Genomic DNA, 57,671 nt, shown 5'->3' with positions numbered 1-57,671 from the left:
CGCGACCCAGGCCCGGCCGACCCGGCTGCGCTCCAGGTTCCCGACCACGAACAGGATGATGATGATCACCGTGACGCACAGCCAGTACCACGGGATCCCGTTGGCGTTGGTGAAGATCGGCGAACCGTCGGCCTTCGTGCCCGGCGGATGCCCGACGTTGACGAAGCCACGGTTGCCGCGCAGCGGGTCGATGTTGTCGGCCAGCAGGCGGACGATCTCGCCGAAGCCGAGCGTGACGATCGCCAGGTAGTCCCCGCGCAAGCGCAGCGTGGGTGTCCCGAGGATCACCCCGAAGATCATCGTGACCGCCATCGCGATCGGCAGCACCACGAGGAACGGCAGTTTCGCCAGCGACGAGTCCGGGCTCGTGAAGAGCGCCATCACGTACGCGCCGACAGCGAAGAACCCGACGTACCCGAGGTCGAGCAGACCTGCTTGGCCGACCACGATGTTGAGGCCGATGGCGACCAGCGCGTAGCGGGCCACCTCGAACATCGCGATCGGGAAGTCGTAGCCGGGCTGGGTGGTGATGATCGGCGGGTTCAGCACCGGCAGCAGGTAGATGAGCACCACCACCGGGATGAGCACTGCCCACTGCTGGACCCTGGACAGGTTGTTCCACCACTCCGAGATCGGCCTGCGGCGCGCCTTGGCCGCGGAGTGGGCAGGCGGAGTCGAGGTCGTCGTCATGCCCGCGCCTTTCCGAGCGACTCGCCGAGGATGCCGGTCGGCCGGAACATCAGGATCAGCACCAGCAGCACGAACGCGACGACGTCGCGCCACTGGCCGCCGAAGAGCGACTGCCCGTAGTTCTCCACGACCCCGAGGATGAGGCCACCGAGCAGCGCGCCGCGCAGGTTGCCGATGCCGCCGAGCACGGCCGCGGTGAATGCCTTGATGCCGAGGATGAAGCCGCCCTGGTACGCCGCACCCTGCGGGATCTTCATCATGTAGAAGAGCGCCGCCGCGCCGGCCAGCAACCCGCCGATGAGGAACGTCAGCATGATGACGCGTTCCTTGTTGACGCCCATGAGCGTCGCGGTGTCCGGGTCCTGGGCGACCGCGCGGATGCCGCGGCCGAACTTGGTGCGGTTCACGAAGAGGTCCGCGCCGATCATCAGGAGGATCGAAGCGACCACCGTGATGATCGTGACGATCGTGACGCTGCCGCCGAAGATGGTGAACACCTCGTCGTTGCGCAGCAGGCGGATGGCGTTCTCCGGGTTGCCGCCGCGCCAGATGAAGAGGAGCTGCTGCAGCACGAAGGAGGCACCGATCGCGGTGATCAGGAAGACCAGCCGGGGTGCCCCGCGTTTGCGCAGCGGCCGGTAGGCCACGCGTTCCAGCGCGACCGCGGTGCCGCCGGACACGGCCATCGAGGCGATGAGCGCGAGCAGCAGGAAGCCGATCAGCTCGAAGATCGGCAGGTCGGGCGTGGCACCGGGACGGAACCCCATGCCGTAGAAGACGAACCACGTCGCGTAGGCGCCGTAGATGAACACCTCGGAGTGGGCGAAGTTGATGAGCTTCAGCACGCCGTAGACGAGGGTGTAGCCGAGCGCGACGAGCGCGTAGATGCTGCCGTAGGAAAGGCCGTCGATCGTGTTGTCCCAGAACTGGTTCAGGAACGAATCGACGTCGAAGTTGATCCAGCTGCCGCCCTGCTCGAGGACGAGGGAGCTGAGGTCATGGGTCATCGACACTAGTTCTCCATGGGGATCCGGGGTGCGGGCCCGGCGGGATCGGGCCGCCGGGCGCGCACCCCGGTACTGGAACCGAAAGCGGCGGGGTTACTTGATTTCGGTGTCGCGGACGATCTTGCCGTTGTCCACCTTGTAGCTCCACACGGTGGTCGCCGACAGCTCGCCCTTGCTGTCCCACTTGAAGTGCTTCGTGATGCCCTGGCCGTCGTAGTTCTTCACGAAGTCCAGCAGGCCGGCGCGGTCCTTCTTGCCCGAGTCGATGCCCTTGAGCAGGATCGTCGCGACGTCGTAGGCCTCGGGCGAGTAGGTGCCCGGGTCGCCGCCGGTCGCCGCCTTGTAGGCGTCGGAGAACTTGGTGAACTGGTCGGCAGGCACGCACGGGCAGGTGAAGTACGCGTTGGCCGCGGCGTCACCGGCACCCTTGATGAACTGGTCGTCCTTCACGCCGTCCGGGCCGACGAACTTCGCCTTGACCCCGGCGTCGTTCAGCTGCTGCGCGAACGGAGCGGCTTCCTGGTAGTACCCGGAGTAGAAGACCGCGTCCGGCTTCTCGTTCTTGATCTTGTTGACGATCGCGGAGAAGTCGGTCTGCTTGGTCTTGACGTTGTCCTGGCAGGACGCCTTGTCGCCGAGCGCCTGGATGGTCGAGGCGGCGAGCCCGGTGCCGTACTCGGAGTCGTCCTTGATCACACAGACCTTGTTGGCCTTCAGCTCGCCGGTGATGAACTTCGCCGCGGCCGGGCCCTGGGTGTTGTCGTTGCCCAGCCCGCGGAAGAAGGTCTTCCAGCCGTTGTCGGCGAGCTTCGGGTTGGTCGCCGACGGGGTGACGGTGACCAGCCCGGCGCCGTTGAAGATGCCGCCCGCGGCCTTCGACTCACCCGAGAACGGGAGACCGATGACGCCGATGATCGCCGGGGTGTTGACGATCTGGGTCACGATGCCCGGCGCCTTGTCCGGCGTGCCCTCGGTGTCGAACTGCTCGAGCTTGACCTGGCAGCCCGGGTTGGCCTTGTTGTGCTGGTCGACCGCCAGCTTCGCGCCCTTGAGGATGTTCTGCCCCAGAGCCGCGTTCGCGCCGTTGATGGTGCCCGCGTAGGCGATGGAGGTCGGCGCGCACTGCGCCTTGCCGTCTCCTGCCGGGTCGGCCGCGTTCGCGGCCGCCGACGGGGCAGCCGCCTGCGGCGCCCCGCTGTTGTCACCACCCGAGCCACTGCCGGTACGCGCTGAACATGCGCCGAGGGAGATGACTCCCGCGGCGGCCAGCACGATGACCTTCGTGAGTCGTGCTTTTTGCACTCGTTCCTCCAAATGCCACCCGCCGTGCTCCGTGGAACGGCGGGTCCCTTGCGTGGGACTTCGACTGGGCGCTGAACGTAGCCGCCGGGTGGGGTGTTGCACAGAGTCACGCCATGTCTTGTATCCACATCGTGACGGTCGTCACGACTGATAACCGACGTTTTACACTCGATCGTCCTAATCCGACGACCGAGTGAATGACCCTGCGTGTGCAATCTCCCCTCGAACGGACCTTGACTCCCGGCCCGATCACTGGGGGCAGTGTAGGAACATCCCCTTCGCAGTCACGTGCGACACAACCATCCCCCGGCCTTCAAGGTAGCAACACTGCCCTTTCGCGCAGCGGAGAACACCGGTCCCCGGCGCGTCCGGAGACGACGAAGCGGGCGTGACCCCCTGGTCACGCCCGCTTCTCCGGGGCTTTTGTGCGTTGTGGTGCGTCTTGGGTGCGGCTTGTGGTCAGCCGATGCTTTCCACGACGGCCTCGGCGACGGCCTTCATCGTGGTGCGCCGGTCCATCGCGGTGCGCTGGATCCAGCGGAACGCGTCCGGCTCGGTGAGGTTCTGCCTGCTCATGAGCAGGCCTTTCGCCCGGTCGATGACCTTGCGCGTCTCGAGCCGGTCGGTGAGCCCGGCGACCTCGGCCTCGAGCGCCTGCAGCTCGGAGAACCGGCTGACGGCCAGCTCGATCGCGGGTACGAGGTCGCGCTTGGCGAACGGTTTGACCAGGTAGGCCATGGTCCCGGCGTCACGGGCCCGCTCGACGAGGTCGCGCTGGCTGAACGCGGTGAGGATGACGACCGGCGCGATCCGGTCCCCGGTGATCCGCGCGGCCGCCTCGATCCCGTCGAGCTTGGGCATCTTGACGTCGAGGATCACGAGGTCGGGCTTGAGGTCCGTGGCGAGCGCGATGGCCTCCTCGCCGTCGCCGGCCTCGCCGACCACCTCGTACCCCTCTTCGCGCAGCATCTCCACCAGGTCGAGCCGGATGAGCGCCTCGTCTTCCGCGACGAGCACCCGCCGCTGCGCCACGGCGGCGCCCTCCGACTCGGCAGCCTGTTCGGTCACCGGTGTCCTCCCTGAAGCTCGTCTCCGACACGCGGTCACCCGCGAAAGACAAGCGTACCGGGAACGATCCAGATCCCACGATGGCGTTCACCACGAAGTGGCGGGCGTGACACTGTGCTCGTTTCCGGCGTGATCAGCGGACCCGATCACCGGGTGCAGCAGCGGATCCCGTAGAGTTTCCGGCACTGCGCCCCCGTAGCCCAACTGGCAGAGGCAACGGATTCAAAACCCGTCCAGTGTGAGTTCGAATCTCACCGGGGGCACATTCTGTGACCAGCACAAACCGGCCCCGCGACCTGCGAGAACAGGTGTGGGGCCGATCTTGTTGTGTCCGGCTGTGCCGGCCGTATCGAGCTGTTCACGGGTATCCACCCCCAATACGCCCCCAAATTTTCGAACGCCTGCGTTCACTCGGACGTACCAGCGTCGTCGTCCCAGTCCAGTGCTCGTTCGATCCGCTCGTGCGCCTCCGCCTCCAGCCCGGCGATCACAGCGGCGTAGGTCGCCAGCAACACCGCCACGGAGTGGCCTGCCCACGCGGTGCACTGTGTGGCCGGTACCCCCGCAGCGAGCCATGTCGACACACACGCGTGCCGGAGGTCGTACGGACGCCTCACGAGGAGCGAGGCGTATTCGCCTTCCGAGAGCGCTGTTTTCCGCGCGTGGTCCCACACTCGCGAGATCGTCGACTCGGCGATATCGCCCCAGTCAGGTTCCGGAAGAGACGGCCGTCGGCCGCCGTGCCGAAGGTTTTCAGGTGCTGGTGGAGGATCGCGGTGAGCGGAGGGGGCGAGGGCACTGCGCGCACTTCGCCTGCTGCCCGCTGTTTCAGCTGTCTCCGGTCTCGGCGCTCCCCCGAATCCGTCCACGCAGCTCCCGTGGTCGGAGCGGTCGCCGACAGCAGCAGTTCACCCCATCATCGTTCGGGTAGCTGCAGGTCCAGCTTGCAGAGCATCGCGGCTTCCTCGGGGCGCAAACCGGCGTAGTACATAGCCGCGAAGAAGGCTTTCAGCATGGGGCCGGACGACCGACGCGGAGCAGTGTCACCGACGAATCTAGGCCGGTCCTTGCACACGCACCTGCAAGGACTTGGCGCGCAGATTCTCGGTCAGCGCCGCTGCTTGACCCAATCGATTGCCTTTCGTAGTTTCTGGACGCCAGCGACACGCAGACGAGTCCAGGAGCTACCGCGTCTCGCCACGTCCGAGAAGTTCGATGATCTGCCCCAGTGAGGTGTTCACGGTGGCGAAGCCCGCGCGCATCTCCTCGCGGAGGTCAACCTGGTCCTGGCGCAGAGCGTTGAGAGCGCCAGTATGAGCGCGCAGCTCGGCGCGCACCTCGGAGACATCGCGGTCTGCGCCGGCCGCAAGCACCCGGGCCGCCGCGCTGTCGGTTGCCCGCTCGCTAAGGTCAGTCATCAGCCGTTCCAGTCGCTCGACCCGCCGGGTGAGGTCTTCGTCCGCCATGCCGGCGATGCTACTGCCTCCACCTCCTTCAGGTCGTCCGACCAGAGCATGAACCGCGACGGACACGGTTGCCAGATCGTTCCAGGGTCGCGAGCGGCCGGCGACCCCGCCGTCACACCCATGAGGCAGGACATCACGTCCGCTGGCACCGCGACGCCCAGCGTGGCAGGCCACGGGGCATGGCCTATCAACGATCGCTTGGCACTCGACCACCCGCCCGACAACGGCACCCGACGCATACGGAAGTTCGCGGACGGTCATGCCCCCCGTCAATCAGGCTGAAGCGCCACCCGACCTGATGGTTTGACGTTGTCAAGTGCCTGGGTTAAGTAGCTCAGTTTCAAGCTCTGCCAGGGTCGCATGCTCGCGTCGGCCCATTCGCCCAGCCGTTCGACTACCGTAAGTATTTAGATGAAGAAGGACCGAAATACAAGTCTCACAAGGTTGATTTCCAGTTATTGTAGATTCCGTAGTAGCGCCCCAGCCGCGCGGTTGTTTTCTCGCAAAACTCCTCATGCCCCACCTCTCCCCAATACCGATACAGCGCCATCGCAATTGCTCGGCAGGCAAACGGCGGAACGGTTACTGCGCTCACCACTACCGAAGGATCGACCCGCAAAGAAATACCCGCCAGGGAGTTGACGGTCAGCCAGAAAGCTCCGTGAGTAATTCCGGAGGCGAGTTGGTATATTCCAGTTGCATCAGGGATCCATTTCCTAGCCGTATCCGAAGCGTTCATGTCGACGTTTTGCCAGCTCTGTTCCCCTTTGAATCTCACTCGTCGCACGTTGCCCTTGTACTCGTGAAATTCAATCCCCGCCCGAGTTACCTGCCGCTTGGTTCCATCCAAGGATGACTTCGCCCTCTTTACCTCCTCTAACCTGTCCGGAAATATAAGAGCAAGCTTTCGTTGCTCCTCAAGCATTCCGAGTCGCATTCCTGCCGCGCGAAGAATCACACTATCCGCACCGACTTCGACGTCAGATAGATGGCAAACCTGAAGAGCCGAGTCCAATGCGGATCGAGCCAAGGACAGGGGGGCCCACAGCGGTAACGGCTCATCACCCAAGACTCTACTTATGGATCTTGCATGGTCAAGCATATGACTCACGGCGAGAGATCCGACCACGGGACCTTGGATCGCCAATCTCCGCAGATATGGGCGATTGACGCGATCACGCTCTATGATTCGAGCAGATACAAAGACCGGAAAATCCTTGTCCACCCGCTCATGAAGACTTCTAATTACGACATCAAAATCCGCGATAGTATCATCTATCAACCTTCTCCCTTCGTCAATTAAAGCTACAGGCACCCCACGATAGCGATCACTTCGAGTGTAGCCTTCCGACAAGGTAGCCACCTGAATTTCTGCCAATCCTTATTTACAAGGGAAGGGTTCACCCAAGGTGAGATTTTTGTTCAGCATTGTTGCTCCAACATCATAGGATATCGTATATCGAATTATCTGCTCCCATTTTCGCAGACCTCGATCATCGCTATAGCGTATAGTTGCAATAAATGCAAACCTCTCCCCTTCGTTAAGCGGTTTAATTTCGTCGATAAAGATCGTTTCTTCGCCGCTCGAAAGTACGCGATCCTGCATCCCTTGAATGCGCGGGAACGTCGCCCGCGCCAGGTCTCGCGCAAGGTTGCTGCGGACCCATACCTCGACGTCAACTGCATCGAAAGAACGAGTGTTTCGTATTCGTATCGCGGTATACTTGTCTCGATGAGGGCCTTGTCCGCCAATTCTCAACGAGAACGCTGGGCGCACTGTCAACGCAACTGCTTCATTAGCTGCTTCTGCTGCCGCATTCGACTTGCTCGAACTGCGCCAAGAGAAGAACGCCGAGGCGGAACCCGCTAGGGCCGCGACCACGGGTGCCCACTCGATCACAACGCTCGCCATAGGTGATCAGTCGCCATCTGGGGGCGGTTCGTTTCGACGGCATACCAGGAACAGCCCGTCGGTCATCGAACATAAGGTCGAGGTGAGTGCGTGCATGACCGGGAGAAGCACGTACCCGACTGCGTCTTGGAAGAGCACTCGATGCTCACCCCAGTACAAGTAGAAGATCAAGCATGCCGACTCGCGACGTGGACACCGAGCACGCCGCGGGTGTGTGCCCGCGGCGTGGGTGCCGTTCTGACGTGGCGGTCACGCCAACCCAGCTTGTGACGCGCGCCGTCGATCGTTGATCAGGATCCGCCGCGATTGGGCTCCTGACCACGGCTCAGCCGCTCGACCGCACCTCTAGTCGGCTCTCCCCGCAACCACCGAGGAGCAGGTTTGTCTACCGACCTGCCCCCGTTATGCCCCCAAATTCGCCGCGTCGGCGTCTCAATCGCAGGTCAGAGCACATTTCCGGGCCGGATTCAAAACCCGTCCAGTGTGAGTTCGAATCTCACCGGGGGCACTCGGAATTCTCGTGTTTTCGCAGGTCGGCGACGGTCACCCGGGCAGAGCCGGCCACCAGCTCGCGTGCGACATCCCGAAATTGTCCGGGTCGCGTGCGAACCTGATGGCGTGGAAGTGCACTTCGACGCTGAGCTGTGGATCTGGGACGCCCGGCGAACCGACACGTGGACCTTCGTCAGCCTGCCCGCCGACATCTCGGACGAAATCCGCGAACTGGGCGGTCCGCGTCGAGGCTTCGGATCGATGCGCGTCCAGGTCCGGGTCGGTGGAAGCACGTGGCGGACGTCGATCTTCCCGGACAGCGAGCGCGGCTACGTGCTGCCGGTGAAACGCGCGGTGCGGAAGGCCGAGAATCTCGATCCCGGCGACGTCGCGAGAGTGACCGTAACGATCCTCGACCTCTGACGGCGACGAAGCGGGTCCGAGGTGTCCACCGCGAAAAGCCAGCCGGTTTGAGCTGAACATGGCACCGGCCGCGGGGAGACGAAAACCGGCCGCAGAGGCCTGGGAACGTTCCCCGCGGTCAGGAGCGGGGCCGGGTCTTTTCGGGGTCGTAAAACGGGAATCCGACCACTACGGCGGGGATGCGTTTGCGGTGCCCGTCCAGCTTTCCGACGTCTACCTCCGTGCCGGGTGCGGCGTAGTCCACCGCGATCCGGCACAGGGCGATGTTCTTGCGCAGTACCGGTGAGCGGGTCCCGCTCGTGACGACTCCGGCCCGGAACCGGCCTGCGTACACGCTGTCTCCGTGCCCGGCGGGTTCGTTGCCGGCCAGTTCGAGGCCGACCAGGCGGCGCTGCGGGTTCGCCTTGCGCTGCCGGAGGGCGGCCCTGCCGCTGAAATCGTCCTCTTTGGATTTCAGGGGCACGGTGAACCCGATCCCGGCTTCGTAGGGATCGACCTGGTCGTCGAACTCGTTTCCGGCGAAGGCCAGGCCGGATTCGATCCGCAGCACGTCCAGTGCGTCCAGGCCGAGCGGGGTCAGCCCGTGCGGCCTGCCCGCTTCGGCGACGGCGTCCCACAATCCGGGCGCGTCCGCGGGATGGCACCACAGTTCGTAGCCGAGCTCACCGGTGTACCCGGTGCGGGACACGACCACCGGAATGCCGTTGTGGTCGCCGATCCGCCCGATCGCGAACCGGAACCAGGTGAGGTCGCCGAACGACGGCTGGGCCGGGGGCGTCCACACGATCTCCCGGAGCAGCTCCCGGCTCTCCGGTCCCTGCACGGCGATGTTGTGCAGCTGGTCGGTCGAGTCCTTCACCCGCACCCGGTCCAGCCCGAGCACGGCCGCCCGGTTCCGCAGCCACACCCCCGTGTACTCGTCGCCGGCGACGAACCGGAAGCGGTCCGCGCCGAGCCGGAAGATCGTGCCGTCGTCGATCATGCCGCCGGTCTCGGTGCACACCGCCGTGTAGACGACCTGTCCCTCGGCCAGCTTGCGCACATTCCGGGTGACCGACGCCTGCAGCAATGCCTCGGCGTCCGGGCCGAGCACCTCGAACTTCCGCAGCGCCGAGAGGTCGATCACCGCGGCGTGCTCACGGCACGCCCAGTACTCCTCCACCGCGCCGTGGGCGTCGAATTTCGACGGCAGCCAGAAGCCCCGGTACTCGGTCAGCTGCCGGGTCAGCGCCGACGTCCGCGGGTGGAATCCGCTCTGCCTGGTCAACCGGGGCACCGCGGCCGACGTCACCCGGTGCGCGATCGCCACCGAGAACTGCCGTTCCGCCGGGTAGACCCGCAGGTGCACGTCGGTCGGGTGCCACGCGTTCGACGGGTCGATGTCGTCCGGGCAGGCGGACGAGGCGCACACCAGGTCGGTCATGGCGCGCATCAGCACGTAGTCGCCCGGCCGGGACCACGGCTCGTCGAACACGAGGCAGTCGTCGCGGTCGAACATGGTGTTGTAGAACAGGTTCAGTGCCGGCCAGCCCCGGCGGGGCGCGATCGCGTACGGCGCCAGCCCGCGGTTGAAGTTGTCCGTGCAGTTCACGTGCCCGGGATAGCCCAGATCCTCGTAGTACTTGCGGTTGCAGGCGAGCCCGAACGTGTCGTGCCTGCCGACGGTGTCCCGGACGATCTCCACCAGCGGCTGCAGGTCCTGGTCGTAGAACTTCCCGTGCAACCCGGGCCGCGGGCAGGCGCTGGCCATGAAATATCGCGTCGCGGTCTGGTCCAGGCCTCTTTCGACGCCGTCGTCGAGCCGGTCGCGGCGGAAGGCCAGGAAATCCGAGCACTGCCTTCCTTCGACATCGAGCACCTGGATGAACTGCCCCGCCTTCACCTCGTACGAATGCGCCGACGCCCGCTCGATCCGCAGGTCCAGCACCGGTTCCGCGAGCGGCTCGGGCAGCGGCCGCTCGCGGCCGGGCCGTGGCTTCGCCCGGCGCACCTCGACGACGAGATCGGACGGCGGATCCTGCTCGTCGACCCGCATCCGCCTGCCGGGAGCGGCGATCACACAGGTCGCCGAGCGCAGTGCGGGGAACGTCCGCCGGGCACCGGCAGCGGAGCCCGGCCCGAAAAGCCGCACCGCGGTCGCGTCGTCCGGACGGAGGCCCCGGCGGTGCAGCGCCCGGAGAACCGCTTCGCCGTCGCGCTCCGCGAGGCCGCGCAGAGTGGTGGCCGGCGAGTCCGCGACGGCGTCCAGCGCGCCGAAGTCCTCTCCGGCCGGACCGAGGACGGTGACTTCGGCGACCTGGTCTCCCCCGGGATCGATCACCGTCAGCTCGTCGCCGCCCTCGACGGTCAGCGCGGTGACTCCGCCGGGCCGTACCCAGTAGGTCTCCCGGCCGGGCTCCGGCGGCAGGAGCCCGGGCAGCACGAGCCGCGGGCGCCGGCCGGCGAGCCCGGTCACGGAAGCACGTCGAGATACTCCTCGACGTCCCACTCGGTCACCGCGGCGCAGAACCGTTCCCATTCGTCGGTCTTGTAGTGGTGGAAGACCCGGTACAGGTCGCCGGGCAGGGCGTCCCGGATCACCGGATCGGCCGCCAGTGCGCGGAGTGCGTCACCCAGGTTCAGCGGGATCTTCCTGACCTCCTTTCCCCCCGCCATGGCCTCGTAGATGTTGCGTTCCTCGGGCGGCCCCGGATCGAGGTTGCCGCGGATTCCGTCCTGCATCGCCCTGATCAGCGCGGCGCACGACAGGTAGGGGTTGACCGACGAGTCGGCGCAGCGGTACTCGAACCGGCCGGGGGCACTCACCCGCAGTGCGGTGGTCCGGTTCTGATAGCCCCAGTCGGCGAACAGCGGAGCCCAGAACCCGGTGTCCCACAACCGGCGGTAGGAGTTCACCGTCGGAGCCGTGATGCAGGTCAGCGCTTCCAGATGCGCGAGGACCCCGCCGATGGCGTTCAGGCCGATCTTGCTCGGCAGCCGCGGGTCGTCCCCTTGCGGCAGGAAGACGTTCTCGTCCCCTTGCCACAGTGAGAGGTTGTGGTGGCACCCGTTGGCCGACACCCCGGTGAACGGCTTGGGCATGAAACACGGGTACAGGTTCATCTCCCGGCCGACCTGACGGCAGACCTGCCGGTACGTGGTGAGGTGGTCGGCGGTGACCCCGGCCTCGGCGAAGGCGAAGTTGAGCTCGAGCTGGCCGGGCGCGTCCTCGTGGTCGCCCTGGATCATCGTCAGCCCCATCGCCTCGCTGTACTCGATGACCCGGTGGATCACCGGCTGCAGCTCGGCGAACTGGTCGAGGTGGTAGCAGTACGGCTTCGTCGCGCCCTCGACCGACGGGGTGCCGTCCGGATTGAGCTTCAACCACATCATCTCCGGCTCGGTGCCCACCCGCAGCTGCAGTCCGGTCTCCTGCCGGAAGTCCTCGTGGATCCGCCGCAGGTTGCCGCGGCAGTCGGAACTGAGGAATGCGCCAGGGGCCTCCTCTTCCTCCCGGCCCCGGAACAACGTGCAGAACACCCGTGCGGTCCGCGGATCCCATGGCAGCACCCGGAAAGTCTCCGGTTCCGGAATGCCGACGAGCTCCCGTGCTTCCGGGCCGTAGCCGATGTACTCGCCGTGGCGGTCGGTGAACAGGTTCGCGGTCGCACCGTAGACCAGCTGGAATCCGGTTTCGGCGAACTTCTCCCAGCACGCCGAGGGCGCCCCCTTGCCGAGCACCCGCCCGGTGACCGAGACGAACTGGAAGTACAGGTACCGGACGTCGTGCTCGTCGATCAGCTTGCGGACCCGGGCGATCTCGCCGCCCCGCCCCGGCGTGCCGGTGAAATCCTCGAGATCAGTACTCACGATTTCTCTCCTGGAGTCGGTTCCGGCGCCCGGGTTCACCGGTTCGCGTTCTGCGCCGGCAGTGGGGCATCGGCCCGCGGGCGGGCGAAGCCGTGCCCGGGATGATCGTCGCGGAGCCGGACGACGCCGGGCCCGTAGAGCTTTTCGCGCAACGTGGTCCCGTCGTACTCGGTCCACATCACGCCGCGGCGCTGCAGCTCGGGGACCACCAGGTCGATGAAATCGGCGATGTCCTGGTACTTCACCGCGTGCCCGACGTTGAACCCGTCGACCCCGGTCACCTCCATCCAGCGGATGAGCTCGTCGGCGACGGTGGCGGGCGAGCCGACGACAGTGGGCCCGGTGCCCCCGATGCCGATGAAGGCGGCCACGTCGCGCGGGGTCCACTCCCGGTCCGGCTCCATCGTGGAGAACATGTCGATCATCGTCTGCCCGCCGTTGGTCTCGACGTGCCCGAGCGGTACGTCGAGGTCGAACTGGGACATGTCCAGCCCGCTCCAGCCGCTGTACCTGGCCATCGCCCCGGCCGTGCTGACCAGCCTGCGGTATTCCTCGTGTTTCGCGTGGGCGGCCTCGTCGGTCGGAGCGCAGACCACGTTGAGCATGTGCAGCACCTTCAGGCTCCGTGGATCACGCCCGCGGTTGGCGGCGATCACCCGCAGCGTGTCGACCTGCCGCTTCAGCGCAGCCATGGACACGGAATTGGTGAAGACCGCTTCGGCGTGTTCCGCGGCCAGCCGCTGTCCTTTCGGCGAGCCGCCTGCCTGGAAGATCACCGGCGTCCGCTGGGGCGAGGGCTCGCACAACGCGATCCCGGGGACCGTGAAGTACTCGCCGTGATGGCCGATTTCGTGCACTCGCGCCGGATCGACCCAGACGCACCGGTTGCGGTCGCGCACCACCGCGCCGTCCTCCCAGGAGCCCTCCCACAGCTTGTAGACCACCTCCAGGTACTCGGCCGCCCGCTCGTAGCGCTGGTCGTGCCGCATCTGCCGGGCGACCCCGTGGTTGCGGGCGGCGCTCTCGGAATAGGAGGTCACCACGTTCCAGCCGATCCGGCCGCCGGTCAGGTGGTCCAGGGTGGAGAACCGGCGGGCCAGTGAGTACGGATGGTCGTAGGCGGTCGATGCCGTCACCCCGAAGCCGAGCCCGGTGGTGACGCTGGCCATCGCCGAGATCACGAGCAACGGGTCGTTGGCCGGAATCTGCGCCGCGTCCGCGAGCGCGGCGGCGACACTGCCCTCGTACACGTCGTGGTAGCCGACGTTGTCGGCGAAGAAGATGCCGTCGAACCGGGCTTCTTCCAGCAGCCGGGCATAGCCGGTCCAGTACCGCACATCGGTGTAGCGATGGCCCCGGTCGTCCTTATGCCGCCAGGTGCCCGCGGACAGGTGCGCCGGCCCCAGGAAGTCGAAAGCGAACAAGCGCATCCGCCGAGCCGTCATCGTCCTTCTCCGTTCACTGATCGGGAGGTTGTGCGCAGCTTGCGGACCCTCAGGCGAGAAGGGGCCGCAGCACGGTGTGCGCCCAGGCGCCGAGGGTGGTCGAGGTCGTCGTCAGCAACGACCGCTCGTCCTCGGCCCGGAACTCCTCGCGCAGGCCGATCGGCATCCGCACGATCGCCTCGATCTGCATGGCGCCGAGCCCTCTGCTCGCGAGCACGTTCCGGAACTCCAGGTCGGTGATCCGCACCGCGTCGACCGGTTTCCCGGTCGACGCCGAGATGATCTCCGCCGCCTGCGCGAAGGTCAGGTCGCACGGGCCGTGCACCGCCTGGACCTGCCTGCCCGACCAGCCGCCGTGCAGCAGCCGGGCGGTCGCGATGTCCCCGATGTCGCGCGGGTCGACCCAGGGCATCGGGTGGTCCAGCGGGAAAGTGGTCGCGAGGTATCCCCGCCGGAGCTGATCGAGGCTCAGCAGGAGGTTCGAGAAGAAGTAGCCGCAGCGCAGGTGCGTGACCGAGGCCCCGAGCTTGTCGATCTGTTCCTCGGTACTGGCCAGCCCGTCGATTTCCCCTGCGCCGTGGCGTTTTTCGGCACCCACGCTGCTCTGGAACACCGTGCGGCCGATGCCGTTGTGCCGGATGGCCCGCGCGAGGTTGGCCCCGATGAGCGTGTAGGCGGCGACCGGATCCGGGTCGAGGCCGGGCGGATCGACCCAGAACAGCGCATCGACCCCCTTGGTGGCCTCGATGACGGCGTCCGCGTCGCGCTGGTCGCACTGCACGGCGTCCACCCGGGCCGAGACCTCCGGGCTGAGCTTCGCCGGGTCCCGCAGCAGCACCGCGGGCCGTACCCCCGCCTGGATCAGCAGTTCGGTGACCCGTGATCCCACGTTGCCGAGCGGTGTGGTGACCGCGATCCGCATCAGATTCCTCCTTTTCACCCCGTGCGCTGCCTTCCCCGCATGCGGCCGTCTCCGTACTTCCGCGCGAATTCGGAGATGATGACGTCCTGGTCCCGGCGCAGATCCCGGCCCTCGCACAGGGAATCGAGCGCCGCGCTCCGCTCCCGGTCCATCCGCTGTACCGCGTCGTAGGGCGTGCTGGTGAACGCCACCAGCTGGTAAAGCGGCGTGTAGGACTCCGGATGCTGCTGATGCAGCCGCCGCTCCAGTGCGCGGCGGTCGAGGAATGCCGGATCGGTCACGTGGGACGAGAGCTCCTCGAGGTTGCGCAGGGACAGGTCCGCCAGCGCATGGCCCACCGGTACCCGGGACCGGCTGTACTCGCGGCCGATGTCCGCCACGGCACCGGGCCTTGCCCGCTCCAGCAGCCCGGCCAAGGTCGCGGCATCCTCGAAACTGCAGTTGACGCCCTGCCCGAAGAACGGGACGACGGTGTGTGCGGCGTCGCCGACCAGCACCGCGCGTTCGCGGTGGTAGGGCGCGCAGCCGACGATGCGGAGCCGGCCCGGCGGCCGCGCCGTCAGCTGAGCGCCCACCCCGGACATCCGGTCGAAGACATCGGGAAATTCGGTGGCGCAGTAGGCACTGACCGCGGCCGGCGAGCAGAGACCCGAAAACTGCCGCCGCGGGACGTCCGCCGCCAGCGGCTTGAACAGGCTCGTGGTGAACGTCCGGTCGCGGTTCGGCTGTGCCTGGAGGAAATGGTCTCCGCGCGGCCACAGGTGCATGCCGGTCGGATCGGCGTCGCCGTACCGCATGGTGATCTCGGCGTAGCCGTGCTCGATGGATTCCCGGCTGACCCGCAGGTCCGCGGGATAGGCCCGGGCGATCGCTTCCCGCACCGCGCTGTTCGCCCCGTCGCAGCCGGCCACCAGATCGGCGGGCACCCAGGCGGCTGCCCCGTCGCGGCCCCGGATCAGCGCGGCCGGGCGGGCCGGGTCCACACCGACGCAGGTCTGCCCGTAATGGATCCGGGCGCCCGCCCGCACGGCGTGGTCGCGCAGGATGTCCTGCAGCACCCGGCGCGGGATGGACAGCAGGTGGTGCGAGTCGGCGGTGCCGTAGGGCTGCGTGGAGATCGCCCCGTCCCGGTGGTGGATGATCCGTTTCCCCAGCACCGACCCCTGCAGGTACAGCCGCCGTTTCGCCGGTGGCGGGAGGCAGTCGAGGCCGCGCGAGGTGAGGGTCAGGTTGAAGGAGTTGCCGGACCCGGCGGCCCGCTCCTCCTGCCGCTCGAAGACCTCCACCCGGATCCCCTGCCGCCGCAGCAGCGCCGCCAGCGCGCACCCGACCGGGCCGGCCCCGATGATCACCACCGCCCGTCCGTCCGGCTCAGCCATCGTGGTCCTCCCCCTCTTCCCGCCCGGACGGCGCGATCGCGCCGCGCGAACGGAAGTACTCGAACATCCGCCGGATCCAGGCCGGCTCGGCGGCCGGGATCGGGCATCCCGCCGCGGCGAGGGCCGTGCGGGATTTCCCGTTGCCGAACGCCAGGTCGCCGAGCCGCAGCGCGCCCTCCCGCATCAGCGGCACCAACGGCCCGAGGCCGCTTTCCCGGCCGCCCGTCCCGGCCTGCCGTTCCAGCGCCGCCATCCATTCGGCAGGCGGCACCGGCCGGACCGGATACCCCTCCGCGCGCATCGTGCGGAGGATCTCGCGCCAGGTGAGCCCGCGCGGGTGGAACAGGTGCCAGTTTTCGTTGTCCGCCCCGGCTTCGGACAGCCGCACGATCGCCTTCGCCACGTAGTCCACCGGAAGCAGGTCGACCGGCGGTCCCCCGGCGAGGTCACCGGGGTAACAGCCCAGCTCGGCGAACCCCTTCAGCTGGAGCCAGAAGAAGTCGCCGGGCCGGCCCGCTCCGGTGCGGCTGTGCCCGCAGATGCGGCCGACCCGGTGCACGGTGACCGGCAGGCCGGAGTCCCGCGCCCGCACCGCCATCCGCTCGGCGACCCACTTGCTCTGCGAGTAGCCGATCCCGAGTGACGCGGGGTCCCCCGGCACCGTGTGCTCATCGGCCACGCCCAGGGTGGAATCCGGCGGAAAGACGCCGAGGGTGGAGATCACCCGCAGCGGAGTCCGGTTGACCGCGCAGAATTCGAGCAGCCGCCGCATTCCGTCGACGTTCGTGTGTTTCACCGTGTGGTACGGAACCACGAAGTTGATGTGCGCGGCCGCGTGGTAGACCTCCTGTACCCGGCGCGCCCGCGCTTCGTAGCCGCCGTCCAGGCCGAGGCGGTGGCTGGAGAGGTCGCCGGGCCAGATTTCGACCTCGCCGATCCGCGCCGGGTCGAGCGCGAATTGCCGCATCGCCGCCCGGAGCCGCGCGTCCCCTTCTTCCCTGGTGGCGGCGCGGACGAGACAGGCGACGCGGCGCCCCGCCCGCAGCAGCTCGTCGAGGAGGTGGCTGCCGAGGAATCCGGTCGCCCCGGTGAGCAGGACCGTGCCGTCCACCGGCGGGATCCGGTCCGCTACCGCAAGGTCCGGCAACCGGGATTCCGCGCGCAGGTCCGGCGTGCCGTCCGCCTGGCCGTCGCCGAGACTGAGTGCCATGCCACGCACGGTCGGGGTGCGCAGCAGCCGCGAGAGCGCGATCTCGCTGCCGAACCGCCGTTCGGCCTGCCGCTGCAGGCGGACGGCGAGCAGCGAATGCCCGCCCTCCCCGAAGAAGTCCGCCTCCGGCGTGGCCGGCCGGTGCCCGAGCACCTGCTCCCACAGCCCGGCCATCTCCCGTTCGGCGCCGGTCCAGCCGGCGGCCGGTTCGCCGGTCCCGGCGGAGGCGGCCGCGCCGGCCCGGTGGACCGTCATCAGCGCGCGGCGGTCGGTTTTTCCGTTCGAGGTCAACGGAAACTCGTCGACGCGGGTGATCGTGCGCGGGATGAGGTAGCTCGGCAGCACCACGCCGAGGCGGGCCCGCCAGTCCGGCGGAAGCGGCGTGCCGCTCTGGACAAAAGCGTGCAGCACCCGGTCACCACCGTCCGGGACGGCGATCACCGCCGCCGCGGTCACCGCCAGCTCCCGCTCCAGCGCCGCCTCGACCTCGCCCGGCTCGACCCGGTACCCGCGGATCTTGACCTGGTCGTCGGCCCGGCCGTGGTAGTGCAGCCGCCCGTCGGCCGCGAGCACCACGACGTCCCCGGTGCGGTACATGGTCCGTCCCGGCACGAAGGGATCGGGCACCATGGCCCGGCGCGTGATCTCCGGCAGGCCGACGTACCCGGATGAGACGACCGGCCCGGCAACACAGAGTTCCCCCTCCACCCCGAACGGGGCTCGCCGGGGCGTCTCCGCATCGCTCAGCACGTACGCGTCGATGCCGTCGACCACCCGTCCGATCGACGGAAGCGCGGGCCAGGTACCGGGGTCCGCCGGAAGCCGCTCCGCACTGCAGAGATGGGCTTCGGACGGCCCGTACGCGTTGATCAGCCGTGCCTGCGGGTTTCGCCGGAACATCTCCCGGAGGTCCTCGGTCACCACCAGCTGCTCGCCGGTGACGTACACCTCGCGCAGATCAGGCAGGCCAGCCAAGCCACTGTCGGACGACCGCACCACCGCGGCGAGCTCGCGGAGCACCACGTACGGGAAATAGGCGCGCTCGATCCGCTGCGCGGCCATGAACGCTGCCAGTTCCCCGAAATCGGTGCGGGCGCCGGCCGGGGGGATCACCAAAGTGCCTCCGCTGCACAGGGTTCCGAAGACCTCGAGGGTGAACACGTCGAAGGCCGGCGGCATGTACTGCAGGGTGGTCAGCCGGCGCCCCGAGGAAAGAATTTCCTGATTGCGGACCAGATTCACCAGCGTGGCCTGAGGCATCGGCACGCCCTTCGGCCGTCCCGTCGAGCCGGAGGTGTAGACGAGATAGGCCGGGTCCGCCGGTGAGGTGCGCACCCGGGATGGCGCAGCACCGGCCTGGCACAGGCCGAACACCTCCACCCCCGCGGGCAGCCCGGTGAGGCCGATCCCGTTGGCGTGCACCAGGATCCGCGCACCGCAGTCGTGCAGTACGAACCGCTGCCGCTCGGGTGGATGATCGGCGTCGAGCACGACGTAACCGGCGCCGGCCAGGAGGATGCCGAGGATCGTGACCACCAGATCGGCGCCGGGGCGCATCAGGACCGCGACCGGCTCACCGGGCCGGACCCCCCGCGCGGCCAGTTCCGCGGCCACCACGCCGGCCCGCCGCTCCAGCTCGGCGTAGTCCGTCGCGACGCCGTCCACCACGATCGCCGGGGCGGCCGGAAACGCCCCGGCGGCCGAGACGACCAGGTCCGCCGCCGCGGGGCCCGGTTCCGGCGCCGCGGCCTGCCGGGCGCAGAATCCGGCGATCGCCCGCTCTTCCTCGCCGCCGATCCAGCGGAGGTCACCCACCGGCGTGCCCGGGTCGTCCAGCACGCTCGCGATCAGGACCGGCAGGCGCTGGGCCAGGTAACCGGTGAAACTCTCGCCGTCGGCAGCCGCCGTCCGGTGCTCGACGACCAGCGTGTACCGGCCCGGCGTCTCGTCCACCAGGATCGCCAGGTCGTACTTCGCCCCCGGCGGCACGTGCTCCCACGTGTCCACGTCCCAGGCGCCGAGAGCCAGCCGGCGAGACCCCGACGGCATCACCGTGATCATGGTGCGGAAGAGGTCGCCGGCGCCGCCGATGCCGGCTCCCGCCGCACGGAGGTCGCTCACCACGGCCTCGAGCGGGGTGTCCCGGTACCGGAGCGCGCCGAGCATTTCGTCCTTCACCGAGCGGAGGACGTCCCGCGCGGTCGCTCCGGCCCCGAGCCGGTGCCGGAGCACGACGGTGTTGGTGAGGTGCCCGAGCACGTCCGCGTCCCCGCCCCGGCGCACGGTGACCGGCATTCCCAGGAGCACGTCGTCGTGGCCGGTCTGCCGGTGCAGCAGCACGAACCCGATCGCGACGAAGAACATGCTCGTGGTGATGCCCTCGGCCCGGCAGAATCCGGCAACCCGCTCCGACAGCACCGGGTCGAGGGCGACGCTGCGGACGATGTGGGCAGGCGGCCCCTCGCCCGGCAGCCCGACCGGCCGCGGCGCCGGGGCGTCCGCCAGTGTGCGCCGCCAGTACTCCGGCATGCCGGCGCCGGTCCATCGCTCGGACCAGCGCGCGTAGGACTCGACCGACTGGCGGCACGCCGGGATCGCCGGTTCGCGGCCCGCCGCGAGTGCGGTGTACGCCGCTTCGACCGCACGGAGGTAAGGCTTGAAGGACATCCCGTCGAACACCGTGTGGTGGATGTTGAACACCAGCACGCTCCGGCGCCGGGAGGTGAGCCGGAGGTGCCGCACGCGGACCAGCGGCCCGGTGTGCAGGTCAAAGACGGTGGCCGCGACCTCCGCGACCTGAGCCGCCACCCAGTCCGAGGTACCCCGACCGCGGTGGTCGCACGTGTCGACGATCGGATCGAGCACCTCGTGCACGACCTGGCTCAGCTCACCGCCGTCATCCGTTTCGAACGTGGTGCGCAGCGCGGAGTGCGCCCGGTGGACCGCGCGCAGCGCCTCGACGAGCACGGCGTGGTCCAACAGCACTCCCGGACGCAGCAGCAGAGGCTGGTTGTACGCCGTGGGGTCGGCGCTGTGGACGCTCGCGAACCAGAGGCCGGGCTGCGCGGGCGAAGCGGGGAAACGCCCGGCGCCGGGTGCGGATCGCTTGCTCGGTGCGGTCATCTCACACCCGGTTCCGTTTGGTGCGGATCAGCGACACGACGGCGCGCACGGTGCCGGCCTCGACGATCTCTCCGGGCGCCAGCGCGACCCCCACCACGTCCTCCAGCCGCGCCCCGAAATCGATCAGGTCCAGTGACGTGGTCCCGTTTTCGAGCAGATCGTCATCGGGTCCGATCTCCGCACCGTCGCGCGCCTCGGACAGGGTGAGCGCCACGACCGCGGTGAGCCGGTCCGCCGGTTGCTCCGCCCGGGGACGGGAAGGGGCCAGCCCGGACACCAGCTCGCGGCGATCGATCTTGCCGTTGGCGTTGAGCGGGAACGCGTCGAGGACGCGCACCACGGGCGGGACCATGTAGTCCGGCAGCCGGGTCCGCAGTCCCGCGAGCAGATCCCGTTCGGCGACGCGATGGCCGGGCGACGGCACGCACCACAAGGCGAGCCGGTCGGCCGCGCCGTCGGCAGGCACGGCCTGCACCACCGCCTGGCCGACGCCGGGCACCGTCTCGGCGGCCATCTCGACGTGCCGCGGCTCGACCCGGAACCCGCGGATCTTCACCATCTGATCGGTCCGGCCGGCCAGCACGATCTCGCCGTCCCCGGTCACCTTCGCCAGGTCCCCGGTGCGCAGCAGCAGCCTGCCCTCGTGCCGGACGAACTTCCGCGCGGTGAGCTCGGGCGGGCCGAGATAGCCCAGCGCGACGCCGTCCCCGGCAATGCACAGCTCGCCGATCTCACCGGGCGGGCAGGCGCCGAGCGTCCCGGTCCGCACCGACATCTCCACCCCCGGCATCGGCCGCCCGACCGGGATTTCCGCCGTCGAAAGGTCTTCCGGGCAGACCCGGTGCACCGCGGTCAGCGCGGAGTTCTCGGTGCACCCGAAGGCGTTGAACAGGTCCCCGCCGTCCATCGCGCCGAGCGCCCGGCCGAGGTGCTGCGCCGAGGGGAAGTCACCGCTCACGATCACCGACCGGACCCCGCCGAGCACGTCGAGGTGGTGCTCGACGAGCAGGCCGAACAGGTCTGCCGAGAGGTTCAGCACCGAGATCTGCTCGCGGCGCACCGTACGGGCGAGATCGCCGAGCGGAAGCATGTCCTGCGGGGTGACCGTCAGCCGTCCGCCGCGCAGCAGGCAACCCCAGATGTCGGTGGTCGACGCGGCGAAGGCGGGCTGCGCGAGCTGCAGGAACCGGTCCTCGGGCCCGGGGGTGAAACCGGTGAGATGCCGGGAAACCCGCGCGATGCCGCGGTGGGCGATGACCACCCCCTTGGGCTCGCCGGTCGACCCGGAGGAGAACAGGACGAAGGCGGGCGCATCGGCATCCACCCCGCTGTCCGGCGGTTCCCCTGGCACGGCCGCGGCCGCGGAGAGCAGTTTGCCGAGCGGGAGGCAGTCCGCATCCGGGAGGCCGTCGACCGGACCGGACCCGGTCACCGTCAAGGCGAGTCCGGCGATCCGGCACATCCGCTCCCGGTGGGCGGCCGGGTGCCGGGGATTGAACGGCACCACCACGAGACCGGCTTTCAGGACGCCGAGGAAGACCTGGTAGGTCGCGAGGCAGCGGTCGAAGTGCACCCCGACGCGGTCGCCGGGGACCAGGCCGCGGTCACGGAGCACCCGCGCGATCCGGTTGCTGATTGCATCCAGATCCAGGTAGGTCAGTACGGTCTCACCGTCGGAAAGTGCTTCCCGTACCGGGTATTCCAGCACAGTGCGTGCGAAGGCGGCGCAGATCGTCTCGCCGGCCGGCGCGGCAGTCACGGGTTTCTTCATCGCGCGAGGTCACCGTTCCTTCCCGGGAAAGGATTTCGCCATCCCGAAGTGCTGCATGCTGATCCGGCCGAACAGGGTGGCCGGGTCCGCCAGGTCGAGGGGCAGATCGAAGTGGTCCCGGTCGGGCACCGACCAGGTCGTCACCGGGACCCCGAGCGCGGCGAGGTATTCCCCGTACCGCGCCTGCTGGCACCGGTAGGTGTCGGTCTCGTACTCGCCGGCCGCCAGCAGGACCGCCGGACACCGCGGAGCGGGCATGCCGAGCGGGCTGCATTCCCGGGCGGCACCGGGAGACAGGCCGACCGCGTCGTTGACGGAGGTCCACGGAATCTCGCTGAGGTCGTACAGCCCGCTCAGCAGGCAGGCACTGCGGACCCGCGGGGCCACCGGGCCGGCGAGGGCCGCGGCGAGCAGGTGCGCACCCGCGCTGCTGCCCGCCACGTGGATCCGGTCCGGGTCGATCCCGTGCACCGGCCCGGTTTCGGCGAGCCAGGTCAGCGCCGCCCGGACCGAAGTGATCATGTCCGGCACCGTCCGATCGGGCGCGAGGCCGTACGACACCGCCACATAAGCGAATCCGTAGGCCACGACGTGCTCCGCCGCGAAGCACGCTTCGTCGATCCCGGACTCCTGCCAGTGCCCACCGTGCACGAAAACCAGTGCCGGTGCCCCGGCTCCCGGCCGCGCCGCAGCAGGGAACACGTGACAGCGTTCGACGGCAGCAGACCCGTACGGCACCGCTTCGCGCACCTCCAGCCGCGCCCGGGCCTCGTCGCTGCGGGTCCGGTACCGGCGGAGCGACCCGGCCGGGTCACGGGCGAGCCGGCTCGGCATGTATTCCCGGTCGAGCAGGTTCGGTTCACTCACCGGGCTTGCGCCCCTCGATGACGCCATGCGGGGTCCAGCCTTCGCTGCGAATCCGGGTGATGTCCGCGAAACCCGTTGCGGCAAGCCATTCTTCGTGATCACGCCACGGGTAGATGGTCGACTCCTCGAACGGCAGTACGGTGAAGTACACGTTGTCCAGTGCGGTGTACAAGGGGCCGGTGGCATCGTCGTCGGCGAAGGCGTTGAACACGACCACCCGGCCGCCGGGAGGCAGGGCCTCGAAGGCGCGCCCGAGCAACGCCACATTCTGTTCCGGCGACCAGATCACCAGCTGGTGGGCGAACAGCACGAGGTCGTGGCCGCCCGGCATCGGCTCGGCGAACATGTCGCCCGCCACGACGTCGATCCGGTCGCCGAGCCCGGCGGCCGCGACGTTGTCGCGCGCCAGCTCGACGGCGCCCTCCAGGTCGAACACCGTCACCTTCAGCTGTGGATGGGCCCTGGCCAGCGCGATCGCGTTGACCGCGTCCCCGCCGCCGACGTCGAGGACGCTGGTCACCCCCCGGTAGTCGACCTGCCGCAGCAGCACCGGATTGGACAGCTCGGACCACGAATGCATGCCCTGGTAGAACCGGTTCTCCAGCTCCGGGTTCTCCTCGAGCCGGGTGTAGAGGTCGTGGCCCGACCCCGGCAGGTGCGCGAGGCCGAGGTTCCGGCCTGCCCGCAGCGATTCGGCGTACTCCTGCGCCGGAAGATAGGTCAGCCGGTGCTGGAAATCGATGATGCTGCGCAGATGCGGCCAGGTACCGTCGTCGATCGCGGCGCGGATGGCCGCGCTCGGCACGTACCGGTCCCCGGTGCGTTCGGTGAGGCCGAGCGCCGTCGTGCCCAGCAGCAGGGTGCGCGCGGACCGGGCAGGAAGGCCGAGCCCGGCGGCGACCTCGTCGCTGCCGGCCGGCCCCTGCTGTGACAGGTATTCGAACAACTGGAGTTCGGACGCGGCCCGCAGCTGCTGGAAAGCCGCGAACCCGAACAGCACCGGGACGAGCGAACTGAGGTCAACCGGCTTCGTCATCACACAGCTCCCCATCGGGTCGGGTTGGCATACCGCACAAGTTCTTCCGGCCGTCGCGCCGGTCGTGCCTACAACCGGGTGCGGAAGGTCCACAGCTCCGGGAAGAAGCGATGCTCGTTGATCGCCCGGAGCCAGGCGGCCCCGTCGCTGCCGCCGGTACCGCTCTTGCCGCCGAGCATCCGTTCGACGACGAGCAGATGCACCGCCCGCCACTGCGAGAACTGGTAGGCGACCTCCAGCAGGCACTCCGCCAGCCGGTGCGCTTCCCGGTGCTGCCCGGGATCCCGGTAGATCTCCAGCCAGACGTCCTCGACGAGCACGTCCGGCTCATGCTGCCGATCGGCCGGTTTCTCCAGGCAGGGCACCGGGATCGCGAACCCCTGGCGGGCCAGATGCCGCAGGGCCGCGTCGTACACCGACGGTTTCGCCAGCTCGGCGCGCAGGGATTCGTGGCCGTCCACGGCCACCGCCGCGACCTGCTCCGGCGGCCGGTTCCCCATCGCGAACTCCAGGGCGCGGTAAGCGAAACTCTGTACTCCGGAGGCGTTTTCGAGGACGTGCCGGAAAGCCGCGTACTCGTCGACCGACATGCCGTTCATCGATTCCCAGCAGGCCACGAGCACCCGCTGAGTGCGGGCCGCCCTGGCCAGCGCCACGCAGGCACCGGCGGCGTCGTCCTGTTCCAGCGCGTACCGGGCGTGGCCGAGATCGTCGGTCACCGCGCGGAACAGCAACTCCTTGACATGGCTGAGCAGAAGGAAATTCAGCTCGCCGCGGGCATCGCTGCGCGGCTGCTGAAGCTCGTGCAGTTGGTCCATTCGGCCGTAGGCCACGTATTCCGCCGTCCGGCTCATGGCGTTTCACCCACGACCTGGCACAGCTCGCCGACCGCGCGCTGTACCTGCACGTGCGTCACGTACAGCGGAGCGAAGGCGAAGCGGATCAGGTCCGGCGGCCGCGAATCGACGAGCACGCCACGACCTCGGAGCTCTTCTTCGATCCGTTCGGCGCCGGGGATCCGCAGTGCGAGATGCCCGCCCCGGCGCTCCGCGTCCCGCGGCGAGACCAGGCGGTCCAGCAGATCGGGACGGCGCGCGCCGAGACAGTCGAGGAAAGACCCGGCGAGCTCCCGGCTGCGCCGGTACAAGGCATCGATCCCCACCTCGAGCAGCGGGTCGAGGGCGTGGTTCAAGGCGACGAGACTCAGCAGCGGCGGGGTGCCCGTCCGCCCCCGGTCGATGCCCGGGGCCGGCTCGAACGCCGGTGCCATCGCGAACGGCCGGGCATGCCCGTGCCATCCCGAAAGCGGGAAATCCACCTCCGGCTGGAGACGAGCGGCGACGTAGAGGAACGCGGGCGCTCCCGGCCCGCCGCCGAGGTACTTGTATCCGCACCCGATCGCGAGGTCCACCTCGCTCGGGTCGAGGTCCACCGGCAGCACACCGCTCGCGTGGCTGAGATCCCAGAGCGCGATGGCCCCGGCCGCGTGGCACCGCGCAGTCGTGGGCCCGATTTCGCGCCGTTCCCCGGTGCGGAAGTCCACCGGCGAGGCAACCGCGACCGCCACCCGTGCCCCGTGCGTGTGCAGGAAAGAATCGAAGCCCTCCGCCGATTCGACGACGAGTTCGCGCCCCAGCAAGCGGACCACCGACGCGGCGAGGTAGAGATCGGTCGGGAACGAAGCCGCTTCGACGAGCACCACCGGCCGGTCCGCCCGCAGGCGGCACGCCGCGACCAGCGCGTTGAACAGCGTCGTCGACGTCGTCTCGCCCGCGACCACCACCTGCCCGGGCGCCGCGCCGAGCAGCGGAGCGAGCTTGTCGCCGATGGTGCGCGGCAGGTCCAGCCAGCCGTCGCGAAACCACGCCTGTACTTGGGATCGCGGCCACTGGCCGCGCACCACCCGGTCGAGCTCGCCGATCAGGTCCGCCCGCGGCGGCCCCAGCGAATTCCCGTTGAGGTGCACGGTTCCGTCCGTGGCATAGGCATGGGCGTAGGAGGTGAGCGGATCAAGGGTGTCCCGGCGAAGGATCTCGTTCCCGCCGGAGGCAGGCGGGGCCGTCGCGGGGCCGGGGTACGTCGTCATACCGGGTCCGCCTTCCCGGCAGGGACGAGGTCCCCGACGATCCGCACCTGCGAGGTGACGCGCAGCTCCGCCGTACCGTCCCGGACCGAACCGGCGCAGTGCAGCACCGATTCGGTGCCCTCCAGGGTCACCTGGCGGATCGTCACCGGCGCCCGATCATCCGAGACCAGTCCCCGTGCGATGAGTCCCAATGCGGCGGCCACCGGGAGGCAGCCCGGATCCTCCGGGAGACCGAACCCGGGCGCGAACACCCGCGCCAGTACCTCCCGGCGGGCCGGATCCCAGCGGAACAGGGTCAGGTCGCGGAGGCCGAGCACCGCGAGCCGCGCCGCATCCGGGGCAGGCAGCGCCCGCGGATCTTCGCCGACCCGCACGAAAGTGAACGCCCGGCCGACCCCGCAGCTCCGCGGCGAGCCGGCGTAGGGACCGAACACCGCCGGTTCGGCCGGGATCTCGTGGTCCACGACCGGGCCGGTGAAAGGCACCTCGACGGTCCGGCCGTCGGTGGTGAGCCACTGGCATTCGCCGCCCGACCTCCGCCCGACCTCGCCCGGGGCGAGCACGCCCCTGGTGACCAGGAGCGCGGCCGTGCCCGCCAGCGAGTGCATGCCGAACGGGGTCTCGCCGCCGGTGTTGAAGATCCGCGAGGAGAAAGTCTTTTCCGCCCGGGAGCATTCGCCGACGAGCACACTCTCGATCGTGTCGGCGGTCGTGCCCGCGTGCGCGGCCGCACCGGCCACCGCGTCGGCTGCGACCCCGTCACGCGAGCCGCACGGCCCGTCCGGGACGAGCACGTCGAGCGTGCTGCCGCGGCCGGAAGCCGTGCCGAACATGTCCACCCTCGTCACCCGCATCGCGCACCCTGCAGCCATTTCCCGGCGAAATCGGCGACGACCTGCTCGTCGCCCTCGTACGGCGGTTCCGGACGGGGCCAATGCACGACCAGGTCGGTGAAACCGGCCTCCTCCAGCTCGCCTGCCGCGTCCTCGTAGGCGGCCACCGAACCGGTGATCCCGCCCACCGAAGCGTCGGCCACGAACAACCGGCGGAGCGTCGCCGGATCCCGCCCGGTGCGTTCGCACGCCGCATCGGCGCGGCGTTGCTGGTCTCGCAGCACCGGTAACACCTCGGCCAGCGGCCGCCTGCCGAAATCGGCGGGCGGCCCGGACGTGACCCAGTACTGCCCGAACCGGGCGGCGAGCGCCATTCCGAGCGGCCCGGTCGCCGCCACGGCGAACGGCACCCGCGGCCCGTCCCCGGCCCGCGGGTGGAACGTGCCCCGGCACGCCGCATACCAGGCCGACGCTTCGCCTGCGGTACCGCCGACGAGCACCTCGTCGAGCACCTCGACGAAGGCGCGGAACCGGTCGGCGCTCTCGCGCGAGCGCAGGTCCGGGCCGCCGAGAAGGACGGCGTCGGGGCCGGGCGCGCCGGCCCCCAGCCCGCAGATCATCCGTCCCCCCGCGACGTCGTCGACACTCACCAGGTCCTTCGCGAACACCACGGGATGCCGGAAGTTGGGGGTGGCGACCAGGACCCCGAGCCGGATGGACCGGGTGGCGACGGCCGCGGCGGCAAGCGTCGGCATCGAGGCGTACCACCGGCGACCGGCCAGCCAGCGCCAGGTCAAGTGGTCGTAGGTCCACGCGTGGTCGTAGCCGAGCTCCTCGGCGACCTGCCAGCGCTCGGCGGCGACTTTCCACTCGTGCTCGGGAAGCAGCACGATGCCGTGCCTCACCGTCCCACCCCCTGCAGCCGGGGCGCGGCGACGAACCGGGCCGCGCGGGCGAGCGTCCGGAGCACCTCGGGCACCAAGGTGATCAACGCCGCCCCGGCCGGTCCGGAGACGACCGGATGGTGCTGCCCGCCGACGTTCGGGTACAAGCCGTGGCACGCCAGGTCCTGCCCCACCTCGGCGACCCGCGCCCGAAGCTGGCGGACGAACTCGGCCCGGCCGACCGGACGGCGCACGGTCAGGAAGAACTCGTCGTAGAGCGCTTCTTTCTCCCGCGACACGGTCGACGCCGCCTCGTGCGCGGATTGCCGGAGCAGCGATCGCCCGTTCGGCACGAGGTGGTCGGCGAGGTAGTCGTGGGTGGCGGCGTTCCGCGCCATGGCCGCGTCGAGACCCGCGCAGGAAAGCCCGCCCTGCCAGCGCATTTTGCCCCGGAAGAGACGGCCGACCGGGCGGTAGTCCGGCGCCCAGGTCCCGCTGAAAGCCGGATGCTGCAACGCCATGCTGCGCCGGACGTGGCTGTGGTAGTGCGGCCGGGGCACCGTCGACGCGTAGAGCAGTGCCGCGCTGTAGCCGTCGACGAAGGCGGCGAGGGAATCCAGTTCCGCCGGGCCGGGCACGGTGGATTCGTGGTCCCCGATGATCCCGGACATCGCCCGCCACAGCGCGAAAGACACCTGATGGCCCAGGATCCAGCGATACCGGAAGACCGGCTCCGGGTCGACCGGATGCACCCCGAAGATGCCGTACTCCGGCACTTCCGGTGCCGGGGGTTCGTTCCCGGTGGTTTCGTCCGGCACCACCGCGAAGGGCCGGCCGGGTTCCGGCAGGAACAGCGGCCGCGGCCGGAGGGGGCGCCCGCCGGCTCGATCGCGTCCGGTCCGCAGGCCGCCGCTCACGACGCCGGACCCGGGAAGTGCACGAACTCCATCTCGAGACCGTTGGGATCCAGGACGTAGAGACTCTCCATGCCGTCGTCGTCGGCCACGATGGCCGACGGCGGTTCGGCACCGGCCCACCGGATGCCGGGCCGGTCCCGGAGGCGGAACCAGCGGTCGCGGAGCTCGACGAGATCGTCGTGGCGATCCACGGTGATCCCGATGTGCTGGAACTGGTACCCGAGCGGGTCGGGCCCGTCGTGCGTGTGCCGCGCCCGGTCGAAAACGTGGAATCGCACGTCCCCTGCTTTCAGCTCGACCAGTTTCCCGATTCCGGGCAGGCGGGCGCGGGTCAGCGGCGAAAAGGTGCTGAGCGACCATTCCACGGTGGCATCGAGAAATTCCCCGTACCACCGGACCGTCGACTCGACGTCGTCGGTCTGGACGGCGATGTGGTGGATCCTCGGCGCGATCGCGACCGCGTTCATCGATGCCCTTTCGTCGGGGAGATGCGCCGGGAAATCCGGCACGGGGAAACCGGCACTGGGAAATGTGCCATCGCCGGGGGTACCACGACAATCAGAGGACCCTCAAAATCGTCTTAAGTCACTGTCGGGCAGCCGCCTCACCCGGTGAGCCGAACCAATGCCCGGCGGCGAACGGACAGCGGGACGGCACCAGCGGAACCGGCCCGCGGCAGGGCATTCCCTACCGCATCGCCGCGGCAGGCGCCAGCGGGCAATCAGGTCGGCCTCACACCATAGCGAAGCGCGCACCGGCCGGACGGGACTTCACGAAATCCGGACAGGAACTTTGGAATTCGCTGAACGTCCGCGGCCGCGAACCGCGCTAGCGTTGCCACCACGAAAACACCTGCCGCGGCGGCACTCGCCGGAATTGTCCCGCAAGGGCACCGGAAACGCAGATCAGGAGACGACGGAATGACCCGGTCGGGGTCCGACGGAAACACCGAAGTCAGGGAATTCGGCCCGGCCGGGGAAACCACCCACGGCAGGGCACCGTTCGCGCTCGCCCCCGCGCTCGAGGGCGAGCTCCTCGTCGACGAGGGTTCCCGGCAGGGCTGTGCGACCGACCTCGGCAACCTCGCCACCGGGATGCCGGGCGCCGTCCTGCGCCCCCGTTCGGCACGGGACGTCGCCGCGATGATCCGGTTCTGCCGGGACAGGGGCATCACGGTGTCGGCCCGCGGGCGGGCGAGCACGACGTTCGGGCAGACGCTTTCCGAGGGCCTGATCATCGACACCCGGTCCCTCGACCGGATCCACTCGATCGGTCCAAGCACTGCCGAGGTCGGCGCGGGGGTCCGCTGGAAAGACCTGATCGCGGTCGCGTTCGGGAGCAGCCCGCGGCTGACGCCCCCGGTCATCACCGGGTACACCTCGCTGAGCGTGGGCGGCACACTGTCGGTCGGCGGGGTCGGCGGGCTCGCCGGCGCCCTGCACACCGGGCTACAGGGCGACCACGTGCGCGAGCTCGAGGTGGTGACCGGCACCGGCGAAATCGAGCGCTGCTCGGCGACCCGCAAGCGGGACCTGTTCGAAGCGGTGCTCGGTGGTCTCGGCCAGTGCGGCGTGATCACCAAGGCCGTCCTCGACCTGGTCCCGGCACCGGAGCGGGCCCGTACCTATCTGGTGGACTACACCGACAACGCCACGTTTTTCCGCGACCTGCGCACGCTGATCGAACGGCCGGGCATCGACCACGTCTACGCGACGCTGCAGGCACCGGGAGCCGGGGCGACCCACCGGCTGAACGCGACGGTCGGGTACGACCCGCCCGGCCATCCCCGCGACGAGGTGGTCCTCGACGGCCTGTCCGGCACGCCCGCCGTCGGCGACACTTCGTATCTCGACCACCTCTTCACCCTCGACCGCCTCGTCGAGTACCTCCGCGGGGCAGCGGACTGGGACCACCTGGCCAAACCCTGGTACGACGTGTGGCTGCCCGGCACCGCGATGGAGGACTACGTCGCCGAGATCCACCCGGCACTCACCGAACGCGACCTCGGGCCCTACGGGATCAGCCTGATCTACGCGCAGCGGCGGGATCTGTGCACCAGGCCGCTCCCGCCGCGGCCGGCCCCGGACGGCTCGCCGTGGGTGTACATCCTCGACATCAACACCACCGCGGTGGTCCCCGGACCCGATCCGGGATACGCCGAAGAAATGCTCGACCGCAACCGGCGCTGGTTCACCCGGGCAAGGGACCGCTACGGCGCCGTGCTCTACCCGATCGGCTCGATGCGCTTCGCCGAACAGGACTGGCGCACGCATTTCGGCGCCGCCTGGCCTGCGTTCCAGGCGGCGAAGAGCCGCTACGACCCCGATGGCCTCCTCACCCCCGGGCTCGGGATCTTCCCGAAAACCCCGGCGTAGAAACGAATCGACTCCACCAAGGGAGCAGCATGCCGCCGTCCAAACCGGAACTCCGCGGTTGCCTCGGCGCGGCCGCCGGGACTCATTGGCTCGCGTCGTCCACCGCGATGCGCATCCTCACCGGCGGCGGCAACGCCTTCGATGCCGCGGTCGCCGCCGGGTTCGTGCTGCAGGTGGTGGAGCCGCACTTCAACGGCCCTGGCGGCGAAGTGTCCATTGTGGTGCATCAGGCCGGGCGCGACGACGTACAGGAGATCTGCGGCCAGGGCCCGATGCCGCTGGCGGCCACGCCCGCCGCGTTCGACCGCATCGGCGTGGACAGCATCCCCGGTTCCGGGCTGCTGCCCGCCTGCGTACCCGGCGCGTTCGGGGGATGGCTGCGGCTGCTCGGCGAGTTCGGCACGATGCGGCTCTCCGATGTCCTCGAACCGGCGATCGGCTATGCGGAGAAAGGGTTCCCGCTGCTGCCGGAAACCGCGCTCGCCATCACGACCCTCGCTCCGCTGTTCCGCGACGAGTGGACCGGATCCGGCCGGACGTACCTGACCGCAGGCCCGGCTCCGGCCGCGGGCAGCCGGTTCCGCAACCCGGTGCTCGCCCAGACCTACCAGCGGCTGCTCAAGACCGCCGAAGCCGCGTCCACGGACCGCGACGCCCAGATCGCCGCCGCCCAGGACGCCTTCTACCGCGGTTTCGTCGCCCAGGAAATCGCCGACTTCCTCGCGTCCGGCCCGATGCTCGACGCCACCGGCCGCCGCAACCACGGATTGCTGACCGGAGACGATCTGGCCCGCTGGGAACCGTCCGTCGCAACCGCGGTGAGCCGGTCCTACGGCGCGTATCACGTTGCGAAACCCGGGCCGTGGTCACAGGGCCCGGTGTTCCTGCAGCAACTCGCGCTGCTGGAAGGGTTCGACCTTCCGGCGATGGGACCGGGCAGCGCCGACTACCTGCACACCGTCGTCGAGTGCACGAAGCTCGCGATGGCCGATCGCGAAGCCTGGTACGGCGATCCGGAGTTCACCGACGTGCCGCTGGAGACCCTGCTCGGCGACGGCTACGCGCAGCAGCGGCGGGCACTGGTCGGCGAGACCGCCACCCGGGAGCTGCGGCCCGGTGCACCGGGCGGCCGGACCCCGGTCCTGCCTCCGCTGCCTGCTCCCGGTGCCGCCGGGACCGGCACCGAGCTGATGTCCCAGCTGTCCAACGGACTGCCGACCATTCTCCGGGCCACGACCGCGAAAGCCGACACGTGCACCATCACGGTGGCCGACCGGCACGGCAACCTGGTGGCCGCCACTCCGAGCGGCGGCTGGCTGAAGAGCTCGCCTGCCATCGGCAGTCTCGGGTTCCCGCTCGGCACCCGCGGGCAGTCGATGTACCTCCGGCCGGGCCACGCGAATTCGCTCGAGCCGGGAAAGCGCCCGCGGACGACCCTCAGCCCCACCATCGTCCTGCGGGAGGGCCGCCCGTTCGCCGCCTTCGGCACGCCGGGCGGCGACCGGCAGGACCAGTGGACCCTGCAGTTCTTCCTCAACCTCGTCGAATTCGGCCTCGATCTCCAGCAGGCGACCGAAACCACCGCCTTCCACACCGATCAGGTACCCGCGTCGTTCACCCCGCACGCCTACCGCCCCGGCGTGCTGGTGGTGGAGGAAACCTGCGCTCCGGAAACGGTCGCCGCTCTCCGGCAGCGGGGCCATGAAGTCGAACTCGTGCCCGCCTACACGCTCGGCCGGGTGTGCACGGCCGGGTTCACCCCGGACGGGGAGTTCGTCCGGGCCGCCGCCAGCCCGCGGGGCAGGCACGCCTACGCAGTGTGCGCCTAGCACCGACTCCGACCGAACCGGGAAAGGACGAGCGTTCGTGACCCTCACCAGCGGCACGCCGCCGATCATCGAACTGCAGAACCCTGAACAGCGGCGCGAATGGCAGAAGTTCACCCTCTCCGACCTGCCGGAGATGATCAGCGCATTGCACGTCTGCCATGCCGTCCACGCGCTGGCCACCACGCCGCTGCTGGAGCGCATGCGCCACGGGCCACGGCAGCCCGGGAACGGCCTGCTCGCCGGCCTCGACCCGGCCATCGGCCGCGGATTCCTGCGCTACCTGGTCAACCGCGGGATTCTGGAGATCTGCGGAGCGGACTACTTCCTGACCCACTTCGGCGAATGTCTCACCACCGAGGTCTCACTGGCCCGGCTCGGCGTCTACGTCGAGGCCTACGGCGGGGTGACGAGCCGGATCTCCGGGCTGCTCACCGGGGACGCGGTCTACGGCAAGGACGTCGTCCGCGACGGCGGGGCGCTCGGCGAGCACTGCGCCACGTTGTTCTCGTTCTTCCACACGCCGGTGGTGCTCCAGGCCGCCCGCGGGCGAAATGTCAAGCGCATGCTCGACGTCGGGTGCGGCGGCGGGCAGCTGATCGTGGACGCGTGCCTCCGGGACCCGTCGCTGACCGGGATCGGCATCGACCTCGACCCGGACGCCATCGCCTGGGCGAACGACCTGGCCGCGCGGTCCGGCGTGGCCGGCCGGACCGAGTTCGTCGTCGGGGACGCGTTCGCGCCGGAGACCTGGCCCGCGGTCTGCGCCGAAGCGGACGGCCTGTGCATGATGAGCGCGCTGCACGAGCTCTTCCGGCACGGCGACCAGGCCGTGGTCGACCTGCTGGACCAGCTCGCGGTGCGGTTCCCGCGGCTGAAGATGCTCCTGGTCGGCGAGCCGGAGCTGCGGTTCGACGGCAGGGAGAACGACGACGACTTCTTCCTGATCCACGTGCTGAGCGGGCAGGGACTCCCCCGCGACCGATCCGCGTGGTTCGGTGTCTTCGAGCAGTCCCGGCTGGAGTGCCGTCAGGTCTACACCCGGCCGGGGGCCGGACCCCGGATCTGTTTCTACGACCTCGCGGTGCCGGCGGCCGGGGCAGGGCCGGAATGAGCCGGCAGGTAACCGCGGCAACGCTTTCGCGCCCGGTGCCGGAGAGCGACACCGAGCTCTTCTCGGCCGCGGCGCTGCTCGACCCGTACCCGCACTACGCAATGCTGCGCAGCCTCGGCCCGGCCGTCTTCCTGACCAGATACGGCATGTACGGGCTCTTCCGCCACGACGACGTGCGCCCGGCGCTCGTCGGCTGGGAACGGTTCAGCTCGGCCGAAGGCATCGCGATGAACCCGGTCACGAACGAGCTCATGGCGGGGTCGATCCTCGGGATGGATCCTCCCCGGCAGCGCGTCGTCCGCAAGGTCTTCGACGATGCCCTCCGCCCGAAATACGTGCGCAAGGTCGCCGGTGACCTCGAACGGCTCGCCGGGGATCTGGTGGACGGGCTGGTCCGGCAGCGGGAGTTCGACGGCGTCGCGGATTTCGCCAGGAAGCTGCCGGTGGACATCGTGCTCGATCTCATCGGGTTCCCGCGCGACGGCGAACGGGCGGATCTCCTCGAGTGGGCGCTCGGCGCGTTCGACTTCATGGGACCCGCCAGTGCGCACCAATCCTCGTGCCGGCCGGATGTCGAAGCACTCATGCAGTACCTCGCGACGAAGGCGACCCCGGAGAAACTGCTCGACGGCAGCTTCGGCCAGATCGTCTGGCAGGCCGTGGATCGCGGGGAGATCACCGACACCGAAGCGGTGATGACCATGAGTGCCTACGCCTGCGCGGGAGTCGACACCACCATTGCCGGAATCTCGAGCACCCTGTGGCTCCTGGCGCAGCACCCTGGCGAATGGGCGCAGGTCCGGGCCGACCCGGAAACCGTTGCGGGAGCGTTCCTCGAGGGCTTGCGGATGGAAGCCCCGGTGCAGTCGTTCGCCCGCGTGACGACGTGCGACGTGCCGCTGGAAGACCTCACCATTCCCGCGGGCTCCCGGGTGGTGCTCTCCTACGGTTCGGCCGGCCGCGACGAACGCCATTACCCCGATCCGGATCGGTTCCGGGTGCGCCGGGCCCCTTCCGACACCGTCGCTTTCGGTTTCGGAGTCCACCACTGCCCCGGGCGGGCGCTGGCCACGATGGAAGCGCACGCCCTCTTCACCGCACTGGCAAGGCGAGTGGACCGGATCGAGCTCGCCGGTGCGGTCCGCCGCACCCCGAACGCCATCACGCGCGGCCTCTCCGCCCTGCCGATCCGCGTCACCTGAGCCGCCGCGGTGTCCCCCTGCCAGCCCGCCGAAGTACCTGCCCGAGGAGAAATGCGATGTGCGGAACCACCGGCTGGATCGACTTCGACCGCGATCTCACCACCGAGCGCCGGACGATCAGGGCCATGGTGGACACCCTGGCCCTGCGCGGGCCGGACGACGAGGGAATCTGGCTGAGCCCGCACGCAGCACTCGGGCACCGCCGCAAAGCCGTGATGGACCCCGGCCACGGGGCCCAGCCGATGATCACGCCGGAAACGACGCCGGACGGGTCGCCGCTGGCCGCGATCAGCTACACCGGCGAGGTGTTCAACTTCCTCGAGCTCCGCGAGGAACTCGGCGCGCTCGGGCACCGGTTCCGCGGCCGGTGCGACACCGAAGTGGTGCTCCGCGCGTACCTCGAGTGGGGGCCGGGCTTCGTGGAGCGGCTGAACGGGATGTTCGCCTTCGTGATCTGGGACAGCCGGACCCGCGAGGCGCTGCTGTACCGGGACCGGTTCGGGATGAAGCCGCTTTTCTACTATCCGGCCGGAAACGGCGTGCTCTTCGGCTCCGAGACGAAAGCGATCCTGGCGCACCCGGCGAGCGAAGCCGTGCTGACCATGGACGGGCTGCGCGACATCCTGTCGTTCCTCCGCGTGCCCGGCCAGACCCCGCTGAACGGCATGTACGAGGTCCGGCCCGGACACGTCCTGCGCGTTCGCGACGGCCACCGGCACGAGGAGAAGTACTGGGCGCTGCCTGCCCGCGAGCACACCGACGACCTGCCGAAAACCATTGCGACGGTGCGGGATCTGCTCGCCGACATCGTGACCCGCCAGCTGGTCGCGGACGTTCCGCTGTGCACCCTGCTGTCCGGGGGGCTGGATTCCAGCGCGCTGACCGCCCTCGTGCAGGACACCCTCGGCCCGTCCCGGACGCCGCCGCTCACCAGCTTCTCGGTCGACTTCGCCGGCCACGTCGAGAACTTCCGCCCGGAACCGCAGCGGGCGGACCCGGACGCGCCGTTCGCCGCGGAGGTGGCCGCGCACGTCGGGACCGACCACCGGGCGATCGTGCTGGACACCGCGGATCTCGCCGACCCGGCGGTGTGGGCCACGACGTGGACAGCCCTTGATCTGCCGTACGGCATCGGCGACCACGGCCCGTCGATCTACCTCCTGTTCCGGGCGATCCGCGAGGAGTGCTCGGTCGTGCTGTCCGGGGAGGCGGCCGACGAATCGTTCGGAGGCCTGCTGTGGTTCCACGATCCGCGTGCGGTGCAGGCCGACACCTTCCCGTGGCACGCACTCGGCGACAAGACGGTGGAGGAACAGTCCACCGCGGTACTGGATCACGACCTGGTCCGGGAACTGCGGCTCCCGGAGTACATCGCCGACCAGTATCAGACCGCCCTCGCCGAGGTCCCGCACGGGGACGGTGAAACGGGGCTGGAACGGCAGATGCGGATCGCCACCTATCTGAACCTGACCAGGTTCATGCCGATCTGCCTCGACCGCAAGGACCGGCTGACCATGGCCAACGGGGTCGAGGAGCGGCTTCCGTTCTGCGATCACCGCCTGGTCGAATACGTCTTCAACACCCCGTGGTCGATGAAGACCTTCGACGGCCGCGAGAAAAGCCTGCTCCGCGCCGCGACGAAAGACCTTCTCCCCCGTTCGGTCGTGGAACGCCGCAAGGCGCCGTATCCCTCCACGCAGAACGCAGGCTACGACCACGCGATGCGCCGGGAGCTGAAGAGGATCGTCGCGGAACCGGGTTCCCCGGTGCTGCCGCTGCTCGACCTCGACGCGGTGGCCCGGCAGATCGGCGAGCCGTCCGACGTGCCGTCGTCGATGACGAAACGGGCCCTCCAGGACGAAACCCCGCTCCGGCTCAACTTCTGGCTCGAGTCCTCCGCCGTCCGCCTCGACCTGGCGGGCTGAGCCCGAGACCCGGGTGTCCCGCACACCCGCAGCAGAAACCGCACGACACACAGGAGAATCGATGAGTACTTCGAACGCCCGCCCGGCGACAGTGGGCTGGTTCGAGATCACCGCCACCGAACCGTCGCTCAGCCGGAGCTACTACCAGGAGCTCTTCGGCTGGAGTTTCGAGTCGCCCGGCGATGCGAAGCACTACTGGACGATCACCGCGCCGGGGTCCGCGACCGCGATGGGGGCGCTGCGCAGCGGTGAGCGGGACACGACGTGCATCGGCGTGGTGTCCGCCGAAATGGCGGCGACCGTCCGCAAGCTGGAATCGCTCGGGGCCACCATCGCCGAGCGGCCCGCGCGCACACCGGCGGGTGACCTGCACGCCGTCGCCATCGACCTGCAGGGCAACCGGATCGGCCTGATCGAGCCGGCGCCACGGGACGAGCCGGGCCCGCGGCACGCCGCGCCCGGGCTGAACGCACTGGCCTTCTTCGAGATCGGAACCACCGATCTCGTTGCGACGCAGAGGTTCTACCAGGCGGCGTTCGGCTGGACCACCGAACGCGACGAAGCCGCCGAAGGCGTGGCGTACTACCACATCCGGCCTGCCGGATCGCCCGACGAGATCGGCGGCATGCTCGACCTCACCGGAATCGCCGGCGCGACCGGCTACGCCATCCCGGGCCTGCGCGTCGCCGACGTCGGGGACGTGCTGGAGCGCGCGGAAAAAGCAGGCGGGCGGACGGCGATGGGCCCGGTCGCGGACGCGAACGGAGTCGTCGCCGGGCAGTTCCTCGATCCGGTCGGCAACCGGTGGTCCACGTTCTCCTTGCCGCAGTCCCGGTGAGCGGGCCGGGGCGGAAGCGGGGCCTGCCGTTCGCCGTCTACGTGCTGGGCGTGGCGATCTTCGCCCTCAACACCACCGAGATCATGGTCGCCGGCCTGATCCCGGGGATCTCGGCCGAGTTCGGCGTCTCCATCGGCGCGGTCGGTGCGCTGATCTCGATCTATGCACTGGGCATGGTCGTCGGCGGGCCGCTGCTCACCATCGCGATGCGGCGGATCCCGGCGAAGCGGTCGCTGCTCTGGCTGCTGATCGTGTTCGTCGCCGGGCAGGCGATGGGCGCGCTGGCCCCGAGTTACGCGGTTCTCGCGGCTTCGCGAGTGGTGACCGCACTCGCCGCGTCGGCCTTCTTCGGCGTGGGGGCCGCCGTCTGCGTCCAGCTCGTCGGCGCCGAACGCCGGGGCCGGGCGATGTCGGTCCTCTACGGCGGCATCACGGTCGCCCAGGTGGTCGGGCTGCCGGTCGCGACGCTCATCGAGAGCCATTTCGGCTGGCGGGCGAGCTTCTGGATCGTCGGCGCGCTGGCGCTGCTGTGCGTGGCCGCCGTCGGATACCAGGTGCCCGACCACCGGGCGGCCGACATGCTCGATCTGCGTGCGGAAATCCGGGTGCTCCGCAACGGACGGCTGTGGGGCGCCTATGCGACCAACGCCCTCGTCATCGGTTCGGCCGTGACCGGCTTCAGCTACCTCTCGCCGATTTTCACCCAGGGCAGCGGTTTCCCGGCGTCGGCGGTGCCCATCCTGTTCGCCGTCTACGGCGTCGCCACGGTGGTGGGCAACACGATTGTCGGGCGCTACGCCGATCGCCACACGAGATCGATCCTGACCGGCGGGCTCATCGCGCTGACGCTGGTGCTGGCCGGCTTCGCGCTGACGCTCACCCACCAGGTCCCGGCGGTCGTGGCCACCGTGCTGCTGGGCCTGATCGGGCTGCCGCTCAACCCCGCGATGGCGGCGCGGGTGATGTCGGTGTCGAACCACGGCGCGCTGGTGAACGCGCTCAACGGATCGGCGATCAACGTCGGGGTCACCATCGGCCCCTGGCTCGGCGGCCTCGGGATCGGCGCCGGGCTCGGGCTGTCGGCACCGCTGTGGACCGGCGCGATCATGGCGTGCGCAGGGCTGCTCACGCTCGTTCCCGACTACTGGATGCGGGCGCAGCGCACCCCGGCACCGGCCGCGACGGACGCCGGGCCCTCGTCCTGACCCACCGCTGCTTCCGACGAAAGGGATTCCCGTGTCCAGGCCGACTCAGCAAGAGACCAGGACCGCGTTCGACGCGGGGCTGCCGCCGCTGCGCGGGATCGAGCACGTCGTCGTGGTGGGTGCCGGGCTGGCCGGGCTCGCTGCCGCGTACGAGCTGACCCGGCTGGGCACGAAGGTCACCGTGCTGGAGGCGAACCGCCTTCCCGGCGGGCGGACCAGGACCCTGCGTGCTCCGTTCTCCGACGGCCTGTACGCCGAGGCCGGCGCGATGACGGTGACCACCCGCTGCGACTACACGCTGCACTACCTGCGCGAGATGGGTCTCGAAACCGAGCCGAGCGACCTCGTCGGCACGGATTTCTCGTACTACCGCTGCGGTACGCGGTTCCGGCCGGACGCCATCGCCGGCCACGCCGCGCTCCTCGGGCTGAAGCCGGACGAGAAGGACCTGACCGTCCGGGAGATGGTGGCCCGCTACGTCACCCGGCCGAACGACGAGATCGGGCCGGAGGTGCGGGCACCGGCCTGGACCTCGTCGCCGCGGCTGCGGGAGCTCGACCGGATCCCGGTGCGCGAGGTGCTCGCGGACCGGGGCGCCTCCGTCGGCGCGATCAGCCTGATCGAGCCGCTGTTCATGGAGATGCAGGGCGGCGACCTGGGCGCGGCGTCGGCGATGGCCTGGGCGCGGTACGAAGCGGGCCCGCGCTCCATGTCCGACCCGACGACCAGGTGGAACAAGATCAAGGGCGGTACCGACTCGCTGGCCAGGGCACTGGCCGGCGCGATCTCGGATCGCATCCGCTACCGGGCCCCCGTCGTGCGGATCGCGCAGGACGAGGCCGGGGCGCAGGTGACGTTCCTCGACCGCAACCGGCTCCGGACCCTGGCTGCGGACCGGGTCGTCGTCACCGTGCCGTTCGCCGCCATGCGGCGCATCGACCTCGCCGCGGCCGGGTTGCCCGCGGAGAAACACGCGACGATGCGCCGCATGCGGTACGCCTCGGCCACGCGGATCTTCCTCCAGATGCGCAAGCAGTTCTGGCCCGAGCGGCAGCTGATGCTGTCCACCGACCGGCCGATCTGCACGGTGCGGGACGCGACCCCGTGGCGGATCGGCGGACGGAAGATCCTGGAGTGCTGGCTCGGTGGCTGGTTCGCGCAGGCGGTGGCGGGCATGGGCCGGGAGGAGCGGATCGACTTCGCTCTCGGCGAGGTCGAGGACCTGCTGCCCGGTGCGCGTGAGAACTTCGAGCTGGGCACGTCTTTCGCCTGGGACGACGAGCGCTACATCGCCGGCGCGTACCTGCTGCCCGAGGTCGGCCACAGCGAGCTGATGGAGCGGGCGCGCCGTCCCGAGGGGCTGATCCACTTCGCCGGTGAGCACACCGCGTACGAACCCAACGGCGGTTCCATGAACTACGCGCTGGAATCCGCAATCAGGGTGCTTCTCGAACTGGCGGGCCCCCGCTGACGCAGGCAACCCCGCCGGGGGTGCGGTCACGCACTGCCGAGCCGGGCACCGAACCGCCGCAAGGCGCTCCGCAGTTCCGCGGGCGCCTCGACGGTGAAATCGGCGTCGAGAAAAGCAAGACGGGGCAGCAGCCATTGCCAGGAGTCGACCATCAGGACGGCCCGCGTCCCGCCGTCCGTGGCAGTGAGATCGACGTCCTGGAAGGAAAACGCATCCGCCACCTCCGGCATCGGCGCGGCAATGGTCACCACCACCCGCTGCCGGTTCCGGTGCACTCCCTTGCGGAGGAACTCGATGCCGCTTTCGGCGGGCAGCGGACGCGCGGAAAACGTCTGCCCGGTCGCGCGGAGCCCGGTGAGCCGGTCGATCCGGAACACCCGCCAGTCCCGCTTGCCGGTGTCCCAGGCCAGCAGGTACCAGTGCAGGAGCAGATGCATCTGGCGGTACGGCTCGGCCGTGCGGGTACTGGCCTGCCCGGCCGCCCCCACGTATTCGAAGGTCACGACCCGCTCCCCCGCGATCGCTTCGGCGAGGGTGCTCATCGCTTGCGCGCTGGTGCTCGCCGTCGGGGTCGGGGTCGTCTCCAGCCCCGCGCGCAAGGCCGCGGCCCGCGGCCGCAGCCGTTTGGGCAGGAACTGGTCGACCTTGCCGTAGGCACGGGTCGCCGCATCGTCGAGGCTCCCCTCGCGGGCGGTGCCGGTGGCGCCGAGCACGGCAAGACCCAGCAGCGTGGCGATGGCTTCGTCGTCGTCGAGCAGCAACGGCGGCATCGTGCGCCCGGCGGTGAGCCGGTAGTAGCCGCCAGGGCCGGGCTGGGTCTCGACCGGATACCCGTAGCCGCGGAGCCGGTTGATGTCGCGCCGCAGGGTCCGCGGCGGGACGTCCAGCCGCGCCGCCAGCTCCTCCCCGCTGAACGCCTTCCCCGACTGAAGCAGCACCAGCAGCGCGAGCGCTCGTTGCATCACGTCGGCCATCCCGCCAGCATCCCAGAAGTCGAGGACATTTTCCGGCCACATCTCGCGGTACGTTCCTGATCATGGCCACCACCGAGATCCGGATCCGCGGAGCCCGCACCCACAACCTCCGGCAGCTCGACGTCGATGTGCCGCGCTCCCGCGTCGTCGTCTTCGTCGGGGTGTCCGGCTCGGGCAAATCGTCGCTGGTGTTCGACACGATCGCGGCCGAGGCAGGCCACCAGCTCACCGAGACGTTCCCGCCCTACACCCGCAACCGGCTGCCGAAGTGGACCCGGCCGGACGTCCGGCGGATCGAAGGGCTTTCCCCGGTGGTGGTGATCGACCAGCGCCGCCTCGGCGGGAACGCCCGCTCCACGGTCGGCACGATCACCGACACCTGGACCTACCTCCGGCTGCTGTTCTCCCGGGTGGGCACCCCGCACGTCGGCGAGTCGAACCACTTCTCCTTCAACGACCCGGCAGGCATGTGCCCCACCTGTTCCGGCCTCGGCGAGGTGGTGGTCACCGCGGCCGACCGCTTCCTCGACCCGGGCAAGTCACTGCGCGAGGGCGCGGTGCTGCTGCCCGGGTTCGCCACCGGCGGCTACTGGTATTCGAACTTCGCCGACATCGGCGTGTTCGACCTCGAGAAGCCGTTGCGGCGCTGGAGCAAGGCCGAACGGGACGCCTTGCTGTACGGCGCCGGGGCGCTGGCGAACCGGCTGCCCAAGGGCTACCAGGGCATCACCGAACGATTCGAGCGCATCTACCTGCACACCTCGGACGAGATGTCCGAGCAGAAGAAGCAGACTCTCGCCAAGTTCACCCGTTCCGCGGAATGCCCGGACTGCCACGGCGACCGGCTCGCCGAGGCGAGCCGCACCGTCACCCTGCTCGACCACACCATCGGCGAGCTGGCGCGGATGGAGGTCAACGACCTCGCCAAGGTGGTGACCGGGGTGACCGACCCGGCCGTCGCACCGGTGGTGTCCGCGCTGGCCGACCGGTTGCAGGCGATGATCACCATCGGGCTCGGCTATCTCCATCTCGGCCGCGCCACCACCACGCTCTCCGGCGGCGAATCCCAGCGGATCAAGACCGTCAAGCACCTCGGCAGCAGCCTCACCGAGATGCTCTACGTGTTCGACGAGCCCACCGTCGGCCTCCATCCGCACGACGTCAGCTCCATGATCACCCTGCTCAAGCAGTTGCGGGACAAGGGAAACAGCGTACTGGTGGTGGAGCACGACCCCGCGGTGATGGCCGTGGCGGACCAGATCGTCGAGGTCGGGCCGCTCGCCGGGGCGCAGGGCGGCACGATCGTGTACCAGGGCAGCTTCGCCGGCCTGCGCTCGGCCGGGACCGCCACGGCGACCGCGCTGGCGTGGCGCCGTCCGGTCAAGGCCGATCCGCGGACCCCGGCCGGGCAGCTCGTCGTGGCCGACGCGACGCGCAACAACCTCAAGAACATCACCGCGCACATCCCGCTGGGCGTGATGACCGTGCTCACCGGGGTGGCCGGGTCCGGGAAGTCCAGTCTCGCCGCCGAACTGGTCGCCCAGCACGATGCCGTGGTGATCGACCAGAAGGCGGTCAGCACGAATCGCCGCTCGACCCCCATCACCTATACCGGGATCGCCGCGCCCATCCGCCGGATGTTCGCCCGGCACCACCACGTTCCGGCAAGCCTGTTCAGCGCCAACTCCGAGGGCGCCTGCCCGGAGTGCCACGGCCTCGGGGTCATCCGCACCGACCTCGCCTTCATGGACGAGCAGGAAACCGTCTGCGAAACCTGCCAGGGACGGCGGTTCACCCCCGAGGTCCTGCGGTACCAGGTCGAGGGGCTGTCCATCGCCGATGTCGACGACCTCACCATCGCCGGCGCCATCGACCGGCTTCCGGACCGCCCGATCAGGAACGCCCTGCGCCACCTCGACGAGGTCGGCCTCGGCTATCTCCGGCTCGGCCAGCCGCTCACGACGCTCTCGGGGGGCGAATGCCAGCGCGTGAAGATCGCCAGGGAACTGCGGGACTCGGCGGGCCCGACAGTGTACCTGCTGGACGAACCGACGACCGGCCTGCACCTCAGCGACATCGACCTCCTGCTGAGCCATCTCGACCGCCTGATCGACCACGGGCACACCGTCATCCTCATCGAGCACAATCTCGACGTCGTCCGGCGGGCCGACTGGATGATCGACCTCGGCCCCGGCCCCGGCAAGCACGGCGGGCGGATCCTCTACGAGGGCCGGGTCGACGGCATCACCGGTACGGCCACGGCCGAGGCATTGCACGAGGCGGACTGATCTCCGCCCTAGCCGGTTTCCCCGTCGGAACGGACCAGCCGCTCCTCCCAGTCCGTTCCGCCCGGCGCCTCCTCGTCGCTGAACCGGAAGCCGATCCCGCGCACCGTGACGATCCACTGCGGGGAACCCAGCTTTTTGCGGATACTGCTCAAATGCGTGTCGATGGTCCGGCTGGCCAGCGACGACACCCCCGGGTCGAGGCTGTCGTAGCACCACACCCGCCGCAGCAGTTCCGAACGGGAGAAGATCTTCCCCCGCTCCGCCGCAAGCAGGTGCAGGAGCTCGAACTCCTTGCGGGTCAGCCCGATCAGCCGGCCGGCGACCCGGACCTCGCGCAGGTTCGGGTCGATCTCCAGCCGGTCGAAGACGAGCACCGGCTGCGGCCGCGCCCGTGCCCGCCGCAGCAGCGCACCGACGCGGGCCATGAGTTCCCTGCTGGGATAGGGCTTCACGATGCAGTCGTCGCAGCCGCCTTCCAGCGCCAGCACCCGGTCGAGCTCGCCGGTCGAGGAAAACCCGATCATGGGTACCTGGCTGGCTTCCCGGATCCGCTTGCACAGGGTGAGCCCGTCGAAATCGGCGAGGTCGAGATCGATGAGGACGACGTCGAAGTCGCGAGCGGTCGCCATCGCCTGTACTCCGGTGTCCGCCTGCTCGGTTTCCAGGCCGTGCCGCTCCAGGTCCTTGACCATCTCCTCCACGCCATCGCAATCCGCCACGAGCAATACCCGTGCTTCCTGGTCGATCACCACTCTCCCCTCTCCTCGACGTGGCCGGCGACCCCGTCTCCCGAATCCCGGCAGCCCCCCGGCACCGCCGAATTCCCGGGCCGGCCTCGAAATCCCGATCCCGCCCGCAGATCATGCCATCTGGTGGATCACCAGCCCAGTGTACGGCCGCCGGCAATTTCCTTGTGCGGACGGGTACTCCATTGGCCCGGGCCGGATCGAGATGCACGTGCACATTCACGGCCGTGCCGTTCACCGATCACGCAGCACCGATTCTGCCTGCTCACTCAGTATCGCGGCGCGGAATCACCGTTCCTGCCTTTTCCCGGGCCGGTGAATGACGACAATTCCCTCCCCCGGCATGCCGTTCCGGCCCTCCGATCGGCGGCGGAAGCGCTACCCGGTGGTCCGGACCAGGCAGTTTCCCGGAATCCGGGGATTGACCATTTCCCGCTCCACCGGCCAATTTCTGTCATCCCGCGGGCGATCGACCGCGTCGACCGCCTCCCGCCGGTGCGGGCGTGCGAAGCTCTTGCCCCCTCCGGATTTCCCCCGGATGGCGGAGCGTGCCGCTTTACCTCACCGTCGTCTCCCCGTATCACGACAATGCTCAGCTGAGCACATTACGGCCACCGCGGACAGAATGCGGACAGGCCCATTCCGCACCTCCCCGCAGCAATGGAGGAAAACTGCCGATGACCGACCCGCATTGCCGGAAGCGCCGTTCCTTCCGGACCGGGGCGTGCGGCGAGCCATTACCGGGAAGGACGCGTTCCGGATCGCGAGCGGTGTGCTGGCACTGTTCTCGATCGGCACTGTCGCCGCAACAGCCGGAACCCCTTCCTGGCCGGTGTCGGCTGTTTCGGTGTTGCCGGGTTTGCGGCAAGCTTTCCCCTGCGCGGTAATAGCCGGGCGGGTATCCGAATCCGGCGGCACCTCGGTGTACGGCGCGCCATGGCGTGGCTCCCGGTATTCCATATTCCTCGCACCCATCCCGGTGTGCCCACCATCGGCTCTGGCCGGGTCGTCCCGGATTCTCTGCCAGAATTCGCGCGACGGATGACTGCCCCGGCATCCGGGGCACAGCCGGGCCAGGTGGACCGATCTCGGGGTCGCTCTCGTGCTGCTTCTGTTCAGCAGCACCACTTTCGCCCTCGCCACCTCGACCGGATGGGGCTTTGCCGCGTTCCGGCGCTGCGGGCGAGACCTCGGGGTGTGCCCCGCCGAAATCGCTTGCCATCCCGGCGGATCAGGCGACCGGGCGGACCCGAGGGGTGTCACCGCGGCGGCGCCGGATCCTTCCGCACCTCGCACTCACCGGTGGAGTCGCCCTGGTCGTACTGGTTCCTTGATCGCGGAGCACTGCGGAACCCACCGCATGGGGAGGACCGGTCAGCACTCGTCCAGGAATGTGGCGAGCGAATCGTCGGTGGTGTCCCACCACGGCAGTTTCCGGGGCGGGGCCGGGGTTCCCGTGCACGGTGAGGAGAACGCGCGGTCGCGGTATCCGACGATGCTCTCCTCCTTGTCCTGCTCCCATTGCTTGAAGTGCGCCCGGGTGAGATCCAGGTCGAAAGCGGGGTAGTCGACCTCCTTCAGGAGTTCCCGGATGTGGTCGGCCTGGAAGTCGATCTGGCCCGCCGGTCCGGTCAGCGCTTTCTCCCGGTCCCGCCACGCGGCGATGTCGCGTTCCATTTCCGCACGGGCGGGCAGCCGGATCCGCCCGAGCACGACATCACGGGCGTACCACGCCTGCGCGTCGAACAAGGTCATCGAATAGAACTGATCCTGCATTCCCAGGTACATCATCCCGGGGTTGCTTACCAGGAATATTCCTTGGTACAGATCGGCGGGGTAAAGGACGTTCTTCGTCCGCAGGCCGAGGCTTTTCCCGAGGAACGGAAACCGGTGCAGATAGCCGGTGCACAGAATGATCGCGTCCACCTGCCTGCGGGTGCCGTCGGCGAACACCGCCGTGTCCTTTTCGAGGCGGGCGAGCAGGGGCATTTCTTCGATCCCGGCAGGCCAGCGGAAACCCATCGGCGCCCGGCGATGGGAAATGACGACCGACGATGCGCCGTACTTCTTCGTCTGCAGCGCGATGTCTTCCGCCGAGTAACTGCCGCCCAGGACCAGCAGGTTCTTCCCGGCGAACTCGCGGGCATCCCGGAAGTCGTGGGAGTGCAGGATGCGCCCGGGAAACGAGGAAAACCCGTCGTAGCAAGGCACGTGGGGCACCGAAAAGTGCCCGCTGGCGACGATCACGCGGTCGAATGCCTCCGTGCCCGTCGCGCCTGCCCCGAGGTCTTCGACGGTGACGTCGAACTTGTCCCGGGCTGTGTCGTACTCGATCCACCGCACCGCGGTGCCGAACCGGATATGGCGGCGCACGCCGCTCTTCTTCGCCCGCCCGGCGAGGTAATCGAACAGGACTTCGCGCGGCGGGAACGACGGAACCGGTTTCGAGAAGTGCTCGTCGAAGGAGTAGTCGGCGAACTCGAGACACTCTTTCGGCCCATTCGACCACAGCGACCGGTACATGCCGCCGTGCACCGGATCACCGAATTCGTCGAGACCGGTTCGCCAGGTGAAATTCCAGAGGCCGCCCCAGTCGTGCTGCTTTTCGAAACACACCAGCTCGGGAACGTCCGCCCCCTTCCGCCGTGCCTGCTCGAATGCATGCAGCTGCGCCAGCCCACTGGGACCGGCACCGACGACGGCAACCCGCGACATCGTTTCCCCTTTCCCGGCCGCGAAGACCGGCCCAGCCCGGCCCACCCCGGCCGACCGGCACATGACTCGACGGCCGCCATTCACGATGACGGCCGGACCACTTTTACCGCGGAATTCCCGCTGGATAAGCAAAACGATCTTCTCCGTCGAGGGTAGCGGCCCGGCCGTCCGGTGTCCAGCGCCACACCGGCAGTTCCGGCCCTTACAGCCGCAGGCCGAGGTTTCGTACCGTCCACTGTGGACTGTTCGCCGCTCCGCCAGTCCCTCCCGGACGACCACCGCCGAGCAAGCCCCCTGGCCCACGGGTCGCGACGACCACCGCCGGAACCCCAGGCACCCCACGATGTCCGGCGGACAATCGCGCGCGGCTCCCGGACGCGCGATCCGGCCACCACGTGACGACGACCGGCCCGGGCCCGATACCGGACAACCGAACCCGAATCGGCCCGGAGCATCCGTCTCGGCCATCACGGCAACCAGTCGCGCCCCTATCACCGCCTCACCCGGATACCTCCGCCAGTACGATCGCCCGCCACACCCGAATCGCGCCGCCCTCACCGATTCCGAACCAAACAGCGGTCCCTTCCCAGGAAATCTCACTCACGTGCAGTGCTGCATCCGGAATTGACTGCCGGATCGGGGTGACGGGCAGATACGGCTGACCGAGTGGCAGTTTCACCCGAACGAGTAGGACCGGTCCGGAGCGCTCGAAGCGGTCCCCTGCCGGGTTATAAAACGGGATCGAGCGGGAACCCGGATCTCCACTGCGGCGGGATAGCTGTGGCCCGCACGGGGAACCCGCCCAGTCTGCCGACCGGGCCGTGGAACGCGACGAGGTGCCGGTCCGGCGGCTGTCCGGAACAAGGGGGTAACAGCGGTGTCGCGGCAACCTGCCGAGGACGGGCGCAGGCCGATGCTTGCGGGGAAAGGCACAACGCCGGTCCGGACCGGGGAAACACCGGTCCGGAAAGGCGAACCTCCCGGCTGGATCGGGAAAACTCCGGGCCGGGCGGGGGAAACTTGCGACTGGGCCGGGGAAACGCCGGGAGGGGGCGGCCGGGATGACCGGAGTGACCGGGACAGCCGGAGTGACCGGGACGACCGGAGCGACCGGGACAGCCGGAGTGACCGGGACGACCGGGACGACCGGGACGACCGGAGTGACCGGGACGACCGGGGCGGCCGGAGTGACCGGGGTGACCGCGGTGGTCGGCTGGAGCGGCTGATCCGGTCCGCCGGTCCGGTGTGCATCGTCGCCGCGGTGGCCGGGTGGGGCAAGACGAGCACCGTGCGCCGGGCGGGCCGGGGCGGGGCCGTCGTCTGGGTCGCGCACGACGAAGTGCACCGGCTGGGCGGGCTCGCCTCCGGCCGGTCCGGGGTGACCGCCGTCGTCGACGACATCCAGGATCTGCCCTCCGATTCGCCGATGGCAGGCGCGTTGCACCGGTTGTGCGCCGAATCGTCGCCGCGGGTGCGGCTCGTGCTGATCTCGCGGTCGACCCTGCCTTTCCCGGTGCAGCGGTTGCGCGGGCGCGGGCTGCTGAGCGAAGTCGGGGCCGCCGAACTGCATTTCCGGCGTTCCGAGCTGATCGAGGTGGCGCGGGAGGCACTCGGCGAGGTGCACCCGGCGACGCTCAGCCGGATCTGGAGCCTGACCGGAGGATGGCCTGCGCTCACCGCCCGGCTCGTCGAGCGGCTCGCCGGGGTGCGGCCCGAACAGCATTCCGGCCTGCTGCAGCGGGTTCAGCTCCCCGGGGAGTTCCTGCAGCGATTCGTCGCCGAGGAGGTCGTGGGCCCGGAACCGCCGGAGACGGTGGACCTGCTCCGCCGGCTCGCGCTGTGCGAACGGCACGCCGGGCGGTGCACCGACCTCCGTTCCGGCGAGGCGCTGCCGGATCTGGTGCGCCGTGGTCTCGTCACGCACCGGGCCGACGGCGGATGGGCGCTGAGCGCACCCGTCCGCATGCACCTGCGGCACGAGCTGGAGAGCTCCCCGGGGATCCGCAAGCAGCTGCACCGGCAGCTGTGCACCGAGTTCGCCGAGCGCGGGGCACCTGCCCATGCGGTCCGGCACGGCCTCGCGGCAGGTGACGTCGGCGCGGTCCGGGATCTGGTGGCCCGCAACGGCGCGGCGCTGGTGCACGGGGGCGACGCGGCGGCCGTACGGCAGATCGCCGCGGTCCCCGCCGAGTGGGCCCGTGAGCCGGCGCTGGACTGGGTCGTGGGCGAGGCCCGGCAGGTAGTGGGCCGGTGGGCCGGCGCGGGCGCGTCGTTCCGGCGAGCGGGATCCGAACAGCCGGAGCTCACCACGGCGCTGGGCTGGCGGGTCGGCGTGCTGGCCTACGCCCGCGGGGAATTCGGCGAAGTCCGGTCCATCTGCGCGCGCACTGCGCTGGCCGGGGAAAACACTGCGGACGAGGCAAAGGTCCTCGCGCTGTCCGCCACCACGCACCGGATGACCGGTGACTACCCGGCCGCGCGGAGCCTGGCGGAACGATCGCTGCGGGCCGCGGAGCGGAGCGGGGACGCAGGCGCGCTCGGTGAGGCCTACCTCGCCGCCGCGCACCTCGCGTACGCCGAAGGAGACACGCGTGAGTTCGGCGCCTGCCTCGCTGGGGCAAGGGAAGCCGCCGAGGCTGCGGGTGATGCGCTCCAGCAGTTGCGAGCGCTGGTGATCGAGGCCGGATTCAGCGTGCAATTGCGCAGCACCGCGCGGGCGGTGGAGACCGCGCGCGCGGCAGTGCGGCTCGGGCGGCGCTGCGGGGACAACGGCGTGACCGCGCTCGCGATGACCGTCCGGGCGCACGCCCTGCTGCGCCGTGGCGACGGGGCAGCGGCCCGCCGCGACTTCGAACAGGCCGCGGCGATGTTCGAACAGCTGGGCTCACGGCTGGGCGCATTGCCGCTGTCCGGGTTGGGTGACGTGCACCGGCTCCACGGGCAGTGCACGAGGGCACGGGCGGCGTACGAGCAGGCGCTCTCGCTCGCCGAACCGGTGCACGACGTGGTCGGCATGTCCGGTGCGCTGGCCGGCTGGGCCCGGGTGTGCGGCCCGAAGGAACCCGAAGCCGCCCGGAATGCGGCCGAGCGCGCGGTGCGCCTTGACGAGGGGATCTACCGGGTGCACGCGCTGACGACCAGGGGCTGGGTTTCGCTGTGCGCGGGCGACCGGCAGTCGGCAGCGCAGGACGCGGTCCGGGCCGCCGAGGTCGCGCGAGCCCGGTGCGACGAGCCCGGCTTGGCGGAGACGGTCGTGCTCGGGGCACTGTCCGCGGAGGCACCGGGCCGGCATCAGGAGCGGGTTCTTGAGGCTGCCGGAGTCTGGCGGGATCTGGGAATGCGGGCCGACGAGGCGGTCGCCGAAGTGGTCGCGTCCCGGCTCTCCGGTGCCGATTCCGGGGACGCCGTGCTGGCCGGGTTCGGCATCGATGCGCGGAACACCGCGGTGGCCGGGCCGCTGGCCGCCTCCGCGCGGAAAGCGCCGCCGGTCGCGATCAGCACCCTGGGCACCTTCGAGGTGCGGCGGCACGGCGAGCTCCTGCACCCGGCCGCATGGCAGTCGCGCAAAGCACGCGAGCTGGTGAAGATGCTGGTCGCGCATCGCCGTCCGGTGTCGAGGGAACGGCTGATGGAACTCCTGTGGCCGGGCGGCGACCCGGGCCGGTGCGGCAACCGGATGTCGGTGCTGCTCAACACGGTGCGCGAGGCACTCCGGTTCGACGCGGCGGTGGTCACCGACGGCGGTTCCGTCTGGTTCGACCGCTCGCTGGTGGACATCGACGTGGAGAACTTCCTGTCCCTGGCAGCCGACGCGTGCGCCGGCGAGGACGGCGACCGGCTGGCGCGGCTGCTGGCCGCCGCACGCGCGCACCCGGGCGGCTTCCTCGAACAAGACCCGTGCCAGGAGTGGGCGGTGCCGCTGGCCGAGGAGGTACGCACCACCTACGCGGCAGTGTTGCGGGCGCTGGCGGCCGAACTGCGCGAGACCGGCGACGTCGACGAGGCCGCCCGCTACCTGGTGCGGCTGCTCGACCTCGACCCGTACGACGAGACGGCCCACCTGACCCTGGTGGCAACGCTCGACGGAGCAGGCCGCTTCGGCGCTGCGCGCAGCAGATACCAGGCATACCTGGACCGGATGGCCGAGATCGAGGTACCGCCGTCCCCGTTCCCGGCCCGCCGTGCCCCACGGACCGGCTCCGGAAGGGCGTCAACCGGCGGCTCGTGATCCGGCGCCCCAGTAGCCGGTCAGCCGGGTATAGAGCTCGTTACCCCGCAAGCAGCCCCCGTGGTCGCTGAGCGGACGTCCCGTCCGGCACCAGAATGCGTTCGGCCCGCCGAACGTCAACCAACGGCACGTGATCCAGCACCCCAGTGACCGGCCAACCGAGCATAAAGCCCATTACCCACCAGCAACCCCGCATGGTCACCAAGAGCAGCAGACGTCCCGTCCAGCACCAGAATCCGCTCCGCCCGCCGCGCGGAACTGATCCGGTGCGCGATCACGACGACGGTGCCGGGCCGGCGGGCGAACGCGTGTTCGGCCTGTTCCTCGGCGGCGGGATCCAGGTGGCACGTCGCCTCGTCCAGTACGACCACCTCGGCCTCGGACAGGTACACCCGCGCCAGCGCGAGCAGCTGGCGCTGGCCGGGCGAGAGCCGGTCGCCTCCGGCGGCGATCGGGGCCTCGTAGCCGCCGAGGTCCGCGACCAGCTCCTGCGCACCGACTGCGTGCACTGCTTCGGTGAGCGCGCGGTGGCCGGCGTCGGGTCGCAGGTAGCAGAGGTTCTCCCGCACGGTGCCGGCGAACACATACGCCTCCTGCGGGATGAGGGCCACCGTCCGCCGCAGCCAGTTCCGGTCCACTTGGTCCAGCGGTACGCCGCCGAGCAGGATCCGGCCGCATTGCGGGGTGGCCAGCCCGGCCAGCAGCGCGGCCAGCGTCGACTTCCCGATCCCGCTCGGTCCGACCACCGCGAGATGCCGGTGCGGCGGGATCGACAGGGTCAGCTCGCGCAGGACCGGATCCGCGTGCTCCGCATAAGCGAACGTGACCTCGTCGAGCTCGATCCCGGTGCCGGCCGGGCGCTTGCCCGGCGGAGGCGGTGCGGGCTGCGGTACCGCGCACACCTGCGCGAGCCGGTCCAGCACCACCGCCAAGCTGACCAGCAGGGTGCTGCCGGCGTTGATCACGAACTGGACCGCGGGCTGCAGACCGCTGCTGAGGTAGACGACCCCGCCCGCGATGTCGCCGACGCCGAGGCGCCCGCTCGTGATCAGCCAGGGGGCCAGCGCCAGCAAGCCGAGGATCGGCACGTGCACGCCGAGGGTCAGCACCGGCAGCCGCAATACCCGCGCGCGGGCGAACGCGCGCAAGGCATCGGCCTGTTCCCGCACCGCGGCACCGATGTCGGCGGCCGCGCGCCGCTCGGCTCCCTGCGCGACGAGATCCCGGATCCCGCTGACTGCCGGCTCCGCCTGCTCGGCGATCCGCTCGGTGGTGAGCAGCACGCGGCGGTAGCGCCGGAACAACAGCCGCAGCACCAGCGCGAAGCCGGCCAGCGCGGGCACCACACAAGCCAGGACCACCACCGCGATCACCGGCGAAAGCACGGCAAGGCCGACGACCGCGGCGACGCCGGAGGCCAGCACCTGCCGCATGTTGCGCAGCAACGTCGACAGGAGCTGCCGGACCGCTTCCACGTGTTCGGTGACCTGTGCCGCGCCGGCTCCGGTTGCGGCGCGTTCGGCGGCGAGCGCCCGGGAAAGGCAGGCCGAGACGACCTCCTCGACGAGGGTGTCCCGCGACGGCTCGACGATGCGCCCCAGCCAGGGGTACAGCCGGCGCGTGGCCACGGCACTGATCACCCAGGCGACGCCGAGCAGCAGCAGCCAGCCCAGCCCGGTCCACGGACGGCCGGCCAGGAATCCCTTGTCGATCGCCGCGGCGATGCACGCGCCGGAGACGAGCATCGGCAACGCCTCCACCGCCGACCAGAGCGCCAGGCGGGCCACTGCCCGCCGGTGCGGACGCAGGTGCCGGAGCAGGAGCCCCGCGGCGCTCATGAGACAGCCCGGTTCCGGTCGTGCGCCGGGAACTCCTCGCCGGTGGTGAAGATGGCGCGGTAATCCGGGTCGCGCCACAGAAAGTCGTGCGTGGCGACGGCCCGGAGGCGGCCCTTGTCAAGCCACGCAACGAGATCCGCGTCAGCCGCGGTGGCGATCCGCCGCGCGACGGTCACGGTCGTGCGCCCGGCGCGAGCCGACCGCAGGGCAGCGGTCACCCGCACCTCGGTGGCGGTGTCGAGGCTGCTGGTCGCGTCGTCGAGGACCAGCACCCGGGCGTCGACGCAGAGTGCGCGGGCCAAGCCGAGGCGTTGGAGTTCGCCGCCGGAGAACGGGGCGTCGGCCAGCGGGGTGTCGTACCCCCTCGGCAGTTTGCGGATGAATCCGTCGGCTTGCGCGATCCGCGCCGCCCGCTCCACGCGGTCCCGGTCGTCGCCGGTGGCACCGTAGCCGATCAGGTCGGCCACGGTGGCGCCGAGCAGAGCGGGGCGCTCGAAGGCGTACCCGACTGCCCGCCGCAACTCGGTCAGCTCGACTGCGCGCACGTCGACGCCGTCCAGTGCGACCTGGCCCGCGGCCGGATCCCGCAACCGGCCGAGCAGCCCGGTCAACGCGCTCTTGCCGCTGCCCGACCGGCCCACCACGGCCAGTGCGCACCCGGCAGGCACGGTGAGATCGATCCGGTCGAGCAGCAGATCGCCGTCCTCGCGCACGGTGACCGCACGGAATTCGACTCTGCCGTGGCCGTCCGGCAGCGGCAGCGGCCGGGCCGGCGGGGTGATCGCCGGCGGGGTCTGCACGACCTCGCCGACCCGGCCGGCCCCGACCTGACAGCTCATCAGCGCGACCACGGTGTCGAGCAGCCCCACCGCGCCCAGCGCCATGGCCACGTACGAAGCCGCTGCCACCAGCTGACCCGCACTCACCTCGCCCTCGGTCAACGCGAAACCGCCGACGGCGAGCACGGCGATCTGCAGAAGCGGGGTCAGCAACGACATCTGCCAGCTCACCCGGCCTTGTGCCGCCCACAGCTGCACCCCGCTGCAGTGCAGCTGCCGCACCGGCGTCAGCACCCGGGCGATGTCGCGGCCTGCGGTGCCGGCGGCGCGGATGGTCCGGACCCCGCGCAGCGCGTCCAGCAGGCGAGTGGCCAGTTCGCCCTGTGCCCGCTGGTATCGCTGCATCGCGTCGCCTGCGGTAGCGGTGAACCGCCGGACCAGCACCGCGGCGAGCGGCCCGCCGACGACGACCGGCAACGCCAGCCACGGATCGATGAGCGCCAGGCCGGCCACCGCGCCCAGCGCGGTCAGCACGGTGGACGACGCCGAAAGCAGCATCGGCAGGAATGCGGCCGGGCCGGCGGCGTTCTCGGTGAGCCTGGTGAGCGCGTCGCCCGCAGGCAGCCGCAGCGGCCCGGCGACCCCGAGCGCCAGCAGCCGGTCCACCAGCCGGTGCCGCAGCCGGGCAGTCAGCGAGCTGCCGAAATACGCGCTCACCACGTCGTCGGCGGCAGTGGCGGCCATGCTCACCACGAGCAGCACCGCGAGCCAGATCAGCGCGTCCGGCAATCCGGCTCCGCGGGAAGCCGCGTCCACCGCCGCCGCGACTGCCTGTGGGGTGAGCAGCCCGGTTCCGATGTGCAGCACGGTGATCGCACCCAGCAGCAGCATGGCGGGCCACGACTGGCGGGCGGCCGAGCGCAGCACGCGGCTGCCTGCCGCGCGCACGGCTCTCGCCGGGTCCCGGTCTCCCGCCAGCACCCTCAGCCGTTCCGGCAGGCCCCGTTCCCGCCGCCGCGGCCGCGTACCCGCGTGCGATGTCCGCGGAGCGGGATCATTCGCCTCGATTCCCATCGCACCCTACAGTTCGTTCGTACCCGTTCCGCTGCGGCGGACCTGGTGTCCCGCTCGATACCAGCGGGCGGGACACCAGGTGCCTGAGCAGGCTCAGGCGCAGGACACGCCGATGCAGATGGTCTGCAGCACGGTCAGCAGGCCGATGCAGTTACACGTCGCGCCTCCCCCGCCGAGCTGGATTCCGTCGACCTCGACCGGATCGGTCTCGGGCAGCGCCTGCAGCGACGCCACCATGTCGAATTCTTCGAGTTCCATGGGTGTTCACCTCCTTTCGCCGGATCGTGCGGATGTTCGTGCCCTTCTGCCGCTCCCTGGCACCACGCCGGAGGCGTGTGTGCGGCAGAAGTCCGTGATCCGCCGCACCAGCGGCGGAAGATGATGTTCGACGACCCCGGCGTGATCGGTGTTGAGTTCCAGGTAGTCGAGTGGCCCGGCGGCGGGGCCGAGCTCGGCCAGCCGCCGTTCGAGGCGGCGGGACTGCTGCACCGGGATCCGTTCGTCGTGCACGCCGTGCGCCAGCAGCACCGGCATCCGCAGCGACGCACAGACTTCGAGCACGTCCTGGTCCTCGCCGCGGCGCGCGCCGAGCTCGTCGAGGCGCTCCCGGACCGGGGCCGCCGCGGACTCGGAAAGGTCCCCCGGGGACAGAAACGGTGCCAGCGCAACACATGCCGACCACATCGACGGCTCGGTGCCGGCGGCGAGCAACGCCAGATACGCCCCGTAGCTCGCCCCGAGGACGACCGGCGCCGGCCTGCCCCGCGCGCTCCTCGCCTCGGCCAGCTCGCGCCCGATGGCCAGCACGTCGTCCAGGTCGGGGCCGCCCCAATGGCCCAGCACCGCGTTCCGGTGCCGCGTGCCGTAGCCGGTGCTGCCCCGGTAGTTGGGGGCGAGCACGGCGATCCCCGCACCGGCGAGCTGGTGGAACAGCGGGTCGAACTGGAACCGCCACGCCGCGAGCGGGCCCCCGTGCAACGCGACCACCAGCCGTTTCGCCGACTGCCATTGCGGTCCGCCGTAGACGATGGCCTCGATCCGCCCCGCCGCGCCCGTCACCTCGGTCCGGTCGGCGTGCACCGAATGCCCGCCGGAGTACCCGGTCTCGCGGGGCACCGACCAGGCCGGCTCGGCGCGCGTCAGCCGCAGGGTGCCGATGGTCGGCGGGCGGCCGGGGCACGAGTAGGGCAGCCGGATGGTGTCCCCGGTCCAGCAGGCCGGGGAGGTGATGGTGCCGTCCGGCAGCGGCAGCGGGCTCAGGTCGTCCTCGGCCAGGTGGTAGACGTACAGCCGGGAAAGCGTTCCCTCGGTCTCGTGCACCAGCACCCGTTCGCCCGCCTCGTCGAAGGTCAGCGCGTGCCGGCGATATCCGTCCCGGTGCAGCTTGGGCGGGAAGTGCACGGTGCGTTCGCCGAGGACTCCCCAGCCGAGCCGCGGCTCGCCGGAGACGTCGCTGCTGACCACCAGGCGCCGGGTGCGGGGTGCGTAACAGTGGATGCGGTCGGTGGTCGCCGCCGACAGCGACCAGATCCGCCGCCACGAGCCCCGTACGAGGTCCACCAGCAGGCCGCCGGTGTGCCGTCCGTGCAGCACCTGGTTCACCGCGAGCAGCCCGGAGTCCTCGTCGATCCGGATTCCGCCGGAGAGCGCACCGGGCAGCCGCACCAGCAGTTCCATCCCGCCACCGGCGCGGTTCAGCCGCCAGACGGTCGAGTGCAGGGTCCGGTCGATCACGACCGCCAGCGCGACCGCGGCCCAGCCGGGCGGGGCAGGCAGCAGGTAGCAGCTGAGGCCCCGGATGTGGCCGAGCGGGGTGATCCTCCCGGCCTCGTGCCGGGTCGGCAGTGCGGTGATCGTGTGGCATTCTGGGTCGCCGACGGACGGCTGGCACAGCACCAGCGTCCCGTCGTCCAGCGGCAGCACCGAAGTACCCCGCTCGACGCGGACCCACGGCACCGTCCGGCGGGTGACGGTGCGGCCGAGCTGCCACACCTCCAGCACCGCCTCGGAGCCCGGCAGCAGGATGGACGCGCCGGTACAGCCACCGGCGGACAGGGCGAATCCGGTCCGGTCGACGACGGAGCGGCCCGGCCGCCGCGGCGCGGGGGCGGCGCCCCGGCCGGTGCGGCCGTCCGCGCGGGCGGGTGGTGTCCTCACTGCGGACCCCCGTGCCCCAGCAGCTCGTCGGCCATCCACATCCGCCGGGTGCCATATCGCAGCCGAAGCAGGAATCCCAGCACTCCGGTCATGCCGTCCCCCCAGGTCGCGGTGATCCCGCCGTGGTCGTCGGCGAACACCGCGCGGCCGCCCCGGAGGCAGCGCCGGGTGTGCACGAGACGCGCCAGCCGGTGCGCCCCGCCGAGGCATTCGGGATCACCGGTGTTCTCGTGG

42 protein-coding genes, 1 tRNA gene and 1 pseudogene (2 of these 44 cut by a window edge) are annotated in these 57,671 nt (G+C 70.0%); 13 read left to right on the top strand and 31 right to left on the bottom strand.

The window, feature by feature from the left end; all coding sequences use genetic code 11:
• From OO71_RS09825 to OO71_RS09810, 4 genes are all read right to left on the bottom strand, one after another.
• Positions 1-690: the 5' portion of a branched-chain amino acid ABC transporter permease gene (locus OO71_RS09825; protein WP_033289344.1), read on the bottom strand. 459 nt of this gene lie to the left of the window's left edge; only the first 690 of its 1,149 coding nucleotides appear in the window; its start codon is at positions 688-690; its stop codon lies off the left edge, out of view.
• The gene (locus OO71_RS09820) at positions 687-1,697 is read right to left on the bottom strand and encodes a branched-chain amino acid ABC transporter permease (protein WP_033289437.1); all 1,011 of its coding nucleotides are present in this window, start codon (positions 1,695-1,697) and stop codon (positions 687-689) included. Before OO71_RS09820 ends, OO71_RS09825 begins: the two co-directional genes overlap by 4 nt.
• Before the next feature lie 93 nt (positions 1,698-1,790).
• Complete coding sequence (locus tag OO71_RS09815; RefSeq protein WP_033289436.1) at positions 1,791-2,969, bottom strand: ABC transporter substrate-binding protein; 1,179 nt, start codon at positions 2,967-2,969, stop codon at positions 1,791-1,793.
• Between the two features lie 489 nt (positions 2,970-3,458).
• Complete coding sequence (locus OO71_RS09810) at positions 3,459-4,067, bottom strand: ANTAR domain-containing response regulator (protein WP_033289343.1); 609 nt, start codon at positions 4,065-4,067, stop codon at positions 3,459-3,461.
• Between the two features lie 189 nt (positions 4,068-4,256).
• On the opposite strand from OO71_RS09810, the gene OO71_RS09805 reads away from it, so the two are divergent.
• Positions 4,257-4,330, top strand: a tRNA-Leu gene (locus OO71_RS09805).
• 144 nt (positions 4,331-4,474) lie between these two features.
• On the opposite strand, the pseudogene OO71_RS52080 reads toward OO71_RS09805, so the two are convergent.
• From OO71_RS52080 to OO71_RS50000, 4 genes and pseudogenes are all read right to left on the bottom strand, one after another.
• A pseudogene (locus OO71_RS52080) lies at positions 4,475-5,112 on the bottom strand (tyrosine-type recombinase/integrase); the annotation flags it as partial.
• A 139-nt stretch (positions 5,113-5,251) separates the two neighbouring features.
• Positions 5,252-5,533 (bottom strand): hypothetical protein, encoded by a 282-nt coding sequence (locus tag OO71_RS09795; protein WP_033289342.1) that lies wholly within the window; start codon positions 5,531-5,533, stop codon positions 5,252-5,254.
• Between the two features lie 436 nt (positions 5,534-5,969).
• A complete protein-coding gene (locus OO71_RS50875) occupies positions 5,970-6,311 on the bottom strand; it encodes a hypothetical protein (RefSeq protein WP_162186057.1) in 342 nt (113 codons plus the stop codon).
• A gap of 603 nt (positions 6,312-6,914) precedes the next feature.
• On the bottom strand, positions 6,915-7,433 hold the full coding sequence (locus OO71_RS50000; protein WP_156096238.1) for a hypothetical protein: 519 nt from the start codon (positions 7,431-7,433) through the stop codon (positions 6,915-6,917).
• Between the two features lie 630 nt (positions 7,434-8,063).
• Here OO71_RS50000 and OO71_RS09785 point away from each other — a divergent pair.
• On the top strand, positions 8,064-8,360 hold the full coding sequence (locus OO71_RS09785; protein ID WP_033289340.1) for a DUF1905 domain-containing protein: 297 nt from the start codon (positions 8,064-8,066) through the stop codon (positions 8,358-8,360).
• A 118-nt stretch (positions 8,361-8,478) separates the two neighbouring features.
• On the opposite strand, the gene OO71_RS09780 is transcribed toward OO71_RS09785, so the two are convergent.
• From OO71_RS09780 to OO71_RS09710, 15 genes are all read right to left on the bottom strand, one after another.
• Positions 8,479-10,815, bottom strand: coding sequence for a trimethylamine N-oxide demethylase (locus tag OO71_RS09780; protein WP_033289339.1), 2,337 nt, complete (start codon positions 10,813-10,815; stop codon positions 8,479-8,481).
• Positions 10,812-12,209 carry a glutamine synthetase family protein gene (locus OO71_RS09775; RefSeq protein WP_063740037.1) on the bottom strand — a complete coding sequence of 466 codons (1,398 nt, stop codon included), beginning with the start codon at positions 12,207-12,209 and terminating at the stop codon, positions 10,812-10,814. The genes OO71_RS09780 and OO71_RS09775 overlap by 4 nt, the downstream gene beginning before the upstream one ends.
• A gap of 35 nt (positions 12,210-12,244) precedes the next feature.
• Positions 12,245-13,654: an LLM class flavin-dependent oxidoreductase gene (locus OO71_RS09770; RefSeq protein WP_033289338.1), complete on the bottom strand. Its 1,410-nt coding sequence runs from the start codon at positions 13,652-13,654 to the stop codon at positions 12,245-12,247.
• Between the two features lie 49 nt (positions 13,655-13,703).
• The gene (locus OO71_RS09765; protein WP_033289337.1) at positions 13,704-14,576 is read right to left on the bottom strand and encodes an NmrA family NAD(P)-binding protein; all 873 of its coding nucleotides are present in this window, start codon (positions 14,574-14,576) and stop codon (positions 13,704-13,706) included.
• 14 nt (positions 14,577-14,590) lie between these two features.
• Positions 14,591-15,955, bottom strand: coding sequence for an FAD-dependent oxidoreductase (locus OO71_RS09760; RefSeq protein WP_051791391.1), 1,365 nt, complete (start codon positions 15,953-15,955; stop codon positions 14,591-14,593).
• Positions 15,948-20,288, bottom strand: coding sequence for a non-ribosomal peptide synthetase family protein (locus OO71_RS09755; protein ID WP_084144836.1), 4,341 nt, complete (start codon positions 20,286-20,288; stop codon positions 15,948-15,950). Before OO71_RS09755 ends, OO71_RS09760 begins: the two co-directional genes overlap by 8 nt.
• A 1-nt stretch (position 20,289) precedes the next feature.
• A complete protein-coding gene (locus tag OO71_RS09750; RefSeq protein WP_033289336.1) occupies positions 20,290-22,059 on the bottom strand; it encodes a non-ribosomal peptide synthetase in 1,770 nt (589 codons plus the stop codon).
• A gap of 9 nt (positions 22,060-22,068) precedes the next feature.
• Entirely contained in the window at positions 22,069-22,926 is an 858-nt protein-coding gene (locus OO71_RS09745; protein WP_033289335.1) for an alpha/beta hydrolase, read from the bottom strand.
• Positions 22,919-23,962 (bottom strand): methyltransferase, encoded by a 1,044-nt coding sequence (locus OO71_RS09740; protein WP_033289334.1) that lies wholly within the window; start codon positions 23,960-23,962, stop codon positions 22,919-22,921. Before OO71_RS09740 ends, OO71_RS09745 begins: the two co-directional genes overlap by 8 nt.
• Before the next feature lie 68 nt (positions 23,963-24,030).
• Positions 24,031-24,816, bottom strand: a complete 786-nt coding sequence (locus tag OO71_RS09735) for a tryptophan 2,3-dioxygenase (RefSeq protein ID WP_033289333.1) — start codon at positions 24,814-24,816, stop codon at positions 24,031-24,033.
• Positions 24,813-26,048, bottom strand: coding sequence for an aminotransferase class V-fold PLP-dependent enzyme (locus OO71_RS09730; protein WP_051791390.1), 1,236 nt, complete (start codon positions 26,046-26,048; stop codon positions 24,813-24,815). The genes OO71_RS09735 and OO71_RS09730 overlap by 4 nt, the downstream gene beginning before the upstream one ends.
• On the bottom strand, positions 26,045-26,902 hold the full coding sequence (locus OO71_RS09725) for a phenazine biosynthesis protein PhzF (protein WP_033289332.1): 858 nt from the start codon (positions 26,900-26,902) through the stop codon (positions 26,045-26,047). Before OO71_RS09725 ends, OO71_RS09730 begins: the two co-directional genes overlap by 4 nt.
• The gene (locus OO71_RS09720; RefSeq protein WP_033289331.1) at positions 26,893-27,786 is read right to left on the bottom strand and encodes an LLM class flavin-dependent oxidoreductase; all 894 of its coding nucleotides are present in this window, start codon (positions 27,784-27,786) and stop codon (positions 26,893-26,895) included. The genes OO71_RS09725 and OO71_RS09720 overlap by 10 nt, the downstream gene beginning before the upstream one ends.
• Entirely contained in the window at positions 27,783-28,583 is an 801-nt protein-coding gene (locus tag OO71_RS09715; RefSeq protein ID WP_245633613.1) for an L-tyrosine 3-hydroxylase, read from the bottom strand. Before OO71_RS09715 ends, OO71_RS09720 begins: the two co-directional genes overlap by 4 nt.
• A gap of 95 nt (positions 28,584-28,678) precedes the next feature.
• Entirely contained in the window at positions 28,679-29,149 is a 471-nt protein-coding gene (locus OO71_RS09710; protein WP_033289430.1) for a VOC family protein, read from the bottom strand.
• Between the two features lie 453 nt (positions 29,150-29,602).
• Between OO71_RS09710 and OO71_RS09705 the strand changes: the two genes are divergently transcribed.
• From OO71_RS09705 to OO71_RS09670, 8 genes are all read left to right on the top strand, one after another.
• Positions 29,603-31,057 (top strand): FAD-binding protein, encoded by a 1,455-nt coding sequence (locus OO71_RS09705; RefSeq protein WP_084144835.1) that lies wholly within the window; start codon positions 29,603-29,605, stop codon positions 31,055-31,057.
• A gap of 29 nt (positions 31,058-31,086) precedes the next feature.
• Positions 31,087-32,886 carry a gamma-glutamyltransferase family protein gene (locus tag OO71_RS09700; protein WP_033289330.1) on the top strand — a complete coding sequence of 600 codons (1,800 nt, stop codon included), beginning with the start codon at positions 31,087-31,089 and terminating at the stop codon, positions 32,884-32,886.
• Between the two features lie 37 nt (positions 32,887-32,923).
• On the top strand, positions 32,924-33,997 hold the full coding sequence (locus tag OO71_RS09695; RefSeq protein WP_033289329.1) for a class I SAM-dependent methyltransferase: 1,074 nt from the start codon (positions 32,924-32,926) through the stop codon (positions 33,995-33,997).
• Positions 33,994-35,199, top strand: a complete 1,206-nt coding sequence (locus tag OO71_RS09690; protein WP_051791389.1) for a cytochrome P450 — start codon at positions 33,994-33,996, stop codon at positions 35,197-35,199. Before OO71_RS09695 ends, OO71_RS09690 begins: the two co-directional genes overlap by 4 nt.
• Positions 35,200-35,255: 56 nt before the next feature.
• Positions 35,256-37,124 (top strand): asparagine synthase (glutamine-hydrolyzing), encoded by a 1,869-nt coding sequence (gene asnB, locus OO71_RS09685; RefSeq protein ID WP_033289328.1) that lies wholly within the window; start codon positions 35,256-35,258, stop codon positions 37,122-37,124.
• Positions 37,125-37,185: 61 nt separating this feature from the next.
• Positions 37,186-37,962, top strand: a complete 777-nt coding sequence (locus OO71_RS09680; RefSeq protein ID WP_033289327.1) for a VOC family protein — start codon at positions 37,186-37,188, stop codon at positions 37,960-37,962.
• A complete protein-coding gene (locus OO71_RS09675; RefSeq protein ID WP_211260479.1) occupies positions 37,929-39,167 on the top strand; it encodes an MFS transporter in 1,239 nt (412 codons plus the stop codon). The genes OO71_RS09680 and OO71_RS09675 overlap by 34 nt, the downstream gene beginning before the upstream one ends.
• A 31-nt stretch (positions 39,168-39,198) precedes the next feature.
• Entirely contained in the window at positions 39,199-40,638 is a 1,440-nt protein-coding gene (locus OO71_RS09670) for a flavin monoamine oxidase family protein (protein ID WP_033289326.1), read from the top strand.
• A 26-nt stretch (positions 40,639-40,664) separates the two neighbouring features.
• Here the strand turns inward: OO71_RS09670 and OO71_RS09665 are convergent, their stop codons facing one another.
• Complete coding sequence (locus OO71_RS09665) at positions 40,665-41,612, bottom strand: helix-turn-helix transcriptional regulator (RefSeq protein WP_033289426.1); 948 nt, start codon at positions 41,610-41,612, stop codon at positions 40,665-40,667.
• A gap of 62 nt (positions 41,613-41,674) precedes the next feature.
• Between OO71_RS09665 and OO71_RS09660 the strand changes: the two genes are divergently transcribed.
• Positions 41,675-43,900: an ATP-binding cassette domain-containing protein gene (locus OO71_RS09660; RefSeq protein ID WP_033289325.1), complete on the top strand. Its 2,226-nt coding sequence runs from the start codon at positions 41,675-41,677 to the stop codon at positions 43,898-43,900.
• Between the two features lie 8 nt (positions 43,901-43,908).
• On the opposite strand, the gene OO71_RS09655 is transcribed toward OO71_RS09660, so the two are convergent.
• Together OO71_RS09655 and OO71_RS09650 are read right to left on the bottom strand one after the other, a co-directional pair.
• Complete coding sequence (locus OO71_RS09655; protein WP_245633612.1) at positions 43,909-44,652, bottom strand: response regulator transcription factor; 744 nt, start codon at positions 44,650-44,652, stop codon at positions 43,909-43,911.
• A 1,368-nt stretch (positions 44,653-46,020) separates the two neighbouring features.
• Complete coding sequence (locus OO71_RS09650) at positions 46,021-47,361, bottom strand: flavin-containing monooxygenase (RefSeq protein ID WP_033289424.1); 1,341 nt, start codon at positions 47,359-47,361, stop codon at positions 46,021-46,023.
• A 1,061-nt stretch (positions 47,362-48,422) separates the two neighbouring features.
• On the opposite strand from OO71_RS09650, the gene OO71_RS50870 reads away from it, so the two are divergent.
• Positions 48,423-48,587, top strand: a complete 165-nt coding sequence (locus tag OO71_RS50870) for a hypothetical protein (RefSeq protein WP_084144834.1) — start codon at positions 48,423-48,425, stop codon at positions 48,585-48,587.
• A 17-nt stretch (positions 48,588-48,604) separates the two neighbouring features.
• Entirely contained in the window at positions 48,605-51,589 is a 2,985-nt protein-coding gene (locus OO71_RS09640; protein WP_084144833.1) for an AfsR/SARP family transcriptional regulator, read from the top strand.
• A gap of 116 nt (positions 51,590-51,705) precedes the next feature.
• On the opposite strand, the gene OO71_RS09635 is transcribed toward OO71_RS09640, so the two are convergent.
• The 5 genes from OO71_RS09635 to lanL form a co-directional block, all read right to left on the bottom strand.
• Positions 51,706-53,427, bottom strand: coding sequence for an ABC transporter ATP-binding protein (locus OO71_RS09635; protein ID WP_033289322.1), 1,722 nt, complete (start codon positions 53,425-53,427; stop codon positions 51,706-51,708).
• On the bottom strand, positions 53,424-55,280 hold the full coding sequence (locus OO71_RS09630) for an ABC transporter ATP-binding protein (protein ID WP_063740036.1): 1,857 nt from the start codon (positions 55,278-55,280) through the stop codon (positions 53,424-53,426). Before OO71_RS09630 ends, OO71_RS09635 begins: the two co-directional genes overlap by 4 nt.
• Before the next feature lie 93 nt (positions 55,281-55,373).
• Complete coding sequence (locus tag OO71_RS51250; RefSeq protein ID WP_169776513.1) at positions 55,374-55,538, bottom strand: VenA family class IV lanthipeptide; 165 nt, start codon at positions 55,536-55,538, stop codon at positions 55,374-55,376.
• A 6-nt stretch (positions 55,539-55,544) separates the two neighbouring features.
• A complete protein-coding gene (locus OO71_RS09625; protein WP_051791388.1) occupies positions 55,545-57,437 on the bottom strand; it encodes an alpha/beta hydrolase family protein in 1,893 nt (630 codons plus the stop codon).
• Positions 57,434-57,671, bottom strand: partial view of a class IV lanthionine synthetase LanL gene (gene lanL / locus OO71_RS09620; protein ID WP_063740042.1) — the final stretch only. It continues 2,480 nt past the right edge of the window; the window shows 238 of its 2,718 coding nt (coding positions 2,481-2,718); its start codon lies beyond the right edge, outside the window; the stop codon is at positions 57,434-57,436. Before lanL ends, OO71_RS09625 begins: the two co-directional genes overlap by 4 nt.

The organism is Amycolatopsis jejuensis (assembly GCF_000717335.1).
Classification (GTDB): domain Bacteria; phylum Actinomycetota; class Actinomycetes; order Mycobacteriales; family Pseudonocardiaceae; genus Amycolatopsis; species Amycolatopsis jejuensis.
Note: the sequence above shows the minus strand (reverse complement) of the source record. Positions and strands in the feature narration are given on the sequence as shown.

Bases quoted from the DNA above. Each gene is read 5' to 3' on its own strand.
- OO71_RS50870 (WP_084144834.1), top strand. From the start codon at position 48,423: ATGACCGGAGTGACCGGGACAGCCGGAGTGACCGGGACGACCGGAGCG.
- OO71_RS09755 (WP_084144836.1), bottom strand. From the start codon at position 20,288: ATGACCGCACCGAGCAAGCGATCCGCACCCGGCGCCGGGCGTTTCCCC.
- asnB (WP_033289328.1), top strand. From the start codon at position 35,256: ATGTGCGGAACCACCGGCTGGATCGACTTCGACCGCGATCTCACCACC.
- OO71_RS09725 (WP_033289332.1), bottom strand. From the start codon at position 26,902: ATGCGGGTGACGAGGGTGGACATGTTCGGCACGGCTTCCGGCCGCGGC.
- OO71_RS09740 (WP_033289334.1), bottom strand. From the start codon at position 23,962: ATGACGAAGCCGGTTGACCTCAGTTCGCTCGTCCCGGTGCTGTTCGGG.
- OO71_RS09765 (WP_033289337.1), bottom strand. From the start codon at position 14,576: ATGCGGATCGCGGTCACCACACCGCTCGGCAACGTGGGATCACGGGTC.
- OO71_RS09635 (WP_033289322.1), bottom strand. From the start codon at position 53,427: ATGAGCGCCGCGGGGCTCCTGCTCCGGCACCTGCGTCCGCACCGGCGG.
- OO71_RS09680 (WP_033289327.1), top strand. From the start codon at position 37,186: ATGAGTACTTCGAACGCCCGCCCGGCGACAGTGGGCTGGTTCGAGATC.
- OO71_RS09705 (WP_084144835.1), top strand. From the start codon at position 29,603: ATGACCCGGTCGGGGTCCGACGGAAACACCGAAGTCAGGGAATTCGGC.
- OO71_RS09795 (WP_033289342.1), bottom strand. From the start codon at position 5,533: ATGGCGGACGAAGACCTCACCCGGCGGGTCGAGCGACTGGAACGGCTG.
- OO71_RS51250 (WP_169776513.1), bottom strand. From the start codon at position 55,538: ATGGAACTCGAAGAATTCGACATGGTGGCGTCGCTGCAGGCGCTGCCC.
- OO71_RS09750 (WP_033289336.1), bottom strand. From the start codon at position 22,059: ATGAAGAAACCCGTGACTGCCGCGCCGGCCGGCGAGACGATCTGCGCC.
- OO71_RS09735 (WP_033289333.1), bottom strand. From the start codon at position 24,816: ATGAGCCGGACGGCGGAATACGTGGCCTACGGCCGAATGGACCAACTG.
- OO71_RS09710 (WP_033289430.1), bottom strand. From the start codon at position 29,149: ATGAACGCGGTCGCGATCGCGCCGAGGATCCACCACATCGCCGTCCAG.
- OO71_RS09700 (WP_033289330.1), top strand. From the start codon at position 31,087: ATGCCGCCGTCCAAACCGGAACTCCGCGGTTGCCTCGGCGCGGCCGCC.
- OO71_RS09660 (WP_033289325.1), top strand. From the start codon at position 41,675: ATGGCCACCACCGAGATCCGGATCCGCGGAGCCCGCACCCACAACCTC.
- OO71_RS09630 (WP_063740036.1), bottom strand. From the start codon at position 55,280: ATGGGAATCGAGGCGAATGATCCCGCTCCGCGGACATCGCACGCGGGT.
- OO71_RS09730 (WP_051791390.1), bottom strand. From the start codon at position 26,048: ATGACGACGTACCCCGGCCCCGCGACGGCCCCGCCTGCCTCCGGCGGG.
- OO71_RS09665 (WP_033289426.1), bottom strand. From the start codon at position 41,612: ATGGCCGACGTGATGCAACGAGCGCTCGCGCTGCTGGTGCTGCTTCAG.
- OO71_RS09650 (WP_033289424.1), bottom strand. From the start codon at position 47,361: ATGTCGCGGGTTGCCGTCGTCGGTGCCGGTCCCAGTGGGCTGGCGCAG.
- OO71_RS09690 (WP_051791389.1), top strand. From the start codon at position 33,994: ATGAGCCGGCAGGTAACCGCGGCAACGCTTTCGCGCCCGGTGCCGGAG.
- OO71_RS09770 (WP_033289338.1), bottom strand. From the start codon at position 13,654: ATGACGGCTCGGCGGATGCGCTTGTTCGCTTTCGACTTCCTGGGGCCG.
- OO71_RS09760 (WP_051791391.1), bottom strand. From the start codon at position 15,955: ATGGCTGAGCCGGACGGACGGGCGGTGGTGATCATCGGGGCCGGCCCG.
- OO71_RS09820 (WP_033289437.1), bottom strand. From the start codon at position 1,697: ATGACCCATGACCTCAGCTCCCTCGTCCTCGAGCAGGGCGGCAGCTGG.